36 protein-coding genes (1 of these 36 running past the window's edge) are annotated in these 43516 nt (G+C 58.0%); 20 read left to right on the top strand and 16 right to left on the bottom strand.

Translation table 11 applies throughout. The annotated features are described in order from the left end of the window. Positions 1-322 precede the first annotated feature (322 nt). From FJ145_13000 to FJ145_12985, 4 genes are all read right to left on the bottom strand, one after another. On the bottom strand, positions 323-697 hold the full coding sequence (locus FJ145_13000; protein ID MBM4262332.1) for a response regulator: 375 nt from the start codon (positions 695-697) through the stop codon (positions 323-325). Positions 698-918: 221 nt separating this feature from the next. Next, on the bottom strand, positions 919-1290 hold the full coding sequence (locus tag FJ145_12995) for a GxxExxY protein (protein ID MBM4262331.1): 372 nt from the start codon (positions 1288-1290) through the stop codon (positions 919-921). Between the two features lie 50 nt (positions 1291-1340). Then, positions 1341-6875, bottom strand: coding sequence for a GAF domain-containing protein (locus tag FJ145_12990; GenBank protein ID MBM4262330.1), 5535 nt, complete (start codon positions 6873-6875; stop codon positions 1341-1343). Between the two features lie 522 nt (positions 6876-7397). Beyond that, complete coding sequence (locus tag FJ145_12985) at positions 7398-8510, bottom strand: hypothetical protein (protein MBM4262329.1); 1113 nt, start codon at positions 8508-8510, stop codon at positions 7398-7400. Positions 8511-8734: 224 nt separating this feature from the next. Here FJ145_12985 and FJ145_12980 point away from each other — a divergent pair, with 224 nt between their 5' ends. Together FJ145_12980 and FJ145_12975 are read left to right on the top strand one after the other, a co-directional pair. Continuing rightward, the gene (locus FJ145_12980) at positions 8735-9643 is read left to right on the top strand and encodes a hypothetical protein (GenBank protein ID MBM4262328.1); all 909 of its coding nucleotides are present in this window, start codon (positions 8735-8737) and stop codon (positions 9641-9643) included. After that, on the top strand, positions 9594-10979 hold the full coding sequence (locus tag FJ145_12975; GenBank protein MBM4262327.1) for a DUF2330 domain-containing protein: 1386 nt from the start codon (positions 9594-9596) through the stop codon (positions 10977-10979). The genes FJ145_12980 and FJ145_12975 overlap by 50 nt, the downstream gene beginning before the upstream one ends. 76 nt (positions 10980-11055) lie before the next feature. On the opposite strand, the gene FJ145_12970 is transcribed toward FJ145_12975, so the two are convergent. From FJ145_12970 to soxY, 10 genes are all read right to left on the bottom strand, one after another. Continuing rightward, entirely contained in the window at positions 11056-11718 is a 663-nt protein-coding gene (locus FJ145_12970) for a PilZ domain-containing protein (protein ID MBM4262326.1), read from the bottom strand. Between the two features lie 247 nt (positions 11719-11965). After that, positions 11966-12172, bottom strand: coding sequence for a hypothetical protein (locus FJ145_12965; protein MBM4262325.1), 207 nt, complete (start codon positions 12170-12172; stop codon positions 11966-11968). Positions 12173-12294: 122 nt separating this feature from the next. After that, complete coding sequence (locus FJ145_12960) at positions 12295-13746, bottom strand: MBL fold metallo-hydrolase (GenBank protein MBM4262324.1); 1452 nt, start codon at positions 13744-13746, stop codon at positions 12295-12297. Positions 13747-13880: 134 nt separating this feature from the next. Continuing rightward, positions 13881-15347, bottom strand: a complete 1467-nt coding sequence (locus FJ145_12955) for an MBL fold metallo-hydrolase (GenBank protein MBM4262323.1) — start codon at positions 15345-15347, stop codon at positions 13881-13883. Between the two features lie 120 nt (positions 15348-15467). Next, positions 15468-16025: an NAD(P)H-dependent oxidoreductase gene (locus FJ145_12950; protein ID MBM4262322.1), complete on the bottom strand. Its 558-nt coding sequence runs from the start codon at positions 16023-16025 to the stop codon at positions 15468-15470. Positions 16026-16177: 152 nt separating this feature from the next. Next, positions 16178-16720, bottom strand: a complete 543-nt coding sequence (locus tag FJ145_12945; GenBank protein MBM4262321.1) for a tetratricopeptide repeat protein — start codon at positions 16718-16720, stop codon at positions 16178-16180. A gap of 70 nt (positions 16721-16790) precedes the next feature. Beyond that, positions 16791-17462 carry an alpha/beta hydrolase gene (locus tag FJ145_12940; protein ID MBM4262320.1) on the bottom strand — a complete coding sequence of 224 codons (672 nt, stop codon included), beginning with the start codon at positions 17460-17462 and terminating at the stop codon, positions 16791-16793. 26 nt (positions 17463-17488) lie between these two features. Beyond that, entirely contained in the window at positions 17489-18700 is a 1212-nt protein-coding gene (locus FJ145_12935; GenBank protein MBM4262319.1) for a hypothetical protein, read from the bottom strand. A gap of 65 nt (positions 18701-18765) precedes the next feature. Beyond that, entirely contained in the window at positions 18766-19098 is a 333-nt protein-coding gene (soxZ, locus tag FJ145_12930) for a thiosulfate oxidation carrier complex protein SoxZ (GenBank protein MBM4262318.1), read from the bottom strand. Positions 19099-19165: 67 nt separating this feature from the next. Further along, complete coding sequence (gene soxY / locus FJ145_12925; GenBank protein MBM4262317.1) at positions 19166-19693, bottom strand: thiosulfate oxidation carrier protein SoxY; 528 nt, start codon at positions 19691-19693, stop codon at positions 19166-19168. Positions 19694-19722: 29 nt separating this feature from the next. Between soxY and FJ145_12920 the strand changes: the two genes are divergently transcribed. The 15 genes from FJ145_12920 to FJ145_12850 all read left to right on the top strand — a co-directional run bounded on the left by FJ145_12920 (position 19723) and on the right by FJ145_12850 (position 38571). Further along, on the top strand, positions 19723-20934 hold the full coding sequence (locus tag FJ145_12920) for a hypothetical protein (protein ID MBM4262316.1): 1212 nt from the start codon (positions 19723-19725) through the stop codon (positions 20932-20934). A gap of 5 nt (positions 20935-20939) precedes the next feature. Then, entirely contained in the window at positions 20940-23576 is a 2637-nt protein-coding gene (locus FJ145_12915; GenBank protein MBM4262315.1) for a cyclic nucleotide-binding domain-containing protein, read from the top strand. 9 nt (positions 23577-23585) lie between these two features. Then, on the top strand, positions 23586-24329 hold the full coding sequence (locus FJ145_12910; GenBank protein ID MBM4262314.1) for a sigma-54-dependent Fis family transcriptional regulator: 744 nt from the start codon (positions 23586-23588) through the stop codon (positions 24327-24329). Continuing rightward, complete coding sequence (locus FJ145_12905; GenBank protein MBM4262313.1) at positions 24137-25183, top strand: response regulator; 1047 nt, start codon at positions 24137-24139, stop codon at positions 25181-25183. The genes FJ145_12910 and FJ145_12905 overlap by 193 nt, the downstream gene beginning before the upstream one ends. Positions 25184-25297: 114 nt before the next feature. Continuing rightward, on the top strand, positions 25298-26554 hold the full coding sequence (locus FJ145_12900) for a flavocytochrome C (GenBank protein ID MBM4262312.1): 1257 nt from the start codon (positions 25298-25300) through the stop codon (positions 26552-26554). Positions 26555-26591: 37 nt separating this feature from the next. Further along, positions 26592-27197 carry a c-type cytochrome gene (locus FJ145_12895; protein MBM4262311.1) on the top strand — a complete coding sequence of 202 codons (606 nt, stop codon included), beginning with the start codon at positions 26592-26594 and terminating at the stop codon, positions 27195-27197. Between the two features lie 260 nt (positions 27198-27457). Then, positions 27458-28660 carry an MFS transporter gene (locus FJ145_12890; GenBank protein MBM4262310.1) on the top strand — a complete coding sequence of 401 codons (1203 nt, stop codon included), beginning with the start codon at positions 27458-27460 and terminating at the stop codon, positions 28658-28660. 125 nt (positions 28661-28785) lie between these two features. Then, a complete protein-coding gene (locus tag FJ145_12885) occupies positions 28786-29967 on the top strand; it encodes an MFS transporter (protein ID MBM4262309.1) in 1182 nt (393 codons plus the stop codon). A gap of 366 nt (positions 29968-30333) precedes the next feature. Then, positions 30334-31518, top strand: a complete 1185-nt coding sequence (locus tag FJ145_12880; protein MBM4262308.1) for an MFS transporter — start codon at positions 30334-30336, stop codon at positions 31516-31518. Positions 31519-31658: 140 nt separating this feature from the next. Then, complete coding sequence (locus tag FJ145_12875; protein ID MBM4262307.1) at positions 31659-32843, top strand: MFS transporter; 1185 nt, start codon at positions 31659-31661, stop codon at positions 32841-32843. A 161-nt stretch (positions 32844-33004) separates the two neighbouring features. After that, positions 33005-34462 (top strand): hypothetical protein, encoded by a 1458-nt coding sequence (locus FJ145_12870; protein ID MBM4262306.1) that lies wholly within the window; start codon positions 33005-33007, stop codon positions 34460-34462. Between the two features lie 150 nt (positions 34463-34612). Then, complete coding sequence (locus tag FJ145_12865) at positions 34613-35143, top strand: carboxymuconolactone decarboxylase family protein (protein MBM4262305.1); 531 nt, start codon at positions 34613-34615, stop codon at positions 35141-35143. Positions 35144-35331: 188 nt separating this feature from the next. After that, positions 35332-36402 (top strand): hypothetical protein, encoded by a 1071-nt coding sequence (locus FJ145_12860; protein MBM4262304.1) that lies wholly within the window; start codon positions 35332-35334, stop codon positions 36400-36402. A gap of 67 nt (positions 36403-36469) precedes the next feature. After that, positions 36470-37357: a fumarylacetoacetate hydrolase family protein gene (locus FJ145_12855; GenBank protein MBM4262303.1), complete on the top strand. Its 888-nt coding sequence runs from the start codon at positions 36470-36472 to the stop codon at positions 37355-37357. Between the two features lie 104 nt (positions 37358-37461). Continuing rightward, complete coding sequence (locus FJ145_12850; GenBank protein MBM4262302.1) at positions 37462-38571, top strand: alanine--glyoxylate aminotransferase family protein; 1110 nt, start codon at positions 37462-37464, stop codon at positions 38569-38571. Between the two features lie 94 nt (positions 38572-38665). Here the strand turns inward: FJ145_12850 and msrP are convergent, their stop codons facing one another. After that, on the bottom strand, positions 38666-39634 hold the full coding sequence (gene msrP, locus FJ145_12845) for a protein-methionine-sulfoxide reductase catalytic subunit MsrP (GenBank protein ID MBM4262301.1): 969 nt from the start codon (positions 39632-39634) through the stop codon (positions 38666-38668). Between the two features lie 50 nt (positions 39635-39684). After that, positions 39685-40425, bottom strand: a complete 741-nt coding sequence (locus tag FJ145_12840) for an AgmX/PglI C-terminal domain-containing protein (GenBank protein MBM4262300.1) — start codon at positions 40423-40425, stop codon at positions 39685-39687. 506 nt (positions 40426-40931) lie between these two features. Here FJ145_12840 and FJ145_12835 point away from each other — a divergent pair. From FJ145_12835 to FJ145_12825, 3 genes are all read left to right on the top strand, one after another. Next, complete coding sequence (locus FJ145_12835) at positions 40932-42011, top strand: hypothetical protein (GenBank protein ID MBM4262299.1); 1080 nt, start codon at positions 40932-40934, stop codon at positions 42009-42011. A 150-nt stretch (positions 42012-42161) separates the two neighbouring features. Beyond that, positions 42162-43340 (top strand): aminopeptidase P family protein, encoded by a 1179-nt coding sequence (locus FJ145_12830; GenBank protein ID MBM4262298.1) that lies wholly within the window; start codon positions 42162-42164, stop codon positions 43338-43340. 164 nt (positions 43341-43504) lie between these two features. Beyond that, positions 43505-43516 carry the beginning of an aminopeptidase P family protein gene (locus FJ145_12825; protein ID MBM4262297.1) on the top strand. Its footprint extends 1203 nt past the window's final position, so 12 of the gene's 1215 nt are visible here — the first part of the coding sequence; its start codon is at positions 43505-43507; its stop codon lies beyond the right edge, outside the window.

Raw genomic sequence — 43516 nt, 5'->3', positions numbered from 1 at the left:
TGGTGGCTACGTCGAAGAAAATTTTTTGGGGGGGGGGGGGGGAGTTCATTCGGACGTCGGATTATCTCTCGCAAAGGCGCAAAGACGCAAAGTTTAAGAATTTTAGAAAAAGTTCACGATCGACATTTCTCGCCCAGCGTACTTTGCACGAGATCATCTGCTCTTCGGATTCGGAATATCTCGCGCTAAGCACGCAGATCTCGCCAAGATACACTTTGTCCTAGACGCTCTATTTAATAATCTCTCCGAAACTTTGCGCCTTAGCGCCTTTGCGGGAGGATCTCCGAAACTCCGAATCGCCTCACCCCTTACCCCTCACGCCTTACGCTTTTCTAAGAACACGTTCGACTTCGCCGAGAAACTCTTTGAGACTTATCGGCTTCGTCTGATACCCATCGAAGCCTTGATCGAGCATTGCAGTGCGGTTGTTGGTCATAGCTGACGCGGTGATGGCGATGATTGGAATATCCTTCGTCGTCGCATCGGCCTTCAACTGCTTCATCGCGGTAATCCCATCCATCCCGGGCAGCTGGATGTCCATAAGGATCAGCGCCGGGCATTGCTCGGCAGCGAGCTTGAGCCCGTCCTCGGCGGTCTCGGACTCGATGGTCCGATACCCCTTCACCTGCAACACATCCCGGCAAAGCTTCCGGTTCTTCTCGTTATCCTCGATGATCAGAATAAGTTCACTAGCCATCGGCGACTCTACTCTCTCGTACCACTGTCTTGTAAACAGCGGTTCAAATTGTTCACCACGGAGGACACGGAGGTCACGGAGACAAGAAAGAGAGAATTGTTTTTCATGAAATTGTTCTTCTCTTCCCTCCGTGTTCTCCATGCACTCCGTGGTGCGTTTTCCGAAAGTTTTCGCATCCGCAAATTTTCAAGCATAGTAGTAAAATGGAGGTCCCTGAGAAATCAGATAACAAACCTGCGGACGCCTCGTTTTAAGACCGTCACGTTAAAGTTAATCAGCAAACCGACGCTAATTCCCGACAGTTTCATGTAGGTCAAAATTTGCGCTTCATGAATTGTTAGCAAGTGCTCGACGCTTTTCAGCTCGACAATGATTCGGTCGTCGATCAGTAAGTCAATCCGGTACCCGCAGTCTAACTTGATTTGCTTGTATTCAACCGGCAATTCGACTTGAAGCTTGAAAGGAATCTTAACCTGGCCGAGTTCGTAAGCCAGACATTGCTCATAAGTCGATTCGAGCAGCCCTGGTCCAAGCTGCCGATGTACCTCGATAGCACATCCAAGCGCCTGCTCTGATAACTCTTCAAATTTCATTTCTATCTTACCTTCGTGGACCTCCGTGTCCTCCGTGGTGAATAGTCTTCCTATCTAACCGGCAGTGTAAAAGTAAAAGTACTACCTTTGCCCACTTCGCTTTCCACCCAGATTTTGCCGCCGTGCATTTCGACGAATTCCCTCGTCAGCGTCAGGCCCAGGCCGGTGCCTTCGCGCTTTTGCGCGTAGTTGCCGCTCGCCTGGCGGAACTCTTCGAAGATCGCCTCCTGCTCCTCCTTGGCGATGCCAATCCCGGTGTCGATCACCGACACGATCACAGACTCTTCCCCCTGCCGTGCTTCCACTTTGATCTGCCCGCCCTCCGGCGTGAACTTCACGGCGTTGGACAGCAAGTTCAGCAGCACCTGTTTGATCTTGCGTTCGTCGCCGGTGTAATCGCCGATCCGATCGTCGATGCTTTGGCTTAGCTTGATCGCGTGGCGGCCGGCGCGCTCGCGGATCAGAAGCAACGCGTTGTCGATGGCGTCCGGCAGGTAGAACGTCGTCGTCTCCAACTCCATCCGCCCCGCTTCGACTTTCGACAGATCGAGAATGTCGTTGATCAACGACAGCAGATGGCGCCCGGAAGAAAGAATATCGTCCACGTACTCATCCTGCTTCTCGTTCAGCTCCCCAAACAGTTTTTCTTGCAAAACTTCCGAGAAGCCGATGATCGCGTTGAGCGGCGTGCGCAGCTCATGCGACATGTTGGCGAGAAATTCCGACTTGTGCTGGCTGGCGACTTCGAGCTGCTTGCCGCGCGCCTCCAGCTCGCGAAACAGCCGCGCGTTGTGGATCGCCAACGCCGATTGGGTCGCGAAGGTCTGCAACAGATTCACCACTTCGGGTTCGAACTCTCCCAATTGCCGCCGCCAGACCGTCAGCCCGCCCATGATCTCCTGCTCGCGCAGGATCGGCACGGTCAACAGCGAGCGATAGCCCAGCCGAATCAGCACCGGGCGCACCCGCGAGACCGATCTCTCAGAGTCGATACGCGTGTCCGCGATCTGGACCGGCGTACGAGTGCTCGCCGCTTGACCGGTGGCCCCTTCACCCAGCTTAATCCGGGCCGTTTTCAACACCTCGACCGCCTCCGGCTCCATGTTGTGGCTCGCGCGCAGGTTAAACTCTTGCGCCACTTCGTCGAATTCATAGATGGCGCCGCAGTCCGTTCCCGCCAGGTCGACGGCGCGGGCTACGATAGTTTGGAGAACGGTTTCCAAATCGAGAGTAGAGCTGACGGCCTGACCAACCTCGCTCAGCGCCTTCATTTCCTCGACGGATTCCACCAATTCGCGCGTGCGGTCCTGTAACTCTTGGAACAGCCGGACATTCTCGATAGCGATCACCGCTTGGTCGGCGAAGGTTTCGAGAAGTCTTATCTGCTCTTCGGTAAAGGGTCGGACCTCAGTTCGGCGAATTACGATTGACCCAATGGGTTCACCCTGACGAATCAGCGGTGTGCCGAGGACAGAACGAACTCCAGTGCCTAGATTCATGCGTCTTGCGTCGGGGTATTCGGTTTCGATCTCTGCGACGACGTCCAGCACATGGATCGTCCGCCGGTCGAGCATGGCTCGGCCACCGACGAAACCACGACTGATCGGCAGCGATTCAGATAAGACAGGTATAGAGCCATATCTAGCTGCGAGAAGCGCATGGTTGTCGACTTCACGATAGATCAACGCATCGTTTGCGTCACACAACCGCGCGGCATTTTCTGCGACCACATCCAGCACCGGCTGAATGTCCGTCGGCGAGCTGGCGATGACTCTTAAAATCTCGCTGGTCGCCGTCTGCTGCTCCAGCGCCTCGGTTATTTGTCGGTTGCGCTCTTCCAGTTCTTTAAACAGCCGCACGTTTTCGATAGCAATAACCGCCTGGTCGGCGAAGGTTTTCAGCAGCGCGATTTGCTTTTCGGAAAATGGCTGGACTTCGTCCCGTCGCATCAGGATCACGCCTATGGCCGAACCTTCGCGTAACAAGGGCATTGCCAGCATCGTCCGCGTCCCACGCTGGCGCGCAGGTCGCGCCGGCAGCTCGGATTCGGGTACGGCAGCGATATCGTGGATGTGAAGCATCTCGCGGTCCACGACGGCTCGACCGACAACGGTGGCTCGATCCAAAGCCAATGGTTGTGAATTCGGCAGCGCAATTTCACCGTAGTGCGCGGCCGGATGAAGCGCATCAGACTCCACTCGGAAAATGAGAGCATCTATAGCGTTGCACAACCGAGCCGCGTTCTGGGCTACCACATCGAGGACCGGTTGGATGTCTGTCGGCGAACTCGCAATGACTCGCAGGATTTCACTGGTCGCCGTCTGCTGCTCCATTGCTTCGGTGATCTGGTGGTTGCGTTCTTCCAGTTCTTTGAATAGCCGCACATTCTCGATGGCGATGACGGCTTGGGCCGCAAACGTTTCCAGCAGTTTTATCTGCGCCGGGGTGAAGGGATGTACCTCCGTACGTCGAGCGGCCAGGTTGCCGACCAACTCGCCCTGCTGACGAAGCGGGACGAATAACATCGTCGGCCAATTGCCGGCGGCGCCCATGGTCGGGAACTGGTCCTGGGCGCGGACATCGGGAACATGCAGCGTCCCATGTTCGTTCAGCCAACGGTATTGCGGCTCATCGACGCTGATCTCGACCCCGCCGATCGGGATGGACCCAAAATGCGCTCGGGTAACCAAGCTATCGCTGTCTCGCAGCCTCAATATCACGTCATCAATTCCGCATACCCGTGCCGCGCTCTCGACGATGGCGTCGAGCACCGGCTGCACGTCCGTCGGCGAGCGGCTGATGATGCTCAGCACTTCGGAGGTCGCCGTCTGATGCTCCAGCGCTTCGCGCAGTTCGGCGTTGCGTTCTTGCAATTCTTTGAACAGCCGCACGTTCTCGATCGCAATGACCGCCTGGTCGGCGAAGGTTTTGAGTAGAGCTATCTGCTTGTCGGTGAACGGTCGCATTTCTACCCGACGAAAATGGATAACACCAATCGCACCGCTTTCGCGTAACAAAGGAACAGCGAGAACAGTGCCATTCCATGCGCCGACTCGGCGGGCCGTATCGACGATGTCTGGATACTCCGTCTCCGCCACAAGCCCGATGTTCTCAACATGCACAACGTCTCGATCGACCACCGCCTGCCCGGGCGGTGATCGGCGGTTGATTAGCCGTTCAGCGGCCACATCGCCAACCGGTCCGTAATGCGCAGCCAAGCGCATGACATTCCCGTCAACCAGTCGCGACACGGCATCGTTCGCGCCGCAGACGCGTGCGGCCCGCTCGGTGATGGTTTCCAACACCGGCTGAATCGCAGTCGGCGAGCTAGCGATGACCTGAAGAATCTCGCTCGTCGCGGTTTGCTGTTCTAACGATTCTTTCAATTCTTGAAATAGCCGGACGTTCTCGATGGCGATCACGGCTTGATCAGCGAAGGTCTTGACCAGTTCGATTTGTCGCTCAGTGAATGGTTCGACAACGTCGCGCCAGATTGTCAGGCCGCCGATCGGCACATCTTCTCGCAGCAACGGCACCGCCAGAATCGTCCGCGTGCCGAGCGCGGAGGTCACGGCTCTAGCAACGCCGGGCACGGGCTCCTGCGCATCAAGGACGTGCACCGGCTTTCCCTCAAAAAATGCACGACCCAGGAGACTTTCTGAAACGCGAACGGGATTGGCGCGCAAGTGTTCCAGTTGCCCGGGGCTCTCATTGTAATGCGCGACAACTCGGAGAAACTCCCCATCGAGCTGACGGATATGACCCTGCTTGGCACCGGCTAAGGTCACCGCGTTAGTAATGACAGTATCCAGCACCGGCTGAATATCCGTTGGCGAGCTGGCGATCACGCCGAGGATCTCGCTCGTTGCAGTCTGCTGCTCCAACGATTCCTTGAGATCGTTGAACAACCGCACGTTCTCAATCGCGATGACGGCCTGATCGGCGAAGGATCTGACCAATTCTATCTGCCGCTCGGTAAAGGGTCGGACTTCCTCGCGCCACATGCCGATGATCCCAAGCGGCACACCCTCTTTGAGCAGCGGCACGCCCACCATGCTTCGATACCTTCCCAGCCTCTGGCTCTCGGTCCACCGATACTCGGAATCGGCCAGCGCGTCCTCGATGTGAACCGCGCGGCGCTCAAGCATAGTTCTGCCAACGAGACTGCCGCGATCGAGCGGCGCCGGGTTCTGGTCGTAAAAGGTCTTGACCTCGGGCGACGCTCCCCAGGCAACCGCCAGGCGAAGTACGTTCCCATCCGGTCTGAAAATGAACCCGGTGTCCGCGCCGCAAAGCTTCGTGGCGTTCTTGACCAGCATCTCGAGCACCGGTTGCAGCTCGAAGGTCGAGCGGCTAATCGCCTTGAGTACTTCACTCGTGGCGGTCTGCTGATCGAGCGCCTCGCGCAACTCGGCATTCGACGCTTCGAGTTGAGCGGACTTGCGTCTCACCTGCTCGAAGAGATTGATGTTCTCTACCGCGACGCCGACCTGGTCGCACATGGATTGGATCAGGCGGATTTCTTCGGCAGTTAACTTGCGCGGCTCATTGCCTAGACAGGCGATGGTGCCGGCGAATCTGACTTTGGCTTTGATTGGGAATATGCCGAAGAAGCAGTAATCACGCGATTGGCTCGACCTCGACTGGCTCAATTCTAGATACCGCGGGTCGGTCTTGATGTTCTCGAAAATGATCGGCTCCCCGGTCTCTGCCACACGTCCTTGAATCCCCTGTCCCCGGCGCATCCTCTGGGGAGCGGCGGCACTGTCGGGATAGCCGTATGCCGCGACCGAGCTCAGTACCTCTCGCTCCTCGTCAAACAGAAAAATTCGCACCGCGTCGAAGTGGAAAATCTGGGTGATCTTCTTCACCACCTCGTCGAGCACCGGCTTGATCTCCAGCGACCGGCTCGCCGCCGCGGTCACATCGTGCAGCGCCGCGAGATCGCGGTTGCGCGTCTCCCGCTCTTGGAACAGACGCGCGTTTTCGATAGCAATCACCGCCTGATCGGCGAAGGTTTCGAGGAGCTTGATCTGTGGCTCGGAAAACGGACAGACTTCGGTACGGCGAATCAAGATCGCACCGATGGGTTGCGCTCGGCGCAACAAAGGTACCGCCAGCGTGGTACGATGACCGATCCGCCGCGCATAGTCTCGAATGACGGGATACTCGGTATCGACCACAGCGGCGAGATCGCGGATGTGAACCCGCTGCCGATCGATCATCGCGCGACCAGCGGGTGACTGACGATTGTAGGGCGTATGATCGAGTGCGGCCAGCAGGTCGCCGTGGGCGGCGACGCGATGAATATCTTCGTCCTCCAGTTGAAAAATCTGCGCGTCGGTCGCGTCACAAAGCCGCGCGGCTTTCTCCGCCACGGCGTCCAGAACAGCCTGCAAGTCGCCCGGCGCCTTCGCGATCATGCGCAAGATCGCACTGGTCGCCGCTTGCTGCTCCAGCGCCTCGGCGAGCTCGCGCTTCAACGCATCGACGCCCTGCACCTTCTTGGGCGGCGCCTTTTTCTTCGACGTGAGAGGCTTCTTGGCGGTAGCCTTCGCCGGGCGTTTTTTGCGAGTCGTTGCCATAAAGACGAACCTGCCGATTAGTACGCCAGGTCAGCGACTGGCGTCAAGGAAAGGAATCGCGGACTCGTGAGGGGTGAAGGGTCAGGGGTGAGGCGCTCGGAATGATATCTCCCGCAAAGACGCAAAGGCGCCATGGTCGGAGACAACCATGCTTTGAGGATTCTAAAGTCGTACCTTAGGATCCTCAAGGGTCGAAGATAACCATATTGTCAACTGTCCGAACTTTGCGCCCTTGGCGTGCTTGGCGCGAGATAACCTTAGTGCAACTTTCGGAAAAGAATGACCTCGCGCAAAGAGCGCAAAGGACGCCAAGCAAAATGAATATTCAAAGACCATTTTCCGAAACTCAGCGCCTCTGCGTCTCTGCGAGAGAAAATTCCGGATCCGAAAACTCTTCTCGCGCCAAGCTCGCAAAGTACGCCAAGGCAGGAATAAAAAAGGGGCACGGATTACCGTGCCCCTTTTCACTCTCTTGTCTTTGTGTCTTAGCGTCTTGGCGAGAAAATATCCGAATCTGAATTCTTAGTGGTGCGCTGCTTCGGGGTCTAACGACAGATTCACGTAGTGATGCGACTTCGACACCGCGCCGATGCCTTGGATGATCGTCTGCCAGCTCTCGCCTTCGTCCTGACTGTAGAAGACATCGCCGTCGGTGGTGCCGGCGAACATTGCGTAGCCGCCGTTCCACACGTCCATGGCCATACCTTCGATGTTGGCGCGAATATGCTCCGGTAACCCTTTGCTCAAAATATCCCAGCTCTTGCCGCCGTCGCGGCTGCGCGCGATGCGGGCATCGGCGGTGTGGAGCTTGCGCCAGGTACCGGGGCCGGTCTTGGCGCCGGCGACGAAAAGTAGATTAGGATCTTTGGGATGGACGAAGAACGGATCGACGTAGCCGATGCGGAAGTCGCGCGGCGTCATGCTCTGCCAGCTCACGCCGCCGTCGCCGCTGACGCAGAAGCCCGCGACAGTCTCGGGGCCGCAGTTGGTGGTCGGCGCCGTGCCATAGAGTTTGCTGGGGTCATTGGTCGGCACCAGCACGCGGTGCGCGTCGGGGTTAATATTCTCCACCGTCGACCAGGTCTTGCCACCGTCGGTGCTGCGCAGAAAGCCTCCCACTTCGACGGCGACATATATCGTGTTCGGATCGGTCGGGTGGAACGTGATGCTTTTGGCGTGAGCCTGATGCGGCGGACCCGGGAAGGTCCACTTTTCCACGCCCGGGACGTTGCGCAGGTTCGGCAGCTCGGTCCAGCTCTTGCCCAGATCGTCGCTGTAATAAAGATGCGCCGGCTGCGTGCCAGCGTAGACGCGCGGCTTGCCGTTTACGACTTGGCTTGCCAGAGAGTAGATTTCTTTCTCACCGATGCCGCTGTCGCGCTGCTCCCAGGTCTTGCCCAGGTCGGCGCTGAAATAAATTTCGTTGCCGTAGGTGCCGCCAAACAGCGACTTGGTCGTGGGCTCGAAAATGATCGAGCTGAAATGCTTGCCCGGCACCATGGTTTCCTGCTTGGACCACGACGCGCCGTTTTTCTGGAAAGAAAAGATTCCGGTGGTGGTGCCGACCAGCAAACGATCGGTCTGCGACTCGCCGGTCGTTACAGACTGACCTCCGGGGGATAGACATACGAACATGGCTGACCTCCTTTTGGGTTCGGTTTCAGTGAATCTGTCTTAGAGACAACTGGGCCAATTATGGAGCCCTACTCTACTTAAGGACCCGCCGGGGCGTCAAGCTCCTCCTCGCTGCGCTCGGAATCTCAGATTAAAGATTTCAGACGGGTCACGCCCCCTTCCGGAACTTTTTGTTTGGGCCGCTGTCTAACCATCGCAGAAACGGGAGCCTGGAACAGAAGACTATGAGCCCTGCAGCAACCAAAAACATAACTCCACTCGCCTCTTGGCTCCCCAATGACCCGCGCTACTACCAAATTGCGGTCCTCGCCTCGCTACTGGTCTACGGCATGAATTGGTTGGGCTTCGACGTCGGTTGGCCACAGGCGGTCCTGTTACTGAGGACTGTTCTTACTACTCAGTACGTCTGCACGGAGTTCGGGCAGACAAGCAGGTTCGACCCATTGAGTCCGTTGATCTCGGGCCTCTCGCTTTGCCTACTACTGCGCACCAACGAGCCCGCCCTGATGATCGCTGCGGCAATCATTTCCATCGCCAGCAAGTTCGTCCTCAGGTGGAATAATAAGCATATTTTCAACCCGACCAACTTCGGCATCGTTGCGCTGATCGCGCTCACAGATGGAACTGTCTGGGTGTCGCCAGCCCAATGGGGCAGCAAACTTTACTTTGCGTTTCTCATGGCTTGCCTGGGCGGCATGGTGATCCACCGCGCGATGCGCAGCGATGTAAGCTACGCGTTCATGCTCTGCTACGCCGGCATCCTGTTCGGCCGCGCCTACTGGCTCGGCGATCCGCTGGCGATTCCGATGAAGCAGCTCCAGAGCGGCGCGCTCTTGCTGTTTACCTTCTTCATGATTTCCGATCCCAAAACCACACCCAATTCGCGCCTTGGGCGGATATTGTTCGCCGCGCTCGTCGCCGCCGGCGCTGCCTATGTGCAGTTCGGCTTGTATCGCACCAATGGCCTACTCTGGTCGCTGGTCGTCTGTTCTGCGCTCGTGCCGTTCATTGATCGACTCTTCCCCGGAACCAAATACGAATGGAACAGTCTAACCCCTGCGAGATCGAAACAAGGAGACTCCCATGAAACGAATCGTTTTACGCCTAGCTCTATTGCTCAGCCTGTTGGCTAGCGCGAGCCAAGCTCAAGCTTTCTGCGGCTTTTACGTCGCCAAAGCCGATACCAAAATATTCAACAAAGCCTCTCAAGTCGTGCTCGCCCGCCAGGACGACAAGACCGTGATCACCATGGTCAACGATTTCAAGGGTGACCCGAAAGAATTCGCCGTGGTCGTCCCGGTGCCGACACTGATCGAGCGCGGCCAAATCAACGTCGGTGACAAGAAAGTCATCGACCACCTCGACGCCTACACGTCGCCCCGCCTGGTGGAATACCATGATGATAGCCCTTGCTATCTCGCGCTGATGGAAAAGCGCAGCAACTTTGACTTGGCGCTGCACAAGTCGGCAGCGCCCGCCGCCTCAGGCAGAGCCGAAACGCTCGGCGTGACGGTTCAAGCCCAATACACCGTCGGCGAGTACGACATCGTGATTCTTTCGGCAAAGGAAGGCCAAGGCTTGGAAACTTATCTCAAAGAGAACGGTTATCGCCTGCCCAAAGGGGCTTCCGAAGTGCTCGGCAGCTACATCAAACAGAAGAATCACTTCTTTGTCGCCAAGGTGAACTTGAAAGAACAGTCCAAGCTCGGCTTCAACTACCTGCGGCCAATCCAAGTGGCTTATGAATCGCCCAAGTTCATGCTGCCGCTGCGCCTGGGCACGTTGAACGCCGACGGCTATCAGGAGCTTTTTATCTACACGCTGACTCGCAAAGGCCGTGTCGAACCGACCAACTATCGCAGCGTCAAGTTGCCCACCGACATGGACTTGCCGATTTACATCAAAACTCGTTTCAAAGACTTCTACCGGGATATGTTTGATCAACAGGTCAAGAAAGCCGATATGCGCGCCGTGTTCACCAAATATGCGTGGGACATGAACTGGTGCGACCCCTGCGCGGCGGACCCGCTGTCGCACGAAGAATTGCGCAGCCTGGGAGTTTTCTGGCTAAACGACAGCCCTGCGGAGAACGCGCCGAATCGAGGCCGCCGCCAGATCATGCCCATCCCACCCATGGGCGGCGCGCGCGATGTCTTCGTCACGCGCATGCACGTGCGCTACGATGCCCAGCGTTTTCCCGAAGACTTGGTCCTTCAGGAGACCGCCGACCGCAACAATTTCCAAGCCCGTTATGTGCTGCGCCACCCATGGAAGGGAGAAGACAAATCCTGTCCCGCCAGCGAGGAGTACTATCGCGAAGTGCAGCGCCGTCAGGAAAAAGAAGCGCTACAGCTAGCCGACCTGACGGGTTGGAAGCTCGCCGACATTCGCGACCAGATGAACTTGCGCAGTGCCAGCACGAGCGGCGGCACCGCCGCCAAGTGGTGGCAGAAGATCTGGAATCGTTAGCCCCCATTGCCCGCCATAAAAGAAAGCGGCGCTCCAAGGAGCGCCGCTTTCTTGAACAAAGAATTGAGTGCAGCGACTAAAGCGCGGCGTGACTGTCGCCCGCAACACCGGGCAGCGCGGCGGGAATCGCCGCATGCGGTGCGTCGGTCGGCAGACGCCGACCGATCAGCAGGCTGCGAATAAACAACTGCAGCCGTTCACGTTCGTTGTCGTGAAACTTGAGAAACTCGACGCCGAGCTCATTGCCGCGCACGGTACGCACGACCGCGGCAGCGACTTTGAGTGGCTGCACTTCGTGCGGCAAATTAATATTGATGCGGCAAAGATCGCCTTCGCCAAACGTCTCATCCAGTTTGAGAGTACAACCGCCCACTGAAATGTCGGACAAGAGGCCCTCACAAAACATGTTCTTTCCAATCACAGAGACCGGAATGTTGATCGCCAAACGCTCGAACTCACGCCGGTCTTCGTAGACACGCATGTAAACCACGCCCCACTGCAGAAAGCGGAAGCGAAAGCCGCACAACTGACAGCGAAACGGATAAACGTAGAAGAAACCCAGGATCTTTTCTTTCAACCCTTGCCGGCTCACCCGCTTGACGAATTCCCGGTCGCATTTGGGGCAGATTAACGTCGTCATGGTAACTACCTTCCGTTTATTAGCGCTTCTGTCGCCATCGACACAGAGTAATTTCTCTGTATGTAGTAGTTCGGCACAAATCAGCGCACTCTTAAGCATTGGCGTACCCAAAAGACATGCCAGCTTCGATCCACGACGCGCGCAATGTGCACCCGCAGGAATCAGGAATAAGAAAGAAAAAAGTGTGTCAAACAGACAACGCGAGCCCGTCAACGCAGTGCACGCGTTTGCTCAGCATTGTGAGCACGTGGTGGAGAAACGACGGACACGGGCAGCAGGTCTACAATAAGCGAGAGGATTTTTTGGCAGAACCAACGACAAGTCGCGAAGCGCGGCACTTGCGCCGTCACTCTTCCAGCAGCTTTTTCATTTTTGCGATCACATCGCGGGATAGGTTGACCGATTCTTTGGCAAGCGTTTCGGCCTCTTCACCGGAATCCGGGTCGGCCTCCAGCCTCCTTGCTTTGACGTCGGCAAGGAACGCCGGATCGCCCATGGTTTTACGAAAGGCGTCGCGCAAAATTTTCAAACGGTCTGCGGCGATTTTGTTCATTGCAAACCTCCTATCTGCTGGGAGAACTCCCCACGCGAGAGCCTGGCAACTTGCAACACAAAAAAAGGCGCGAGCGCCGTCTTTGCAGCGCTCGCGCCCCTGGGACCGGACAAGGCAACCGTTTATCGCTTCTTTGCCGCCGCCGGATCTTTGCCGATGGCTTTCAGCAATTCGCCGTACGGCACGATGTGCTCGTGCAGCGGCAGAATCCGTTCGACCTCGATATTCAGCCGGCGCACATTGGCTTCGAGATTCACCGAGAAGGGATTGGGCGTCTTCGGAATACCGCGCGGCGAAAACGCGTCGGCTTCGATCAAGATCTTTTCCTTGCGCAGGTAGGCCATGATCAAGCCGTCGTGGTGGGCATTGGCGCCGATCTGATAGAGTTCCACCGAGCGCGCCCCGTCGGTGAGCACCATATTGTCGCCCATCGATTGAAACACCGGCATCTTCTTCGACTTGGCCAGGATATCCGGCGCCAGCGACCAGCTATTGCGCGCCGCCCGCTCGAAGAACGGCCGGTTGATCTCATGGGTCACGATCGTTGCTCCCTCGGCGGCAAAGGCGCGGATACCGCCGGAATGGTCGAAATGATGGTGCGTGTTGACCAGATATTTAATCGGCTTGTTGGGCACGAGCTTTTTCACCTCGGCGATCAGCGCCTTTGAGCGGTGATCCCCCTGCGGCCCTTCGACCACGATGAGATAGTCTTTCATCTCAATCAACGCCGAGTTGTGCGAGCCGCCGGCGAGAAACCACACGCCATCCGCCGCTTTTTCGGATTTCACGACGGTTTCTGCGTTCCTCACATTGGCCGGCACCTCGATGGTGACCGTCGGATTGGCTCTGACCGCGGTAACGGTAACATCCAGCGATGGATGACCATCTTGGTACTGGACGATCTTGGTCGGAAACTTCACACCGGCAAAATCCCGGTAAGGACCGTAGTTCGTCACGACTTTCATGTCGCCGACGACCGGATGGCCATAGCTCGACTCGACCCGCTCGATGGCGTTCTGGTCGTTGGCATAGGCGGTGATCTGCCGCTTGCCTTGATCGTTGAACGCGATTACCGTCATCTGCCGCCCGTCGATCGTCCTCTTGGTCACCGAGGCGTTGTTGGCGAAAGCGGCACGCACCAAGGCATGGGGCGAGAGCGCCAACTCATGGGCCCGGCTCGTCACTTGATGGGGCTGAGCCACCGTATTTTTGCCAGCCTCGTTCCACGCGAACTCGCCGCTAACCAGAGCGATGGTCCGCGCCTCAATTTCTATCGGCTGCCCGCCGCCGCCGCTGGCCGGCGCCTCTCCCTGCGTGCGCAACAACTCTTCGCGCATCGCGCCTTGGGTGAAATCATATTGACGCACCAGGCTCTTCACATAGTGGCGCGGCCAAGGCGCCATTGGACTCGTGCTTTGGCCCACGGCGCCCATCTTGCCGTTGGCCGTGAACTGAAAGGTCTTTATCGTCGCGACATCCAACGCATCGGCGACACGCTGGAGATCGGATTCCTGGGCTTCGACTCGCGTACTTATCAACGCAAACATGAGGAGCGCGACTATGGCTTTAGTCATAACTTCGAACCTCCTACTTTGGTGGGAATCGATTGAAAGACTCCATACGTGAGTGACTGGCAAGTTGCAACAAAAAAAACGCGAGCGCGGAAGAATTTCCGGGCTCGCGCTCTTTGCAGGTTTGGCTGACCAACCTATTCTTTCTTAGCCGCCTCTTTCTTGGCCGCTGGGTCCTTGCCAATGGCCTTCAGCAGCTCGACGTAGGGAACGATACTGCCATGCAGCGGCAAAATCCGATCGACGTCAATGTTCAGGCGCCGCACGTTGGCTTCAAGACTGACCGAAAAAGGATTGGGCGTTTTCGGCACCGCTCCGGGTGTATAAGCATCCGCCTCGATGAGCAGCCTTTCCCTTCGCAAATACGCCATGACCAGGCCGTCATGATGGCCATTGCCGACGATCTGATACAGCTCCACCGAGCGGCTGCCGTCAGTCAGCACCATGTTGTCGCCCATCGTCTGAAAAACTGGTTTGCGCTTAGCCTTGGCCAACCGATCGGGCGCGAGGTTCCAGGTATTGTTGGCCGCTCGTTCAAAATAGGGACGGTTGATCTCGTGGGTGACGATCGTAGCGCCTTCTGCGGCAAAAGCGCGGATGCCGCCCGAGTGATCGAAGTGGTGGTGCGTATTGACCAGATATTTAATCGCCTTGCCCGGCACCAACTTCTTGACTTCGGCGATGAGATTCATGGAGCGCTCGTCGCTCTGCGGTCCCTCGACGACAATCAAATAATCCTTCATCTCGATTAAGACGCTGTGATGCGAGCCGCCGGTCAGGTGCCAAACTCCGTCGACGACTTTCTCGGACTTGACCGGGGCCGGGTTGCTGCGCACATCCGCCGGCACCTGAACATCTAGTGTCGGGTTGGCTCTTACCGCCGTGACGGTCAGGTCCAATGCCGGGTGGCCGTCCTGGTACTGAACGATCTTGGTCGGGAACTTCACGCCGGCAAAATCGCGATAAGGCCCGTAGTGGGTCACCACCTTCATATCGCCTGCCACCGGATTGCCATACCAAGACTCCACCGTTTCGATGGCGTTTTGATCGTTAGCGTAAGCTGTGACCCGGTGCTTACCGCGGTCTGTAAAGGTGATCACGGTCATTTCGCGCCCGTTGATCATGCGCTTCACCGCCGCGGCATTATTGGCAAACGCGGCGCGCAAGAGCCCGTGCGGCGAAATAACCAGTTGGTGCTCGCGGTCGTTCACCTCCCAAAAGCGCGGCACCATGTTTTTCCCGGCTTCATTCCACGCCACACCGTCACGCACCAGTGAAACGATATTCTGATCGCCCTCCAGAGGCTGACCGCCGCCACCGCTCGGCGGATCTTCGCCCTGGGTGCGGACCATCTGGTCGCGCATGGCCCCAGCGGTGAAATCGTAGGCACGGGTCAGGCTTTTTACGTAGTAGCGCGGCCAGGCCGCCATGTGGCTCGTGCTTTGGCCGACGTGATACATCCGGCCGTTGGCCGTGAACTGAAAGGTCCTGGTTTTGTCCACGTCCAGCACGTCGGCGATCTGTTGTAACGGCGTTTCGGCCGCCCTCGCACCGGCAGCGGCCCATACAAGCAAAGCGACCGTCAAAAATAACTTCTTTAACATAGAAACTTTGCGCCTCCCTCTTTTCTTGTGCAGATTTGAAGATCGAGCTTCGACCCCCCGTTTGGCGGCAACACTACCCGATCAACTCGCTCCCTGTCAATATATAGTCGTAGAGTCTGACTAATCCCTAAAGCGGCCGGTCCACACCGCGAAGGCTTCAAGAAACTTCTTGACATGTTGGCGGGTATTTTCGTCAGTCAAACGACCCGACGTGTCGAACAGAGCCGCCGCCGAAGGAATCTTGATCTCCGGCTGCGACATGACATGCGTCTCTGTGAAGACGAACGTCTGGCGCAGCGCGTGTTGGCAGCGAATCGTGCCGCCAAGACCAGGCGAGCAGCCCATGAGGGCTGCGGGTTTTCGATTGAGCACGCATTTGCCGCTCGGGCGAGAGGCCCAGTCGATGGCGTTTTTCAGCACCCCCGGCACGCCGTAGTTATATTCCGGCGACACAATCAGCATGGCGTCGCGCGAGCCGATGAAACTCTTCATGTCGGCGACCGCTTCCGGATCGCCCTTGGTGAAAACGTCGTCATTATAAGGCGGGATGTCGCCAAGCCGAGTGTAAATCGCAATCTCCATCCCCGCCGGCGCCAACTCCACCGCCGCCTGCAGCAAACCTTTGTTTAACGATGCTGCGCGCAAACTACCGCAAATACCCGCTACCCGAATAGTCATGCATCCTCCGAAAAAGTTGATCGAGAACTTATAAGTAAGCGCCGTTTAGAGTTCAAGTGCAGGCCGACGTTACCCGTGCAAAGCCGCTGTGCGGGGTCAGACGGTTGAACGGCTTGAACGGAACGTAGTGATTGAACGGTTGGAACGGCCTTCTAGTGCAGATACCCACTCCCCCCACCCTCCTCCTCCGCCAATGCCAGATTGTGGCGCGCGCCTTCAAGGTGGGGATGAATATCCAGTGCCCGGCGAAAACAAACGGCGGCTTCGCGGGCCTCGTTCAAAGACAAGTGGCAAAGCCCCTGTCCCGACGCCGCGCCGAAATGATTAGGATTGCGCTTGAGCGTCTCTTGGCAATCGGTAATCGAGCCGGAAAAATTCTTGCGCAGATAGCGCACCGTCGCGCGCTTGTTCCAACCTTCGGCGAACTCCGGCGCCATCGTGATGACCTTCCCAAAGGCATGCTCGGCGTCTTCGAGCCGCCGCTCCTGCATCGCGTCAACACCGACACGAAAAATCAGATCGACTTCGCGATCGCCCGAGCGGCACCAGATACTCCACAGCATCGCCTCGGCTGTCGCGGCGAGCTCGCGGTCTTCGCCCTTCAATGCAGAGAGCGCTTCTTCTTCGTCGGTGGGGTGTTCCATCGGTTTCGAGTTTCGAGTTTCGGGTTCAAGATTCTCGGAGCGTTCCTCCATTTCGGCAACGCACGATCATAAAAACCGTGTCCGCGGCATCATCTCGGAACTCGAAACCCGGAACCCGAAACTAAATTCGATCAATCATCCATGCCGCCGCTTTTTCAGCGACATCGCACAGCGCCTCTTCATCGCTGCGCTTGGCACTTTTTAACATATGAAACGAGTGATCGCCGCCTTCGATCACGTAGAGCTCGCCATTGGCGCCCAATTTTTTGCACACGGGCTTGAGCAATTTCAAATCCGCCAGACCATCGCGCGAGCCCTGCAAAAATAGCATTGGGATTTGGATTTCCGCCAAGTGACCGCCACGATCCGCCGACGGTTTGCCCATGGCATGCAAAGGAAAGCCGAAGTAGACCAAGCCGCGCACGCCATCGAGCGGCCCCTGGGCGGCCGCCAGTGAAGTCATGCGCCCACCCATCGACTTGCCACCGGCAAACAATGGCAAATCGCCCGCTTGCTTTCTTGCCGTCATCACTGCGGCGCGCACGGTATCCGTCAACAGCGCTTCGGGATCCGGCCGTTTGCTGCGCTTTTCCATGTACGGAAACTGGTAACGGAAGCTCGCGATGCCGCGCTCACTTAGCTGGATGGAGGTATCTTCCATAAAGCGGTGGCGCATCCCGGCGCCGGCACCGTGGGCAAACACCAAGAGCGCCTTCGCGTCGCCAGGTTTTAGCAACAAACCCGAAACGATGCCGCCCTTGGCGCCGGCGACAAATTGGATTTCTTTGCCCATTGAGCGAGTCGTCATGATACCTCTTACTACAGCGTCAACCCATCCGCCTGTTTGCGTTGTTCATTCCAACCCGAGAACAGATACCACAGGATCATCAGCGCAACCACCGCGACAACCGCACCCACCCAACCGAGCAGATTCGGCAGTAATACCGAAACACCGAGCGCTCGTATCCAGCCGGTTTCTACCAGCAACAGCCGCGTGAGCGACGCGCTCACAGCGAAAAACGATACGGCAATCCAAAGCTTCACATGCCCTTCGCCGACGCGCCAAATCGCACCGGCGCCACAACCGCCGGCCAACACCATGCCGATGCCGAACAGCGTGCCACCGACAACAGAGCCTAGCCAAAATGATGGGAACACCCAATCGGTGGCATCTTTCAGATCGGCGGCTTTGAGGATGGCAATGCCAATCATGCTGAAGATCAACGCCAGCGCTGCGGCACGTGCGTGCTCACCCCGTCCACTCATGAACGGCTCGCGGAACGCGTTGACCAGACAAAAACGCGAGCGCTGGAGGACCACGCCGAAGGCGGCACCGAACAGGAGAAATCCAGCGAGACGCCCATGGCCAAGCTGCTGGTAGAGATAGACCACGGCGAGCAGAACCAAGATAAGTAGCTTACCCATGCGCGGCTGGAACGTATAAGCCATGGACGCGGGCGCGGGCCGCGCCGGCGCGTCGCAGGCGCTCATGAACGGCAGGCCGCCGCCGTCGATGATCTGGCGATTCTCATGAATCAGATAGCGCGTCGCCACAAACGCGCCGGCAATCAACCCCAGCATCATCGCTGCGCCGCTCAGCGACAGGGCCGACAGCGCGCTAAAGAAACCACCGATGTTGCAGCCAAACGAAAACATAGCGCCGATGCCCATCAAGAGGCCGCCGAGCGCGCCTTTGACAAGCTCAGAAAACGGCGCGGGCCGAATACCAAACTCACGGCTGAGTAGCGCTGCGACAAAGCCGCCAACCAGCAAACCGATGTTCAATACCGAACCCGAGTAGAGGTGCGGCGGCAAAAGATCGGGCTGGTGCGTGACACCGATCGCGCTAAACACGGAGTCGCCCCAATGACGCAGACCGTCCGACGCCGTCCACGGTCGGTCGAACGCGAACAGAAACACGTTGAGCGCTGCGATCACCAACGCCGAAGAGACCACCGGCCAGGGCCGAGCGAACGCCAATTCGGCTTGCGCGCTAAGAAATGTTTTTAGGTAAGCGGGAGGCGGCGACATGGAGAGTTTAGGTTGATCCGGCGGCTGCCTGTAGGGGCGACCGGCTGGTCGCCCTGGGGCGAGGGCTAAACAAACTTGATCTCAGCACTCCCTTCGAAGGTTTTTCCCATCGTATCGGCAAACGTGACGGTCAATTTCCCCGGTTTGTCAGCTTTCAGAGGGAAAGTAATACTGGGATTCTGGCTGATGCCCTGGGTCAACTCGGTGCGGAATACTTCCTTGCCATTGAAGGCCGCGCTCATCGATAGAATAAAGCTGTAGTTGCGTGCGATGATCTTCCCTTGCTTGTCGCGCTGGACGATCTCCATTGGATGAATCACCAGCGTGCGCACGCGAATGACGTCGCCCGCTTTGATCGACGACGGCAACCGAATGCTCACTCTCCCGGCTTCGGCCATATGTCAGCTCTCTGAATCATTTCCCCGCTAGTCCCGAGTCGCGACCTAGGGGTCGCGTATCGAGGGATCAGCTTTGCGGCGGCAAATCGCAGCCGCTGATGGTCACACGCACATGCTTACTGACCGCGTACAACGCGCCGTCGTTCATTTCCACGATCGCGCGCACGTCCGTGGTCGTTGCCAGGCGAATGCTGGTCGCCACAAACGCCCTGCCCGACTCGGGCGTGAAGGAAAATTTGGCGATCAGCGGGCGGCGATTCTTGTCCGAAAGGATATAGATGTTACTGACCTGACTTGCGCCGCTCACTGGCAAACTCGAGTCGATGGTCATCGCCACGTTGCCGCCATCTTCGGCGATTTGCGGCAGCTCCAGCTTGATCTTGTCATCGCCGCGCTGCGGCGTGCGATTGCCAAACAACCGTTTTAACGTCGCTTCGACCGGCTCATCCGGCAGCGGTAAACCTGGCGCGCTCGTCTGCGCCGCCGCCTGGCGACTCAAGATGGAATAATCAGCCAGTGTCAGGCCTGCGACCAATCCACCGGTGAGTTTCAAGAAACTCCGTCTAGCGTTGCCCTCGTTCACGACCTGATTAATCTAGACGATCGACCACAGCGCTTCAACTCATGGCCTGCTTGAAGCGCGCCAGAGAATGGCGTTATACACGTATTCGCTACGATTCTTCTGAAAAACCCATCCGGAGTCCTTCGACAGGCTCAGGACGAACGGAGTCGGAGCTGAAAACGTGCATGAACAGTCCGTTTATGCTGAGCCCGTCGAAACATTCTTGGGTTTTTCAGAAGTATTCGCCCACGAGAAGGGTCCCCGACATGACCGATGCCCCGATCGCCGACTGCAGATTGCCGCGCCGCCCCGCGCCCATTGTCCTTGTGTCGCTACTTTTCCTGACCGCAGTCTGCCCAGCCGCGGCGGCACAGACAGCGCGTGTGGGCGTCTTGCTGCCCGAGCTGGGGCGGGCGCAATCGCAAGCGCTCAAGGGTTTGAACGAAAGCCTGAAAAAGCTCGGCTACGTCGAGCGCCAAAACCTGATCTTGGAAACGCGCAACGCCAAAGGCGACCGCGCGGCATTGCCGGCCGCAGCCGCCGAGCTGGTCGCACGCAAAGTCGACGTGATCTTTACCACCGGCACCCGCGCCAGCACCGTCGCCGCCGCGGCGACTAGCACGCTGCCAATTGTGTTCGTCCATCCCGGCGACCCTGGCTCCGCGGGCATGATCAAAGCGCCACATGAGCGCAGCGCCAACCTGACCGGTGTCGCCGCCTACGCCATGGAGAAGGTCGACAAGCGCATGAGCCTGCTCAAAGAGCTCATGCCCGAGCTGCGCGAGGCGCACATCTTCTTCGACAGCAATAACGCTTTTTCGCGCGCCAATTTCACGGCGGCGCAAAGTGCCGCAAAAAAACTCGCTATCCCGGTCATTGAGCGCGGCATCAAATCGGCCGACGAGCTGAAAACCAGTTTCACCGGCATGGCTGTCGCCCCTGGCGCTGCGCTGTTTCACGTCCCCGACGATTTGGTCGAAGGCGAGAGCGAGTTTATCTTCGCCAACGCGCGGCGAAAAAAACTACCGAGTATGTTCAACGAAGAGTCCTGGGCCATCGCCGGTGCCACCGCCGCTTATGGGCCAAGCTATTTGGAAATGGGGCGGCGCGCAGGAGCCATCGTCGGTGCGATCCTTAGTAACCCCAAGAGCGCCCTCGCGGCCATCGAGCGCGCGGAGAAATTCGAGCTCATCGTCAACTATCGCAACGCCAACTATATTGGCTTGAAGCTAGCGCCGCAGCTGCTCAAGCGCGCTGACAAAGTGATTCGCTGACATTCATGGACCTGCAAGCCGACACCATCCGCAATATCCCGATCTTCTCCAGTCTACCGCGCGAAGACGTCGCCAAAATCCTGGGCAAGATGGAAGAGCGCAGCTTTGCCGCAGGCGTGACCATTTTTCGCCAGGGTGACCAGGGCGATGCTTTCTACCTGATCCAAGCCGGCACCGTGCAAGTCGTCGTTGACAGCGGCGCCGGCAACTCGGAAACCGTTGCCGTGCTGGGCCCACGGGACTGGTTCGGCGAAATGGCCCTGATGTCCGGCGAGCCGCGCTCGGCAACGATTGTCGCGATCAAAGACGCTACGCTATGGCGCCTCTCGCGTGAAGATTGGGACGAGCTCATCAAAAAAGACCCCACCTGGCTGCTGCAATTCTGCGCAACGCTCAGTAAGCGACTCTCCTACGTCGACCGGCAATACTCCACCGGGCGCGAGGCGTTCAATTCGCTGGCCGAAGAGTTTTACCACGGCCATGAGCCCAAGCGGCAAGAGTTCTTGCGCCATGCGGTGCTGCTGCACGCGATGGACGATGCCACGGTGGGGCACCTGTTTCAGTCGGAGAGTGCGGCCCACACCCTGGCCGATCTGCGTAATGGGCAATCGCCATTGCTGCGTCAGCTCGCCAACGGCCGCCTCGAATTTCATAGTTTCTTCAAAGATTTTCTTCATGAGAAGCTACGCACCATCGACGGCGGCGATACCGAGCGGCGGCTGCACGCGGAGTTCGCCAAGCGCTACGCCGCTCTCGGCGATTGGCAACAGGCAATCCGGCACGCTGGCGAAATAGAGGATTGGCCTGAAGTCATTCGCGTACTAAAGGGCCAACGCAACGAGACGCTGGCCAGCGCCGCGCTGTTCACAAAAAATATCCTCGAACACGTTCCACGCGAGCATTTCATCGCGGATACGGCACTGGCCAACCTCAGGGGCGACATGCTGATTCAGTTGGGCGATCTTGCCGGGGCGTTTCGGTTCTATCAAGAAGTTCTCGCGCAGCGGGCCGTCACTGGTGAGGCGGTCACCAATTTCCAGCGCATCGCCGAGACTTTAGCGCGCCGCAAAGAATACGGCCAAGCGATTGCCCAACTGCGCAGCGCCTTGAGCTTGGCGGATGGCAACCTCGCCGCCGCCGACTACTCGGCCACTGCACAGGCATTACCGGCGAGGTTTAAGGATCGTCAAGACAGCCGTGATGAGAGTTCCCACGCGTGGCAGTTTTCCACCGCACTTCTTAAGTCGCGGCAACGCAACCAATGGCTTGGCGACATTCTGGGTCTGGCCGTGGGCGGCTGGTTGTGGTTTTGGCAACCGGACATCGGCCTGGAGCCGTCGGGCACGCAGCTCTTGGGCTTGATTGCCGCGACGCTCATCTTCTGGGTGTTCGACTCGTTGCCCGACTACGGCGTGGCGCTGGCCTTCGCCATGATCGCCATCTTGACCAAGCTCGATTCCGCCACCACGGTGATGGGCGGCTTTGCCAGCACCACTTGGTTCATGACCCTGGGCGTCTTAGGACTCGGCGTGGCGATCACAAGATGCGGTTTATTTTATCGCATGTCGCTCCATCTCGTGCGGCTCTTTCCTCTGAGTTTTCACTGGCAAATTGTCGCCACCGGCATCATGGGCGTAGTGGTGATGGCATTGATCCCGCAGCAGAGCGCGCGCACCATGATCATCAGCCAAATGTTGATTAACCTTTCCGAGAGTCTCGGCTACAAGACGCCCTCCACCGCGTCCACCGGATTGTTCGCCGCTAGTTTCCTGGGGCTCGGTCAATTGGGATTTTTGTTCCTAACCGGCTCGACGACCAGCCTGATTGCCTGGGGTCTGCTCCCGCCCGACGTGCGAGAACAATTTAGCTGGGGCTACTGGTTTATCGCCGCATTGCCGCCGACACTGGTCGTCGTCGTGCTTATTCTTGCAGTGACGGTGATCCTCTATCGACCGGAAACCCAGCCGAATATCTCTTACAAGATGGTCCAGACCCAGCTCGATATCTTGGGCCGTCTGTCACACCACGAATGGATTAGTCTTGCGGTGTTGGTTTTTACGATCACGGGCTGGCTCACCGTCCCTTATCACGGCGTCGATGGCGCGTGGGTCGCCATCATCTCCCTGGCCGTCCTCATCAACACGAAGACTCTCAACAAAAAGATGCTCTACGAGGGCATCGACTGGGGACTTCTGATCCATATGGGCGTAACCCTGAGCCTGCCGGTGCTGATGAAACAAGCCAAGATCGACTTGTGGCTGGTGGAGGCCGTGTCGCCGTTGATTTTGCCGTTCTTCGATCAACCCATGTGGTTTTTCATTGTTATTGCCTTGCTCACCTATCTACTCAAGCTGGTCTTCACCAGCTTTCTTGCCGTCGTCACTCTCTGCGTCGCGCTTTTGCCGCTGGCGATTGACGTCGGCATGAGTCCCTGGGTCATCGCGATGATCATCTTGATCGCCTCCGAGGTCTGGTTTTTTCGTTTTCAAATCGATTGGCACACGCTCGCCTTTTCCACCACCGAGGGCAAAGGCTTTTCCTACCCGCTCATGTGCCGCATCAATATTTTTTATGCCATTGCGTACATCGTCGCGCTGCTGCTGGCGATTCCCTACTGGCGCTACCTGGGTTTGATGAATTAAAACAAAACCATGGCGGCGAAAATTCTCATCGTCGACGACGAGCCGTTCAACCTCGATCTGCTCGAGCAGGAACTCGCCGATCTTGGTCATACGAGCGAGCGTGCCACCAACGGCGCCCAAGCGCTGGCGCGGCTCGAACACAGCGAGCCGGCACTGGTGCTGCTCCACTACCAATTGCCCGATATAAACGGCGTCGAAGTGCTGCGGACGTTGCGGCGCACGCATGCCGATTTGCCGGTGGTCATCGTCACCGCCCATGGCAGCGTCGAGCGCGCCGTCGAAGCGATCAAAGCCGGCGCCGATGACTTCATCGCCAAGCCCTTCGACCCCGATCATCTCGCGGTGGTGGTTCAGAAAGCGCTGGAGCGCGCCCAGCTAAAAACCAACGTCGAGCTCCTCAGCGCAGAGCTCGGCGGACGCCACCGGCTGGTCGCCGGCCAGAGCGCCGCGATGCACGCCATCGTCGAAGAAGCCAGAAAAGCCGCCACGAGCAAGACGACGGTTTTGCTGCTCGGCGAAAGCGGCACGGGCAAGGAGCTGTTTGCCCGCTCGATCCATGAATGGAGCGAGCGCAAAGCGAAACCATTCGTCGCCATCAACTGTGCCGGGTTGGCCAAAGACTTGTTGGAAAGCGAGCTATTCGGCCACGAGAAAGGCGCCTTCACCGGCGCCCATCAGCAGAAAAAAGGCAAGCTGGAGCTGGCCCAGGGTGGCACGGTCTTTCTCGACGAGATCGGCGACCTCGCCGTATAGCTGCAAACCAATTAACCGCCAAGGCGACCCAGGAGGACAAAGTCGCCGGTCTCGACGCCGGCGCCGACGATTACGTCACCAAACCCTTCGATTCCTTCGAGCTGCTCGCCCGGGTGCGCGCGATGCTGCGCATCAAAGAGCTGCACGATCAGTTGGAAGAGTGGAACCGGACACTGACTGGCAAGGTCAATGCGCAGGTCGAAGAAATTCAGCGCATGGGCCGGCTAAAACGATATCTCTCGCCGCAGATCGCCGAGACGATTCTGAGCGCAGAGGAGGACCTGTTCAAAACCCACCGCCGCGAGATCACCATTGTGTTTCTCGATCTACGCGGCTTTACGGCTTTCTCCGACACGGCCGAACCGGAGGAAGTCATGGATTTTTTGCGCGACTATCACAGCGAGATGGGCAGATTGGTTTTCAAATTCGAAGGAACTCTGGAGCGCTTCGTCGGCGACGGCATTGTGGTGATTTTCAATGACCCGCTACCCTGTGCCGACCACAGCGAAAAAGCCGCTTGCATGGCCCTCGACATGCGCGAGCGCGTCAAACAGTTGCGCGAGATGTGGTCAAAACGCGGTTACAATCTCGATCTTGGCGTTGGTTTGGCAAGCGGTTACGCGACCTTGGGAACCATCGGCTTCGAGGGTCGCATGGACTATAGCAGCATCGGCAATTTGCCGAATCTCGCCGCGCGGCTCTGCGCCGAAGCCAAGGGCGGGCAGATACTCACCGATCAAAAAACCATGAGCCGGCTGGAAACAAAGTTCTCCGCTGAAGCAATCGAAGAACTGCAACTCAAAGGCCTGGCGCGGCCGGTCGTGGCTTACAATCTGATCGGAGCGAAATCATAGGCGCTGGTAATCGAATTCTTTTCGCTCAAAACCGACCAACTAAATCAGTTAACTCAGAAACTGCTTGACTTACTCACGCCGTTCCGTTATTCACGCTCAGATTTCCTGAAAGCCATGGAGAGCTTTATGAATCCCATTTCGCGTCGTCGATTTCTGCAAGTCGGTGGTGTGAGCGTCGCGGCGCTGGGCGCGTTGCCAGTGCCAGTCTTCGGGCAGGCGCGCCGCAGAGTGGTCGTCATCGGCGGTGGCTGGGGTGGCGCCACGGCGGCAAAGTATGTGCGGCTAACTGACCCGTCGATTGAAGTCACACTACTGGAGCCGAACAAAGAGTTCGTCTCTTGCCCGTTCAGCAATCTGGTGCTGGCCGGTGTGGAATCGCTGAAAAATCTCACGCTCAACTACAGCCGGCTAGCCAAACAAGGCGTGCGCATCCGCCACCAGGCAGCGACGGCCATCGATGCCGATCGCAAGCGCGTGCGCGTTGGCAACGATGCGCTTGAATACGATCGCTTGATCGTGTCGCCCGGCATCGATTTTCAGTGGGATCAAGTCGAAGGCTTGGAGCAAGCGAAGGACAAAGTGCTACACGCCTGGAAGGCTGGACCGCAGACCGTGCAGCTGGCACAACAACTCGCCGCCATGCCGGACGGCGGCATCGTCGTCATGACCGTGCCTCCGGTCGCTTACCGCTGCCCACCGGGCCCCTACGAGCGCGCCTCGATGATCGGCTGGTTTTTGAAAACCAAGAAACCCAAATCGAAACTGATCGTCCTCGATGCCAATAAGGACATCGTTTCCAAGACCGGCCTATTCAAAGCCGTGTTCAAAGACTACGAGGCGCACATCGACTACCGCCCATCGCAAAAAGTCGAAAAGATCGACGTCGGCGCCAAGGAAGTCACCACCGAAACCGGCGACAAAGTGAAATACGACGTCGTCAACGTCATCCCGCCGCAGCGCGCCGGCGCCATCGCCGTCGACGCCGATCTGGTCGGCGGTGACAAACGCTGGTGCGAAGTCGATCACGTGACTTACGAATCGGTGAAGCAGAAAAGCATCCACGTCATCGGCGACGCGACCATCGGTTTGCCGGTGCCCAAGTCAGGCAACGTCGCCAACGCCATGGGGAAAATCTGCGCCACCGCGGTCGTTAGTTCGTTGAACGGCAAAACGCCGCCCGAAATCGCGCCGGGTAACACTTGCTACAGTTGGGTCAGCGACAAGGAAGCCATTGCGGTGGTGAACGCTTACAAAATCGAAAACGGCAAGGTCGTCCAGATCGAACAAAAACTCACCCCGGGCAAAAGCACCGCCGTCGCCGACAATTCGCTCGCCTGGCGCACGAGCATCTGGAACGACATTTTGGGATGAGAAGAAGTGGGGATGCCTGAAAAACAGGACCTTAATCATGGAAAAAATACAAATAGTAAGGCTCTTCGCTGTTTTCGTTCTTGCGCTTACCGCTTCGCCGTCCGCCGCCGGCCCGCTCGACTCCCCCGGCGCACAGAAAGCTCTCATCTGCAGTGCCTGCCACGGTTTTGCCGGCAACGCGCCCGGCAACCACGTGCCGATCCTCGCCGGTATGAACGCCAACTATTTTAAGAAGGCGATCAAAGATTACGCCGAGGGCAAACGGACATCGCCTGAGATGGAGCCCTACTCGAAATACGTGCTGCAATTCGGCCTCGACGAGATCGCCGAATATTTCGCCAGCCAGAAAAAACCTGTGCCGTTCTCCGTTAAGATTGATCCGAAGAAGCTCAGCCGCGGCCAGACCCTGGCAACCCAATGCATCGCCTGCCACGGCCCCAAAGGCGACGGCGAAAACGAGCGGGTGATTCCCGCGCTGCGCGGCCAACCGAGGGGCTTCCTGGAAGCGCAGATGGCGTTGTTCGGCAGCGACAAGCGCAAGCTCGATGACGCCGGTTTAGAAGAAGCGAAGAAAAGAATTTTCAAAGGACTCGAAGGCCCCGACTTCGAAGACCTGGCAGCCTATTACGCGACGTTGAAATAATTTGGCGGTCCGCTCGGATTATTTAACCGCAAAGAACGCAGAGAACGCAAAAATAAAATCCGGATGTAGGGGCGAGTTTAAAACCCGCCCTCCGACCCACCTGCAGAAGAGCCCGGCTCCCACGAGCCGGGCTCTTCTGTTTCCACCGCCGTTCTTCCAATCCGCTTGCACTTCATACTGGCGCAAGCTACTGACAAGTGAACAATCGTTATACAACAGGGGCGCGGCACGCCGTGCCCCTGTTGTTATTTGCACCACGAATGAGCTCACCCGCTTCAATCTCTATCGAATCGGCAAAGGCCCAGCCCCTCTGGACGCGCGCCTTCGTGTTGCTTTGCCTCGCACAGTTTCTTGGCTACGCGCAGCATTTCATTCTCCAACCAACACTCCCCATCTACGTCACTGCGCTGGGCGGCACACCGTTCATCGTCGGCGTCGTCATGGCGTCGTTCGCGATCACCAGCATGCTACTGCGCCCTCTCGTCGGCTACTGGTCGGACCGTTGGAGCGAAGTCGGCGTCATGTGCTGCGGTTTACTCATCCAAGCCACGAGCGTGTTCTTGTTTTTTGTTCCGTTCATTCCCATGGCCATGCTCGCCAACGGCTGCCGCGGCATGGGCTGGGCGAGCTTGAATTCCGGCGGCTATGCAATCTTGGCGCAGTGCGCGCCGGCGGCGCGGCGCGGTGAAGCCTCGGGCTACTACAGCGGCGTGCAAGGCAGCGCGACGATCTTGTTGCCGGCGCTGGCGCTCTGGCTCATCGACGCGCCGTTCGGCGGCTACAACGTCGTGTTCGTCGTCTCCATGGCGATCGCGCTCTTCGGCGCCGCGGTGGGATACTCACTCAAGCAACACGCCAGCACTGAGCGCGTTCAACACACGGCAAAATCCGGCCCGTGGTGGAAAGACATCTTCAAGCTGCCGGAAAAAGATATCCTACTCGCCGCTGGGTTACTCTTTGCCTTGCACGTGTCACTGCCGGCAATCGCAGGCTTCCTGGTTCTTTACGCGCGGCAAATCGGCATTGAGAATTTCGGCTGGTACTACGTCGCCAGCGGCGCGACGAGCTTAGTCGCGCGCCCTCTTCTCGGTTGGGCCGGTGACAAGTTCGGCCGCGCAGCGGCTATCGCCGCAGGCCTTGCGCTGCAAATGCTCGCGTTCTTCATTGTCGTCAATTCCACAAGCCTTGCCGGCTTTATCGTCTCCGGCGTGCTCTACATGACCGGCTCGGCGATGGGCACGTCGGCCACGCTCGCGCTAGCTCTGGAACACGCCAACCCAGCACGCCGCGGCCAAATCATGGCGACATTTTCCATGGCCTATCCGTTTAGCGCCTTCTGCGGCTCGCTCATCACTGGCGCCGTCATCCAAGTCGCGGGGTATTTCTGGATGTTTCTGTTCATGGCGGCGCTGAACATTCCGGGACTGATCGTGACGATCAAGAATTGGTCAAGCCTGAAATGATGCGCGAGACATTTTCACCACGAAGACACGAAGTTCACGAAGGTAAGAAAAAGACAAGAACTTTTTATTTCCCCCTTTTCCGAACTTCGTGGCCTTCGTGTCTTCTTGGTGAATAATCCGGTTCCATGCCCGCCGCACAACCGAACACACTCTGGACTCGCACCTTCATCCTCGTCTGCACCGCGCAGTTCTTCGGCTCGGCGCAGCACGCGCTGTTGCAGCCAACGTTTCCACTTTACATCACGTCACTCGGCGGCACGCCGTTTCAGGTCGGTCTCGTGCTCGCCTGCTTCGCTGTGACCAGCGTTGTCTTTCGGCCGTTGATCGGCGGTTGGGCCGATAGTTGGTCCGAAACTGGTGTATCCATGTGCGGCCTCGCACTGTTGTCATCGGCAGTACTGTTCTGCTTCATCCCCTTCGCCGAAGCGACGATGTTTTCCAATGCGCTGCGCGGTCTTGGCTGGGCGGCGATGAGCGCGGCGGGATATTCGATGCTCGCCATCAGCGCGCCGGCGCATCGGCGCGGCGAGGCGTCGGGATATTACAGCGGTGTGCAGGCGAGCGGCACGATTCTCTTACCCGCCGTCGCGCTCTGGTTGATCGATGCACCCTTTGGCGGCTTTGCCGTGGTTTTCATCGTCGCCATCGTGCTTGCGGCGATCGGGTCGAGCGTGAGCGCGACGCTCTATCGAAGCCTGCCGAAAAAATCCTCCGACCATAAGGCAAAAGACTTGGGGCCGTGGTGGAAAGAAATCTTGAACGTGCTCGACCGCGAGATTATTCTCGCCTCGGTCTTGTCGTTTCTATCCCACGTAACCTTTCCGGCGCTCGCCACCTTTCTAGTGCTCTATGCCCGTGAGTTGAAGATTGAAAATCTCGGCTGGTTCTTCGTCGTCAGCGGCACCACTAGCTTACTCTCACGCCCGCTGCTAGGAAAAATCTCCGACAGCTTCGGCCGCGGCCGTGCGCTGCTCGCCTGCTTCGTGTTCGAGAGCGTTGGGCTTTTGGGGCTGGCATTCTCGACTAACCTCTTCATGTTAATGATCTGCGGCGTGCTCTACATGCTGGGTCTCGCGATTTCCAGCTCGACAACCCTGGCCATCGCCATGGAACAAGCCAAACCCGAACGGCGCGGCCGCGCCATGGGCACGTTTTCCATTGCGCTGCCGCTCAGCAACGGCGTCGGCGCACTAATCTGCGGTAGCTTGGTGCAGTGGTTTGGTTTTGTCTGGATGTACGTGATTGGCGCATTGATTACGGCGCTAGGGCTAGTGGTTACCATCACGAGCCGCCAGCGATTGAAATAGGATGCACGAATGAGCGTATTTTTAGGCATGATGTTGTCTTGTCCGTTCGCCCTGAGCCTGTCGAAGGGCTCCGAAACACCTACGTACTGAAACAATGCCCAACCGTTCCGAAACCATCTGGACGAAAACCTTCATCCTCCTTTGCGCGGCGCAGCGCCATCGACCTCGCCGGATACACCGGCATGTTCCTCCTCTTAACGGCCACACAGGCAGCCGGACTGGTTTTCGCTCTCGGCCGGCGCACAAAACTCTAATGCGTGATGGGTATCGCTGCCCAGCGGCTCCTCAGGATCACAAGAAGACGCGGCGGTCCGAAAATTTTAATTTTCCATTTTCAATTTTCAATTATTACGCTACACAACAACGATGCCCGCCGCACCGAAAAGCAATTCTCTCTGGACGCGGACGTTCACGCTGCTATGCGTCGCTGAATTTCTCGGCTACGCCCAGCATTTCACTTTGCAGCCGGCGCTGCCTCTTTATATTACAAGCTTAGGCGGCACGCCGCTCACCGTCGGCATCGCCATCGCCGCCAACGGGGTGATGAGCGTCGTCTCGCGACCGATCATCGGCTACTGGGTCGATCGCTGGCGCGCCACCGGGATGACGGTCCTCGGCATGGTCGGTCAGGGGCTGGCGATCTTCTTTTGCTTTCTGCCCTTCAACGCCGCGGTGATTTTCGCTAACGCGCTGCGCGGCGTCGGCTGGTCCGGCATGGCCGCCTCGGGCTATACGCTCCTGGCATCGTCTGCTCCGCCGGCAAGGCGCGGCGAAGCATCGGGTTATTTCGGCGGCGTGCAGTCGAGCGCGACGATCATTTTTCCGGCGATCTCGCTGTGGATTCTGGACTCGCAGTTGGGTGGCTTTTACGCTGTATTTTCCTTCGCAATCTTTCTGATCTTCAGCGGTGCCGCCACCGCATGGGCGCTCGCGCGCGCGACGCCTGCGCAAGCACGCAGTAACAATCTCGACACCACGGAGCCCTGGTGGCGCGAGATCGTCAACGTCGTCGATCGCAATATTATCGCCGCCGCGTCGTTGATTTTTACTTTGAATATGTCGCTGCCCTGTCTGTCGAGCTTCGTGGTCCTCTACGCGCGAGAATTGGGCGTCGGCCACTTCGGCTGGTATTACGTCGCCGTCGGCATCACCAGCGCCCTCGGCCGCCCGCTGCTCGGGCGCCTGTCGGACAAACTCGGCGCCGGCCGCTCGCTCCTCATCGCTTTCGCATTGGAAACCGTCGCGCTGTTAACCATGCCGCTCGCGACCAATCTCATCGGTCTAGTGATAAGCGGCGCGCTCTGGTACACCGGCGCTGCCATCGGCGGCGCGCGCATTATGGCCATCGCCATCGCCCAGGCCCCCGCCGAACGGCGCGGCCGCGCCATGGCGAGCTATTCGACCGCGTTGCCGCTCAGCAACGGCATCGGCGCACTGATCGCCGGCACAATGGTCGACCTGGCCGGTTTTCGCTGGATGTACATTGTGGCGGGCGTTCTGTGCTCAATGGGATTTATCTTGATCTGGAAACAATGGAAGAAACTCAAGTGAGTCGTGAAATGCAAACTCACCACGAAGCACACGAAGGACACGAAGTTCGAAAAAAGCTTTTCAAATTTCTTCTCTTACCTTCGTGCTCTTCGTGTCCTTCGTGGTGAAAAAGTCTTTCCCAATGCACGCGCAATACTCCCGTGACAATCGATAAATCCGCCCCGCTCTGGACCCCGACTTTCATCCTGCTCTGCCTCGTCGAGCTCCTCGGCTATGCCCAGCAGGCGATGCTCAATCCGATCTTGCCGCTCTACGTCACGCAGCTTGGCGGTTCGCCATTTATTATCGGGGTTGCGATTTCGGCCTTCGCCGCCACCAGCGTCATCACCCGGCCGATCATCGGCTACTGGGCCGACAAATGGAGCGAGTCCGGCGTGTTAGCGTTCGGCTTGTTGATGCTCGCCGTCGGCATGCTCTTCTGTTTTCTGCCCTTCGCCGCAACCGTGATGTTTGCCAACGCACTACGCGGCGTCGGCTGGGCGGGCGTCAACGCCGGCGGCTACGCGCTGCTCGCACGCATCGCGCCTGAGTCACGGCGTGGCGAAGCTTCGGGCTACTACAGCGGCGTGCAGTCGGCGCCGACGATGCTTTTTCCCGCTGTCGCCCTGTGGCTGCTGAGCGCTTCTTCCGGAAGCTACACGGTGGTTTTCCTCGTCATGGTCGCGTTGGGTCTCGCCGGCGCCGTGGTGTGTTTGCCGATGGCGCGCCGGCTCCCGCGAGTCGACCGGTCCCATGGCTCCCACGAAGCGTCACTACCTTGGTGGCGGCAAATCTTCAGCATCAGCGAGCGCGGCGTCTTGCTGCCGGCGAGTTTGATGTTTTGTAATCAACTGAGCTTTCCCGCGCTCACCAGCTTCATCGTGCTCTACGCCCAAGAGCTCGGCATCGGCGCCATCGGTTCTTACTTTGTCGTCAGCGGCATCACCAGCGTGCTGGCACGCCCGTTACTGGGCACGGTGAGCGATCGCATCGGCGTCGGCTACTCTCTCGTTGCCACGTTCGTGCTTCAATCGCTCGCGTTGCTCACACTCGTCTTCGCCGCCAACCTGGCGATGATCCTGCTCGCCGGCGTGCTTTACATGCTGGGAATGGCGGTCGGCGGCGCCGCCACGTTGATCGTGGCCATGAAGCGCGCCACTCCCGAACGCCGCGGCCGCTTCATGGCGACTTTTTCCGTCGCCTATCCCCTGGGCTATGGCATCGGCGCGCTCATCACAGGTTGGGCGGTCGAAGTACTGGGTTACTCCTGGACCTATCTTTTTCTCGCCGTGCTCGGCAGCAGTGGACTGCTGGTCACGGCAATGAACTGGAAAGAGCTGGAATAGTGCGGCGCGGGCCAGCCTCGGAACATCTCGCGCCAGGACGCAAAGGCCGCAAAGTGGGGAGGCAATTCGAAAATCGCCCCAGCAACTGGTAAGACTACGAAACCACGCTGACCCCTTTAAACTCGATCTTATGGGCGGGCTGGAAACCGGAGTTTAGAAAAATGACCGAAGTCTATTTCCAAGACACCACCATCCGCGACGGCGCGCAGAGCTTGTGGGCGTACAACATCCGCACCGGCATGATCGCGCCGATCTGCGAGCAGTTGGACGCCGCGGGATTCGAGGCCATCGAGCTCGGCGGGCCGATCGAATTGCCCAAGTGCGTCAAAGAATTGCGCGAAGACCCGTGGGAGCGCTACCGTCTGGTGATTCCGAAATTCAAACGCACGCCGCTTCGCCTTGTGCACGGCACGCGCAGCGGCTTTGCGATTTACCCTGACGCTCTGCATCAACTTTTCGACACCTGCATGGCCAACGTCGGCGTCAAGGAAGTGCGCATTTCGGATTCGTGGAATGACGCGAACGATTGGGCATGGCGTGTCAAGCAAGCCAAAAACGCCGGGCTGAAGCCGATTATCAATCTCATCTACACGGTCTCGCCGCGCCACACCGACGAGTACTACGCCAACAAAATTCGCGAAGCCTTCGCACTGGACGTTTACCGCGTCATCTTCAAAGACCCCGGCGGCATCTTAACGCCCGAACGAACACGCACCGCCGTACCTGCGATTCTTAAAGCCGCCGAAGGCAAAACCGTCGAGCTGCACACACACACGACCACCGGGCTTGGCTCGCTCTGCTGTTTGGAAGCGATCAAGGCGGGCATGCTGCACATCAACACGGCGGTGCCGCCGCTGGCCAACGGCTCGGGCAACCCGTCGATCTTCACCGTCGCCATGAACGCGCGCGCCCTGGGCTACAAGACGTTGATCGACGAAGCGCCGCTGCGCGATGCCAGCAAGTTTCTCTTCGCCTGTGCGCGAGAAGCCAATTTGCCCGTCGGTAAGACGCCGGAATACGACTACGCGCAGTACGTCCATCAAATCCCCGGCGGCATGATCTCCAACCTGCGTTATCAACTGTCGCGCGTCGGCATGGAACATAAGTTGCCCCAGACGCTCGACGAAGCCGCGCAGGTGCGCGCCGACTTCGGCTACCCGATCATGGTCACACCGCTGTCGCAGTTCGTCGGCAGCCAGGCAGCGATCAATGTCATCGTCGGCGAGCGTTACAAACAGTGCACCGACCAGACGATTGAATACGCCATGGGCATCTGGGGCAAAGAGGGCGCCGAGTACATGGACAAGAACGTCAAAGAAAAAGTTTTAAACCGCCCGCGCGCCAAAGAGATTGCCGAGCGGCCGCATCCAACAGACACACTCGAAGAGCTGCGCAAAAAATACGGCGGCAAAAACGACGAAGAAGTCTTGCTGCGCTTTTTCTCCAGCAAAGAGGATGTGGAGAAAATGTACGCCGCCGGCCCGGCGCGCACGTATCAAGGCAGCGGCGGCAACCCGTTGCTAAATCTGGTCGGCGAATTGTCGAAGCAAAAAGACCGCAGCAGTGTGTTTATCCAGTGGCCTGGCTTAACGCTGCGGTTGCAACGGCGCAGCGCCTAGCTTCGGAATATCTCGCGCATGGGCGCGGAGGGCGCAGAGTTTCGGAAAGTATTGTTGCTCAAAACCTCTTTCAACGGTTTGAACGGAGCGTAAGCGATTGAACGGAGCGGAGCGGTTGACCGGCTTGAACCTCTTCATCAAAGGAAATATATGGCCCGCGTATCACTCATCGGCGAGACCGATCATCCCGAGCTCGCCGAGTTAATTGCCAAAATCAAAGGCGCCCGCGGCGGGCGTTTGATCAACGTCTATCGCCTGATGCTGCACAGCCCCATGCTGGCCAGCGCCTGGTTCGAGTTTAATCAAGCGGTGCGCTACGGCACCGAGATTGACGGTCAGAGCCGCGAGATCGCGGTCATCCGTGTGGCTATTTTGAACAACGTGGAATACGTCCAGCGCGCCCATGGGCCGTCGTATGCCATCAAGGAAGGCCTGACGCCGGAACAGGTGGCGGCCATCGCCGATTGGCAGCCGTCAAAGCTGTTCAACGAGCAGCAACGCGCACTGCTTGCTTACACCGACGCGATGACGCAAGAGATCAACGTGCCCGATGAAATCTTTGCCCATATCCGAGAATATTTTAGCGAGCGCCAAACCGTCGAACTGACCATGTTGATCGGCACCTACAACATGTTCACGAGAGTGTTGCAGGCGCTTAAAATCGATCCGGAGCCGACCTAAACCTCCGGTTCCCTCGCCCCCTGGGAGAGGGCAAGGGTGAGGGCACACGCCGGCAGCGAACTTTCATTTCCACAACGCGCCCTCACCTCAGTCCTCTCCCAGAGGGAGAGGAAGCAAGATCTCGGAACCGCCGACGAACCGACCGAACACTTTGAACGTTGAAGTTGGAATTTTGAACGGGCCTTTCAATGAAGTTAGTCGTCGAAAACGATACCTTTTTAAGATTAATCAACGTCGTCCTCGATCCAACCGCGAGCGAGGAGCGCATCGAAGCATTCGCGCATTTCTGCCTGCATGATCTTTCTGATTTTCGCGGCTGGTGCGAGCGCATTCGCAAGCAAGCGCCAAATTTTTGCCCGTCGAATGTCCTCCTCGTCGACAGCCAGGAAGAACTGCTGGCAAATCTTCCCGGCGCTGATATTGCGGTGGTCGAGGAGCTAACCTTCGGCGCGAAAGAACTCGCCGCTGGCAAGTCGCTCAAGTTCGTCCAGAAATACGGCTACACGACGCGCAACATCGATCACGCTGCGTGTGACAAAGCCGGCGTGAAAGTTTTAACTATTCGCCGCCGCGCCAACATCTCCACCTGCGAGCAAGCGGTTATGCTCATGTTCGCTCTGGCCCGCCAGGTCACCCGCCATGCGAACATGATCAGCGTCGAGCGGCTCAAAGCCGCCGGCTATCAGCCGACCACTTACAACCGCAAGCACACACCCAACGGCAACTGGGCGCGCATCCCCAACATGGTCACACTCTATCAACGGCAGCTCGGTATCGTCGGTCTCGGTGAAATCGGCAGAGAGCTGGCGCTACGCGCCATCGCCCTCGGCATGAAAATCGTCTACCACCAACGCACGCGTCTGCCGGCCGATGTCGAACAGCAGTATCAAGCGAGTTATGTGCCCATGGACGAGTTATTTAAAACCTCCGACTTCATCAGTCTGCACCTGCCACGCAGCCCGCAGACCGTCGGCATCATCGGCGAGCATCAACTGTCAGTAATCAAGCCAGGTGCCTTCCTGATCAACGTCGCGCAGCCCAACCTGGTCGACCGCCACTCGCTGCGTCGAGCCCTCGAATCCAAACGCCTCGGCGGCTTCGGCCTCGACACGTTTTACGAAGAGCCCGGCGACGCCAACGACCCGCTGATCAAATTCCCCAACGTGATCGTCACCCCGCACATGGGCGGCTCACCGCGTTGGAACTCCCTCGACGATATCGAAGAAGTGATCGTGAACCTGGGCCGATTGCTCGCGTGAATTGGACATTGACGCGACCTTCAGGTATGAGAGGAAAGTCTTGAACCAGCAAATCTCGGAGGTCTCCATGAAAATTTGTCATTACAACAATAATCAAGCGGGCGTGGTCGTCGGCGACAAGGTCATCAACTTCGGCGACGCACTGATCAAAGCGGGTCTAGCGCGCCAAGGCTGCACCATGCTCGAAATTATCGACGCGCTCGGCAATAACCCACAGGCGATGCAGATTGCCCGCGATGCGGCGAACAGCTCCGGTGGATTGGATTTGAAATCGGTCAAGCTGCTCGCTCCGATTCAGAACCCAGGCACGCTGTGGGCCGCGGCGGCGAACTACGGCGCGCACCGTGCCGAGATGGTCGAGCGCATGGGCAGCGCCAACAGACCGGTCATCGACAAAGATGCCTTGATGGCCGAGTTCTTTATCAAGACCACTTCTTCGATCATCGGCCCAGGCGACACCATCATTCTTCCGAAGATTTCCAAGCTGGTAGACTTTGAGTGCGAGCTCTGCGCCGTCATCGGTAAACGCGCGCGCAAAGTGAGCGAGGCGGACTCGCTCAACTATATCTTCGGCTACACGATCTGCTGGGACATCAGCCAGCGCGACCCGTGGGGCAAGGGCATGCACAACACGCGCTGCATCCGCAAAGGCATGGACACGTTTTCCGGTCTTGGCCCGTGGATCGTCACCCGCGACGAAATCGACGAGCCGCAAAATCTCTCGATCAAAGTCTTGCAGAACGGCAAGGAAGCGATGATCGCCCACACCAGCGATATGATCTGCGGCATCCGCGAGCACATTCGTTTTCTCAGCAGCAATTTGACCCTGCGCCCCGGCGATTTGATCACCACCGGCACACCGGCCGGCGTCAGCAAACTCAGCCACGGCGACAAACTGCATGGCACGATCGAGAAGATCGGCAGCATGGAATTGAATGTAAAAGCTGAGGAGTAGTAACCGTCGAACACGCAAAGCGCGAAGGGCTAAGCGGCAAGGACTGCCGTAAAGACCCGATTCTTTGCCCTTACCGCTTTGCTCTTCGCCTCTAGGAGTCCATCATGCCCGCTGCACCGAAAGCCAATCCGCCCATTCGCACATTGCTCGGCCCCGGCCCGAGCCCGGTCAATCAACGAGTGCTTGATGCGCTCGCGCTGCCCGTGGTCGGCCATCTCGATCCGAAGTTTCTCGAGATCATGGATCAGAGCATGGCCATGCTGCGCGAAGTTTTTCAGACCAAGAACCGCCTCGCATTGCCGATGTCGGGCACCGGCAGCGCGGGGATGGAAACCTGCTTCGTCAACTTGATCGAGCCTGGCGATGCCGTCCTGATCGGTGTCAACGGCGTCTTCGGCACGCGCATGGTCGACGTGGCGCAGCGCTGCGGTGCGCAGGTCGACCAGATCGATGCCGAATGGGGCACGGCGCTCGACGCGCAGAAATTCAAAGACGCGCTGTCGAAGAAAAAATACAAACTGGTGGCGTTGGTGCACGCCGAAACGTCCACGGGCGTGCTGCAGCCGATGGACGATATTGCCAAACTCGTCAAAGACAGCGGCGCGTTGTTGCTGGTCGACGCGGTTACTTCGCTCGGCGGCGCGCCGGTGCGCGTCGACGAGCTCGGCATCGATGCCTGCTACAGCGGCACGCAGAAGTGCCTCGGCTGCCCGCCGGGACTCTCGCCGGTCACGATGAGCGAGCGCGCCATCGAAGTCATCCGCAATCGCAAGACCAAAGTGCAGAGCTGGTATCTCGACTTGTCGATGATCGAAAAATACTGGGGCAGCGAGCGCGTCTATCACCACACCGCGCCGATCTCCATGAACTACGCGCTGCACGAGTCGCTGCGCATCGTCTTGGAAGAAGGCTTGGAAAAATCTTGGCAGCGCCACCGCCGAGTGCACGATGTGTTCGTCAAAGAGATGCGCAAGTTAGAAATCGAGCCGGCGGTTGCCGAGTCGATCCGCGCGCCGATGATCAACGCGATTAAAATTCCCGACGGCGCCGATGACGCCAAAGTGCGAGCGAAACTATACGATGATTTCAACATCGAAATCGGCGCCGGCCTGGGCCCGCTCAAAGGCAAAATCTGGCGCGTCGGTTTGATGGGTCACGGGGCGCGGGAAGAAAACGTCGAGACGCTATCAAGTGCGCTGAAAAAGCTGATCTAGCTTATTCGAGGATAGAGAATGGATGATGGATGCTGGCCATTCTCTATCCTCCATCTTCAATAGTCGGATGTTTCCGCTTTCTGTTTTCCACGTTTCATCCCTTTCCGTACAGTCCCGCCACCCGCTCTCCATATCCATTGTAAAGCAGGGTCGGACGCTTCTCGCCGGTGTCGATCATTTTTTCCGTCGCTTGCGACCAGCGCGGATGCGGCACCGTCGGATCGACGTTGGCAGTGAAGTCATATTCGCTCGGCCGGTTGCTATGCCAAAACGTCTTCGGTTGCGCGGCGGTAAATTCGATTTTGACTATCGACTTGATGCTTTTGAAGCCATACTTCCACGGCACCACCAGACGCAGCGGCGCGCCGTGCTGCTTCGGCAGCGGATGACCGTAGATGCCAGTGGCCAATAGCGTGAGCTCGTTCATTGCCTCTGCCATTGTGAGCGCTTCACTGTAGGGCCAAGGGCCGTAAGCCGAGCTTTGATTGCCGGCAATCTCAGGATTCATGAAAGTTTCGAAGCGCACGTAGCGTGCTGCCGACAGCGGTTGAGCTTGCTTGATAAGATCGCGCAGCAGAAATCCGGTCCAAGGCACGGCCATGGCCCAGGCTTCAACGCAGCGAAAGCGGTAGAGCCGCTCTTCCAACTCGAAGCTGCGCACGAGTTCATCGACGTCGTAAAGGCGCGGTCTCTCGACCAATCCCACGACGGCAACTTGCCAGGGAGAAGTCTTCAAACGCGCCGCTTGCTTGTAAACCCGGCTCTTGAAAACGCTGAACTCGTAGAAGTTGTTGTAGGAGGCAGCGTGAGTTTCCGCAGTCACGGGCCGGTCGAGTAGGAAACGGTGGTCGCGTCGCGCCGGGTAGAGCTCCGGTGCGGGTGGTTTCTCCTGCGCCCCGGTGGCCACGGCATCTTCAGCCGGACCGCAGCCTAAGAGATAGTGCGTCGACCAAGCGGCGCCGCCAAACGCGAGTGCTTTGAGCAGCCGGCGGCGTTGCTGAAACTTGGCTTCGGAAGTCACGCAGCGTTCAGGCAACTGCCACAGACGCGATGGAAGCGGCATGTCTCTCGCACGTCAGCAGAGTTGCTGGGCCGCCGGCATAAAGCCAACGATTAGTTCTGAGCTGTTTCTGCCTGCGGTTTCAGTGCCGTCGGGGCCGGCGCTTGCGCAGGGGCAGCAGCGGGAGCACGTGGAGCAGGCCGGTTCTCGAATGACCCGAGGTTTTTTCCCCATTGCACGAGCGTTGTCATTTCCATGCCTTCGCGCACAAACAAAAGCGGGCAGTGAATCGTCACGCCGTCCGGCAAGGTGTCTTTGAAGTTCCAATTGTTAACTTCCGCCAATACCAGCTTACGAAACTCCGCGTCGACAATGCGTGAATTGAGCTCTCTCACTTGCGTCACTCGCCCTTGATCACCGACAACAATCTCAAGCAACAAGGCGCCCAACAGCGTTGGCTGTTTTTCGCTTTGCGCGCGATAGATATCACGCAGCGACGTCAATTGGCTGTCGAGTATGGCAGCCAAACGAGCGGGCTCCAACTTGACATCCTTCAGGCCTTTTACAGTTAAACCCAAGTCCGGCGCAACCGTGACGACATTGCCCAGCGCGAGATTCCATGGTGTTTGCGACTTGTTCGACACTTTGGTCAAGCCATCTGAAGTTTCAGCTTTCTCCTCCGTAGTTTCACGGGGATGCAACGCCACTGCGACGACTATAAGTGCGACGCAAAACAGCCCTCCCGCTGCGGCTAAAAGTCTTTGATTGCTTGTGCGGCGGCTGCTGTTTCTCGTTGTTGCAAAAACCATTTCAAAACTCCTCTGGGCATGGCAAGTCGATGAAAATTTACGCAAATCCTGTACCTTGCCGTGGAAGATTGGACCTTCAAAGCACTTTGTGCAGCTTTAACGAACTTGCCGAACCACATCTGCCTTTGCGTCAATCTGCTAACCCGCTGCGCTAAGCACTGAAAAATCCTTAAAATACCTTTCCTGCGAAACGCGTAGTGCCTATACGATTAGCACGATTTTGTTTGCGGTCCAGAATGTTTGCACGGATTTCGCCATCTGGGTCGTTCAGCCGAAACGACAGGCAACCGAGTTGCGGCGTTAGGAAAATAACTGAGGGCTTTTCCGACATTCGGAACGTGCCGAGCGCGGTGGTTGGTGTTTGACATTGGAATTAACTGGCAGCACTCCCGATTGACGCAAACGCGAAGCTTAGGTGGCTGCCCGTGGTGTAGGGAATAGCGGAGGAGTTTCACTCCACCGACATGCCGCATTCAGGTAATGGTTATAAAAATCTTCGCCTCCCTGCTACAAATATGACTGCTTGATGCTAACCAGATTATTGATTAAGAATGTCCGAGCCCGTTGTAGAAACTTATAGTTTATCGTCCAAAGGAGGTTCCGTGAAGCGAATTGTTTGGGCCTTGCTATTGGTGCTCACCATCGCAGCGTCGGCGCGGGGGCAGACACCGTACTATCAAGGGAAGACCATCACGTTCATCGTCGGCTCGGGGGCGGGCACCGCCTACGATATCTATGCCCGGCTGTTGGCAAACCATATCGGCAAACATATTCCCGGCAATCCCACCGTGATCATGCAGAACATGCCGGCAGCAGGCGGCATCGTCGCGGCGAACTACGTCTACGCGGTCGCCAAGCCCGATGGCCTAACCATCGCGTCGATCAACCCGGCGCACTATTTCAATCAGCTGCAAGGCAACAAGGAGATCAAATTCGACTGGCCAAAGTTCGGCTGGATCGCCAGTCCCGACAAGTCCGAACACATGCTCTACATGCGCAGCGACGCGCCCTATAAAAATATGCGCGACATTCGCGACGCCAAGGAGCCGCCAAAATGCGGCGCCACCGGCACCGGCACCAGCGGCCATTATATTCCGCGGCTGCTCGAAGAGCTGCTCGGCACGAAATTCACCATCGTCACCGGCTACGCCGGCGGCAACGAGATCGATATCGCTACTGAACGAAACGAAGTGGTCTGCCGCTCGTTTACAACCCAGGCCTATTTTTCCCGCGAGCCCTATCACACCTGGCGCAAAACCAACCTGGTGCGCGTTCTCATGCAAACTGGGACCAAGAAAGATCCGCAGCTGCCCGACACGCCGCTTCTGAACGACCTCATGAACGAGTTCAAGACGCCGGAGTTGAGCCGCCGCATCGCCACTGTCATGTTGGGTTCCGGCGAGCTCGGCCGGCCGATGGTCACTCATCCGGCAACTCCTCCCGACCGGCTCAAGCTGCTGCGCGACGGCTTGATGAAGGCGATGGCCGATCCGGCGCTGCTCGAAGAAGCCAAGCAGAAAAAACTCGACATCACGCCGGTCAGCGGCGAGCAGCTCGCCAAAATCGCCAAGGAAGTTATCGAGCAACCGGCCGAGATCGTCGAGCGCATCAAGAAGATCTTGGCGCAATAAGAATAGGCAAGAGGCATGGCGTTACTTCTAAAAAGGTCTGCGGTTGAAGGCCTGCTCGATCTGCCCCGGGCGGCCGGCCCAATGAGTTTGACGATCAGGTTTATCTGCGCGCCGATCTGAACTGTGTGACCAGCCAACAAGCGAGGACCCATGGTTCCACAATTATCGATTCAAGAACGCGACCGGCGCTACAAACTGGTGCGCGCGGAGATGGCCCAGCGCGGCATCGATGTCTTGCTGCTGCCGGCCAACACCGGACGCTGGGAGCAGCTGCAGGGCGACTCGCGCTATCTCACCAACATCGGCGGCTTTGCCACCGAGATGTTTACGGTCTTCCCGCGCGAGGGCGACGTCACTTCCTACGTATTCAATCGCTCGAGCTGGTGGCAGAGAGCACAGAACTGGGTTGCCGACGTGCGCGACGGGCGCAACCGCTGGAGCCGCAACGCCATCGAGCGCATCACCGAATTGAAACTGGGAAAAAGCACCATCGGCATTTCTGGCCTCGCCGGTCTCGTGCGCGCGCCGGAGGGTATTATCCCTTACTCTTCGGTCAAAGCGATTCAAGAAGCCTTTCCGCAGGCGAAGATCGTCAACGCCACCGACATGATGCAGGAAGCGCGCGCGATCAAAAGCGCGGAAGAAATAGCGATGCTGGAGCGCTCCGAAGCGATCATCGAAAAGGCGATTGACACGATGAAACAAACGGCCAAGCCGGGTGTCAGCGAGAAAGAAGTTTACGCATCGATGCTCCACACCATGCTTTCCAACGGCGGCGAGCTGCCGACGTTGTTTTTCTTGAGCGCCGGGCCCAATCTCTACAACAGCTCCTTCGTGCCCACCGACTATGTCATCCAAAACGGCGACAATCTGGTCGGTGAGATCGAAGCCAAATACGCCGGCTACGCCGCGCAAGCGGTGCATCCGGCCGTGGTCGGCAAACCGAACCCGGCCTATGAAGCGATGGTCAAAACCTCGCGCACCTGCTTCGATGCCGTGCTCGCCGCCATGAAACCCGGCGTGACCTTCGGCGCCCTTTTCGATATCTATACCAAGACCGTCGAAAGCGCCGGGGCGTACTCGTGGAATCATCCGATGATGCACGCCCGCGGCCTGGGCGACGACGGCCCGGCGTTGATGGGCGACAAAGACATCGAACGTTTTGCCAAGCTCGAACTAAAAGCCGGCATGACGTTTATTCTCAAGCCTCAAGTCCGGCCAACCCAAGGCAAGGGCCGCGCCAGCATCGGCGACACCGTGACGGTGACCGAAAACGGCGCGCGCCGGTTGGGCAAGCGCGAGATGAAGCTACTTGTGATTGACGTTTAAGATTTCGGAATATCTCGCGCAAAGGCGCAAAGGACGCAAAGTTTCGGATAGAATTTTTGCCACGAAGACACGCAGGACACGAAGTTCGGAAAAGAAAAACTTTGTTCTTACCTTCGTGCTCTTCGTGTCTTCGTGGTGCGTAATTATTTCAGGAATTTTCACTCATGGCTGATCTC

The organism is Deltaproteobacteria bacterium (genome assembly GCA_016874755.1).
Lineage (GTDB): Bacteria > Desulfobacterota > Binatia > UBA9968 > UBA9968 > DP-20.
Note: the sequence above shows the minus strand (reverse complement) of the source record. Positions and strands in the feature narration are given on the sequence as shown.

Bases quoted from the DNA above. Each gene is read 5' to 3' on its own strand.
- FJ145_12965 (MBM4262325.1), bottom strand. From the start codon at position 12,172: ATGAACAAAATCGCCGCAGACCGTTTGAAAATTTTGCGCGACGCCTTT.
- FJ145_12915 (MBM4262315.1), top strand. From the start codon at position 20,940: ATGGACCTGCAAGCCGACACCATCCGCAATATCCCGATCTTCTCCAGT.
- FJ145_12890 (MBM4262310.1), top strand. From the start codon at position 27,458: ATGAGCTCACCCGCTTCAATCTCTATCGAATCGGCAAAGGCCCAGCCC.
- FJ145_12870 (MBM4262306.1), top strand. From the start codon at position 33,005: ATGACCGAAGTCTATTTCCAAGACACCACCATCCGCGACGGCGCGCAG.
- soxZ (MBM4262318.1), bottom strand. From the start codon at position 19,098: ATGGCCGAAGCCGGGAGAGTGAGCATTCGGTTGCCGTCGTCGATCAAA.
- FJ145_12980 (MBM4262328.1), top strand. From the start codon at position 8,735: ATGAGCCCTGCAGCAACCAAAAACATAACTCCACTCGCCTCTTGGCTC.
- FJ145_12830 (MBM4262298.1), top strand. From the start codon at position 42,162: ATGGTTCCACAATTATCGATTCAAGAACGCGACCGGCGCTACAAACTG.
- FJ145_12945 (MBM4262321.1), bottom strand. From the start codon at position 16,720: ATGGAGGAACGCTCCGAGAATCTTGAACCCGAAACTCGAAACTCGAAA.
- FJ145_12970 (MBM4262326.1), bottom strand. From the start codon at position 11,718: ATGCTTAAGAGTGCGCTGATTTGTGCCGAACTACTACATACAGAGAAA.
- FJ145_12960 (MBM4262324.1), bottom strand. From the start codon at position 13,746: ATGACTAAAGCCATAGTCGCGCTCCTCATGTTTGCGTTGATAAGTACG.
- FJ145_12955 (MBM4262323.1), bottom strand. From the start codon at position 15,347: ATGTTAAAGAAGTTATTTTTGACGGTCGCTTTGCTTGTATGGGCCGCT.
- FJ145_12895 (MBM4262311.1), top strand. From the start codon at position 26,592: ATGGAAAAAATACAAATAGTAAGGCTCTTCGCTGTTTTCGTTCTTGCG.
- FJ145_12985 (MBM4262329.1), bottom strand. From the start codon at position 8,510: ATGTTCGTATGTCTATCCCCCGGAGGTCAGTCTGTAACGACCGGCGAG.
- FJ145_12855 (MBM4262303.1), top strand. From the start codon at position 36,470: ATGAAAATTTGTCATTACAACAATAATCAAGCGGGCGTGGTCGTCGGC.
- FJ145_12865 (MBM4262305.1), top strand. From the start codon at position 34,613: ATGGCCCGCGTATCACTCATCGGCGAGACCGATCATCCCGAGCTCGCC.
- FJ145_12905 (MBM4262313.1), top strand. From the start codon at position 24,137: ATGGAGCGAGCGCAAAGCGAAACCATTCGTCGCCATCAACTGTGCCGG.
- FJ145_12850 (MBM4262302.1), top strand. From the start codon at position 37,462: ATGCCCGCTGCACCGAAAGCCAATCCGCCCATTCGCACATTGCTCGGC.
- FJ145_12950 (MBM4262322.1), bottom strand. From the start codon at position 16,025: ATGACTATTCGGGTAGCGGGTATTTGCGGTAGTTTGCGCGCAGCATCG.
- FJ145_12935 (MBM4262319.1), bottom strand. From the start codon at position 18,700: ATGTCGCCGCCTCCCGCTTACCTAAAAACATTTCTTAGCGCGCAAGCC.
- FJ145_13000 (MBM4262332.1), bottom strand. From the start codon at position 697: ATGGCTAGTGAACTTATTCTGATCATCGAGGATAACGAGAAGAACCGG.
- FJ145_12860 (MBM4262304.1), top strand. From the start codon at position 35,332: ATGAAGTTAGTCGTCGAAAACGATACCTTTTTAAGATTAATCAACGTC.
- msrP (MBM4262301.1), bottom strand. From the start codon at position 39,634: ATGCCGCTTCCATCGCGTCTGTGGCAGTTGCCTGAACGCTGCGTGACT.
- FJ145_12880 (MBM4262308.1), top strand. From the start codon at position 30,334: ATGCCCGCCGCACCGAAAAGCAATTCTCTCTGGACGCGGACGTTCACG.
- FJ145_12910 (MBM4262314.1), top strand. From the start codon at position 23,586: ATGGCGGCGAAAATTCTCATCGTCGACGACGAGCCGTTCAACCTCGAT.
- FJ145_12940 (MBM4262320.1), bottom strand. From the start codon at position 17,462: ATGGGCAAAGAAATCCAATTTGTCGCCGGCGCCAAGGGCGGCATCGTT.
- FJ145_12835 (MBM4262299.1), top strand. From the start codon at position 40,932: ATGTCCGAGCCCGTTGTAGAAACTTATAGTTTATCGTCCAAAGGAGGT.
- FJ145_12920 (MBM4262316.1), top strand. From the start codon at position 19,723: ATGGCCTGCTTGAAGCGCGCCAGAGAATGGCGTTATACACGTATTCGC.
- FJ145_12975 (MBM4262327.1), top strand. From the start codon at position 9,594: ATGAAACGAATCGTTTTACGCCTAGCTCTATTGCTCAGCCTGTTGGCT.
- FJ145_12990 (MBM4262330.1), bottom strand. From the start codon at position 6,875: ATGGCAACGACTCGCAAAAAACGCCCGGCGAAGGCTACCGCCAAGAAG.
- FJ145_12900 (MBM4262312.1), top strand. From the start codon at position 25,298: ATGGAGAGCTTTATGAATCCCATTTCGCGTCGTCGATTTCTGCAAGTC.
- FJ145_12995 (MBM4262331.1), bottom strand. From the start codon at position 1,290: ATGAAATTTGAAGAGTTATCAGAGCAGGCGCTTGGATGTGCTATCGAG.
- FJ145_12885 (MBM4262309.1), top strand. From the start codon at position 28,786: ATGCCCGCCGCACAACCGAACACACTCTGGACTCGCACCTTCATCCTC.